The organism is Kitasatospora sp. NBC_01287 (genome assembly GCF_026340565.1).
GTDB lineage: Bacteria > Actinomycetota > Actinomycetes > Streptomycetales > Streptomycetaceae > Kitasatospora.
Genome location: NZ_JAPEPB010000001.1, coordinates 1 through 56,562, shown reverse-complemented (window position 1 = coordinate 56,562; position 56,562 = coordinate 1). Strand labels below are relative to the sequence as shown.

Genomic DNA, 56,562 nt, shown 5'->3' with positions numbered 1-56,562 from the left:
GTGGACGAGGTGCAACCGGTCCGCGACACCAGCCGCAGTCCGCTCTTCCAGGTCATGGTCGTCCTGCAGAACACCCCGGCCACCGACCTGGAGCTGCCCGGTCTCGCCGTCACCGACATCGAGACCGAGCTGGACCAGGCGGCGTTCGACCTCACCCTGGAGTTCGCCGAGACGGCCTCCGGCGCGCTGCTCTGCCTGATCAGCTACAACACCGACCTGTTCGAGGCGGCCACCGCCGAGCGGATGGCCGACCAGCTCGGCACCTTGCTGGCCGCCGTCGCCGAGGACCCGAAGCGCCCGCTCGGCGCGCTGCCGCTGGCCTGCGACGACGAGCTGAAGACCCTGCTCGACCAGGCCCGGGGGACGTTCCACGCGGTGCCCGAGGCGACCCTGCCCGAGCTGTTCGAACGGCAGGTGGCCCGCACACCCGGTGCGGTGGCCGTCCTGGACGGCGATCGCGAAATGACCTACGCGGAGCTGGACCGGGCGGCCAACCGGCTGTCCCACCGGCTCATCCAGCAGGGCGTGGGGCCGGAGCGGGTGGTGGCCCTGGTGCTGCCCCGCGCGCTGGAGACGGTGGTGGCACAACTCGCCGTGAGCAAGGCCGGCGGCGCCTTCCTCCCGGTCGACCCCGGCTACCCGGCGCAGCGGCGGGAGTTCATGGTGCGCGACGCGGACGTCTTCCTGGTGCTCGACGACCCGGCGCAGGTGTGGACGGCGGACGGACCGCCGACGGCGCCCACGGATGCCGAGCGGAGCACCGCGCTGAGGACCGCCCACCCCGCCTACGTCATCTACACCTCGGGATCGACCGGCACGCCCAAGGGCGTGGTGGTGACCCACCGCGGACTGGCCGGCTTCGCCGCGGCCGCCGCCGAGCAGTACGCGGCCGGCGCCGGTGACCGGGTGCTCCAGTTCGCCTCGCCCAGCTTCGACGCCTCGGTGCTGGAGTTGTGCGTCTCGCTGCTCAGCGGGGCCGTGCTGGTCACCGGTGAGGAGGGTCCGCTGGTGGGCGAGCGGCTGGCCGAGGTGCTCGCGGGCCGGCGGATCAGCCACACGCTGATCCCGCCGGCGGCCCTGGCCACCGTGGAGCCGGCGGCGGCCGGTGCGCTGCCCGCGTTGCGCACCCTGATCGTCGGCGCCGAGGCGTGCCCGGCCGACCTGGTCGACGCCTGGGCCCCCGGTCGCCGGATGGTCAACTCCTACGGTCCCACCGAGGCCACGGTGGTCGCCAGTTGGACCGGCCCGCTGGCGGCGGGCGCGGGTACGCCGCCGATCGGCCGCCCCGCCGGTCCCGCCGCCGTCCACGTCCTGGACGCCGCCCTGCGGCCGGTCCCGCCCGGGGTGACCGGGGAGCTGTACGTGGCCGGCCCCGGTCTGGCCCGCGGCTACCTCGGCCGCCCGGGCCTGACCGCCGCCCGCTTCGTGGCCGACCCGTTCGGCGCGCCGGGGGAGCGGATGTACCGCACCGGCGACCTCGCGCGCCGGCACGCCGACGGCGAACTGCGCTTCGTCGGCCGGGTGGACGACCAGGTCAAGCTGCGCGGCTTCCGGATCGAGCCGGGCGAGGTGGAGAGCGCGCTGCGGCGCAGCCCCCTGGTGCGGGACGCGGTCGTCACCGTGCGTACCGAAGCACCCGGCGACGGCGACGGCGGCGGCGCGGGCACCGGGCCTGCCCGGTTGGTGGCCTACGTCGTCCTCGCCGAGGGGCCGGTGGAGGAGCGGGCCGGGTCCCCGGTCGACCCGGTGCCCGTCGCGGAGCTGCGCGCGCAGCTGGCCGAGCTGCTGCCCCCGCACATGGTCCCCTCCCTCTTCGTGCCGCTGGACCGGCTGCCACTCACTGCGAGCGGCAAGACCGACCGCCGGGCGCTGCCCGATCCCGGGCCCGCCCGGGCCGCCGCCGGGCCGCGGGTCGCGCCGCGCACCGACACCGAACGCCGGATCGCCCGGATCTGGTCCGACGTGCTGGGCATCGAGGAGATCGGCGTCGACGACAACTTCTTCGTCCTGGGCGGCGACTCCATCCTGAGCATGCAGGTGGTGTCGCGGCTGCGCCGGGAGGGCCTGCACCTGGCGACCCGGGACCTGTTCAGCCATCAGAGCGTCGCGGAGCTGGCCACCGTGGTGCGCGACGCCCCGCAGCGCGGCGGCCAGGGCCCGGTGACCGGCGAGGTGCCGCTGACGCCCATCCAGGAGTGGTTCCTCACCACCCCGCGCGCCGCCCATCACCACTTCAACCAGTCGACGCTGCTGGAACTGGGCGCCGACCCCGACCCGCGGGCGCTGCGCGCGGCGCTGGACGCGTTGCTCGAGCACCACGACGCGCTGCGCATGCGGTTCACCCGGGACGAGGAGGGCTGGCACCAGTTCAACCCGCCGCCGGCTCCCACCGACGGCCTCCTGGACCACCACGACCTGACCGGGCAGTCGTCCGAGCAGGCCGACGCGGCCATCGCGCGGGTCGCCGACGAACTGCACGCCGGATTCGACCTGGCCCGCGGTCCACTGCTGCGGGCGGCCCTGTTCGGCGGTGACCCCGGTCGGCCGGTGTTCCTGCTCCTGGTCGCCCACCACCTGGTCGTCGACGCCGTCTCCTGGCGCGTCCTGCGCGATGACCTGGAGAGCGCCTACCGGCAGGCCGCGCGGGGCGAGCCGGTCACGCTCGGGGAGCGCGGTACGTCCTTCCGGCAATGGGCGCTGGGGCTCGCCGCCCACGTCGCAGCAGGCGGCCTGGACGACGAACTGCCCTACTGGGAGCAGGCGGTGTCCGCCGGCTCCGTCCAGCCGGAGCGCCTGGCGGGAGCGGGAGCGGGGGCGGGTGAGCAGGCGACGGTGAGCGTGGAACTGGACGAGGCGGACACCACAGCCCTGCTGCGGGCGGCGCCGACGGCGTACCGCACCCGTGTCAACGACGTGCTGCTGGCCGCCCTCGCGCTGGCGCTGGCTCGCTGGACCGGGCGCGAGCAGGTCCGCCTGGACCTGGAGGGGCACGGCCGCGAGGACGTGCTGGAGGGCGTCGACCTCTCCCGTACGGTCGGCTGGTTCACCACCGTCCACCCGGTCGCCTTCCAGGTGCCCGCGCCCGAGGAGTTCGGCCCGGAGCGCGACTGGCGGTCCTTGGTCAAGTCGGTGCGCCGCCAGCTGCGCGCGGTGCCGGGCAACGGGCTCGGCTTCGGCGCCCTGCGCACCTTCGGCCCGCCCGAGGTCCGCGAGCGGCTCGCCGCCGGTGCGCAGGGCGAGGTGGTCTTCAACTACCTCGGCCAGTGGGACTCCCGCCCGGAGACCCCCGACCATGACCATGACCCTGACCACGGCCACGGCCACGACCGCGCTCTTGTGCGGGCCGAGCGCGGCTCGTTCGGGCAGGACCACGACCCCCGGGACGGCGGCTCGCACCTGGTGGAGGTGGTCGGTGCGGTGCAGGACGGCCGCCTCGCCTTCACCTGGCACCACCGCCCCGCCGTCCACGACACGGCGAGTGTGCGCCGGGTGGCCGAGGAGTTCGGCGAGGCCCTGCGCCACATCGCCCGGCATGCCCGAGGAGGCCGATGACGGCGCCGTACCCTGCGCCGGGCCGCGGTCCCCCGTGCGCCCGAGCGTTCGAACGACCACCGGCGCCGACGACCACCAGCGCCGACGACCACCAGCGCCGACGACCACCAGCGCCGACGACCACCAGTGCCGACGACCACCGGCGATGACGAAGGAACGTGACATGGACGAGAACACCCGCTACCAGGTGCTGCGCAACGACGAGGAGCAGTACTCGCTCTGGCCCCTCGACATCGAGGTGCCCGCGGGCTGGCACAGCGTCGGCAAGGAGGGCACCGAAGCGGAGTGCACCGCCTACGTCGACGAGGTCTGGACCGACATGCGACCGCGGAGCCTGCGCGAGCGCATGGCGGACACCGAGGCCTGAGCGCCCGCGAGACGGGGGCGCCGGCCGCGCATCGCCGCCCCGGCGCCCCGCCACCTTGCCCACACCGATCGGAGCCCGCCATGACCCCTGCCCTGCGCACCGAGCGCCTCGACTTCATCCCCTACCGGCCCGAGGACGAGGACGCCTTCGTCGCTCTGCTGCGCACCGAGGAGGTGTGCCACTGGATGGGCCAGGAACTCGCACCCGAGTCGGAGCTCCGCGTGTTGTTCCGCGCGATCGGGACCGACGTGTACCCCGAAGACCTGTTCGACGTGTGGGGCCTGTGGCTGGACGGGAGGTACGCGGGCCACGCGGAGCTGAAGAAGACCGGAAACGTCGACGGCTACGAAATGATCACCGCGCTCGCCCCCGAGTTCTGGGGCCGGGGGCTGGGCACCGAGGTGGTCCGGGGCCTGCTGCGCCACGGCGCGGACCACCTCGGGCTGAAGGAGGCGTACGGCATGGTGGGCGCGGAGAACACCGCGAGCCTGGAGATGTGCCGGCGTCTGGGTTTCCGCCACCTGCGCGATGTCGTCGGCGACGACGGCTCGGTGACGAAGATGCTGGTCGTCTCCACGCAGGATCCGACGTGAGCGGACCGCTCACCGAGGACGCCGCGGACGCCGAGGACGCCGAGGACGCCGAGGATGCTGCCGACGCGCGGGAGGCCGGCCGGGCATCGAGCCTGTGGCGCAACCGTGACTTCAACCTGCTCTGGACCGGGCAGTGTCTCTCGGACGTGGGCAGCGCCATGTCCGACCTGGCGCTGCCCCTCCTGGTGTTCCAGCTGACCGGCTCCCCGACGCAGGCCGGCCTGGTCGGCACCGCCGGCCTCGCCGTCGCGACGACCTGTCGGCTGCCGGCCGGGGTCCTGGTCGACCGCTTCGACCGGCGCCGACTGATGATCCTCTGCGACGTCGTGCGGCTGGTCGTGTACGCGGCCCTCGCCTGTGCGGTGGTCGCGGGGAAGGCCACCCTGGCCCTGATCCTGGTGGTGGTGGCCGGGAGCGCCGCTGCTTCGGTGGTCTTCACCACCGCTGAGTTCGCCGCGGTCCGCAGCCTGGTGCGGCCGGATCAGCTCGTCACCGCCGTCGCCCGCAACGAGGCGCGGTCGTACGGCAGTTCGCTCGCGGGGCCGCCCCTGGGGGGCCTGCTGTTCGGGCTGGGCAGGGCGCTGCCGTTCCTCGGCAACGCCCTGAGCTTCCTGCTCTCGTTGTCGGCTCTGCTGTGCATCCGCCGACCCCTCCAGCAGCCCCGCCCCGACCCGGCCTCCGACCCGGCCTCCGTCCCTGCCTCCGTCCCGGGCGGAACCTGGTGGCAGGGGCCGCGGTTCGTGCTGGGCAACCCCTTCCTGCGGTCGCTGATCGTGATCGCCGCCCCGCTCAACATGGCCTTCACCGGCATGATCTTCGCGTTGACCATCTCGCTGCGACGCTCGGGACTGCCGCCGGTGCTGGTCGGCCTGGTCACCATGACCATCGGGGTGGGCGGTCTCCTCGGTGCCTTCACCGCTCCGGCCCTGCAACGGCGGCTGCGTCTGCCGACGCTGATCAGGGTGATCTGCTGGTCCACCGCCGCGCTGATGGCGCTCAGCGTGCTGCTCTCCACCGGCATCGCGGCCGCGGTTCCGCTGGCCGTGGCGGTCTTCCTCGGTCCTGCTGCCAACGCGGCCCTGTTCGGATACCAGGCGGCCGTCACCCCGGACCACCTCCAGGGCCGGGTGGTCAGCGTGGTCCTCCTCGCGGCCACCTCCGCGACCGCCCTGGCACCTGCTCTCGCGGGAGTCCTGCTGTCCCATGTCGCCGGCCGTACGGCGATGCTGGCCTTCCCCCTGCTGGTGGTCGCCGCCGCGGTGGTGGCCACGTTCGGCGGCGGCATCAGGTCCATGTCCCGCCGGCCGTGAGGCACTGCGCGGTCGGGCGGTGGCGGGCCGGCCCGGTCGGTGGGCGGGTAGCGTGGTTGCCTCCCGGCCGGGTGGCCGCTTCGGTGACGGCGTCAGCCCGAGGAACGGCGTGGGCACATGGCCGCGACAGCACACGTGGTGATCGGTGTCGACAGCTCCACGCAGGCGACCAAGGCGATCGCGGTGGACGGTGACAGCGGCACGATCCTCGGCGAGGGCCGTGCCCCGCACACCGTGACGGGGGTGAACGGCGCCAGGGAGAGCGACCCCGAGCAGTGGTGGCGTGCTCTGTGCTCCGCGGTCGAGGCGATCGGTCAGGCCTCGCGGGCCGCCGCCGTGTCGATCGCCGGCCGGCAGTACGGCCTCGTCACCCTCGACGCCGCGGTGCGCCCGGTGCGCTCGGCCATCCTGTGGAACGATGTCGGATCCGCCTCCCAGGCACGCCGCCTGACAGGCCGTTGGAGCTCGGCGCACTGGTCCGGGCGGGTCGGCAGCGTACCCACCGCCGTCTTCACCATCACCAAGTGGGCCTGGCTCAGGGGCAATGAACCGGAATCGACGGCCGCCACCGCCGCGGTACGACTGCCGCACGACTACCTCACCGGCCGGTGGTCGATCCGGACTTCGGTTGTCGGCCGTCCGGCCGGCTACTGCGGGGCTTCCACCGGGAAGTGGATCGGGCTGAGCAGGTACTGTGCACGCTCGGGGCCGGGCGAGTTGGCCAGCCTCGGCACGATGGCCGCACGTAGCTCGCTGATCAGCTCCGCCAGTTCCGCCGGGCTGAGCCAGAGGGCGTGCTGCCGGTAGCCCACCTGGTCGGCCACGGGATCCGCCTTCCCACGGTCGAGGTAGGCATTGAATTCGGCCAGCAGGGCGGTCATCGCGGTGGCGAACGCCTGCCGATGGTCTTCAGGAGTGAGCGCACGGACCACCTCGGCCCCGATGACGGCCCGGTCCTGGCGCAGCCGATAGTGCCTTTCCACCGCCCCACGCACCCTGTGCTCCTCGGCCACCTCCAGGATCCCGCCGCTCACCAGCAGATCGATGTGCCGGTAGACGGTGGCCTTGGAGGCTTCCGGGATGCGCGCGCACAGCTGAGCGGTGGTCAGCAGCCTTCCACCGCCCATCGCGTGCACGATCCGCAGCCGGATGGGGTGGGCGAGCAGTTTCAGGGAGTCCATATCCAGACCTTCTCACAACTGCTACCGTTCTCAAGTATGAGAATGAACAGGAATGGGGCACTGGAGGTGGCGCGCGGCTTCGCCGCTCTGCTGCGGGCCGAGCACTTCGACCAGAGCGTGGAACTCTTCGCGCCCCCACTGCGGGCCGCGGTCTCCTCCGAGCTGCTGCGCCTGGCCTGGGCGGCCGAGGCTGCCGGGCGCGGCGGGGTCCAGGCGGTCCAGGAGCCGGAGGTCGAGGCCGGCGATGCGGACCCGGTCCGCGTGCGCATCGCGATCACCTGCGCCGACGGCAGCTTCACCGTGGTCACATCAGTGGGTGGCGATGGCCTGCTGCACGGGCTACGACTCGATCCGCACGGTGGCGCCGTGTGGCAGCCGCCGCATTACGCGCGGCAGGACCGCTTCACCGAACGGGAAGTCCTGCTCGGGACGGGGCCACTGGCCGTGCCCGGCACGCTCACCCTCCCCGACGGTCCCGGCCCGTGGCCCGCCGCCATCCTGCTCGCCGGCGCCGGCTCCTTCGACCGGGACGAGACCAGCGGCCCGAACAAGCCGCTCAAGGACCTCGCCTGGGGACTCGCCTCCCGTCAGGTGGCCGCGTTGCGCTTCGACAAGCCGACCTTCGCCCACCCGGACCGCCTTCCCTCCGCCTTCACCATGGCCGACGAGTACCTGCCTCCCGCGCTCGCCGCCGTCCAACTGCTCCGGCAGCAACCCGAGGTGGACCCCGACCGGATCCATCTGCTCGGCCACAGCATGGGCGGCAAGGTGGCGCCTCGGATCGCCGCCGTCGATCCGTCGATCGCAGGCCTCGTGCTGCTCGCCGCGGACGCGCAGCCGATGCACCATGCGGCCCTGCGGGTGGCCCGCCGCTTCGCCGCCCTCACCCCCGGCCCCGGTACCGACCAGGCGGTGGCCTCGCTCGCCCGCAAGGCCGAGCTGGTGGCGGGACCTGAACTCACCCCCGACACACCGCCCGAACTTCTGCCCCTGGGCCTCTCCGCCGCCTACTGGCTCGATCTGCGCGCCTACGACCCGCCGGCCACGGCAGCCGCACTGACCCACCCGATGCTGATCCTGCAGGGCGGGCGGGACTACCAGGTCACCGTCACCGACGACCTGGCACTCTGGCAGCGGGCCCTGGCCCACCGGCCCCAGGTGAGGATCCGGATCCACCAAGATCTCGACCACCTCTTCTTCCCCGGCAGTGGCGATCCCACCCCAGCCGACTACGCCAAGCCAGGACACGTCGCTCCGGCAGTGGTGGACGAGATCGTGACCTGGCTGGCGGTGCGGTAGGAGAGGACAGAACCCACCCGGACCAAAGTCGTTCATCCTCCAGCAGTCACCCTCGGTCACATCCGTGACTGGCCGTCCGTGGGGAATTGCTGTTGGTGGCCGCTGTCATACCCACCCCGCAACCGTCCGGGTCTGTCGTGAGGGGTTGCAGTTCCCTGTGTCCTGCGTCAGCCGGGCGGGCCCGCGCTGATGGATCAGCCGATGACGTTCAGGCCGAGGGCGGCGCGGATCCGGGCGGCTCGGCCGGGGGGATGACCGCGCCGCGCAATAGTGCGGCGGTGGTGATCGGCGCGGACGCCTCCCGCCATCTCATGGAGCCCTGCCACCCGCTGCTCGCCGAACTCGGTGTCACCCCCTCCCACCTGCTCAAGGAGGTGCCGACGGGCGAGACGGTGCTGGTGGCCGGCCGCCGCGCGCCGCGGTGACGCGCCCTCGGGGCCGGGGCGCGAGCGTGCGGGCGCGGGACGCCTGTTCCACTCGAGCTCCGGTTCCGCGGGTTGAGATGCGTCTCATGAAACGAATCGGGCCACCGCGTCGCGATCCGGGGTCAGGGCAGGCTCGGGACGAATCCGCCGCGAGCGGTGCCGGAGCCCAGGAGGTGGGCCCAGTCGAGCTCCTCGGGCAGTTCGTCGAGGGACAGAACGACCGCGCCGCCGGCTTGTTCGGAGTCTGCGCACCAGTTGGCCATCTCGGGTGTCCCGCCGGTGCCGTCGATCACCGGTGCGGCCATGGCGGGGACGACGAGTCCGGCCTCGCCCGGTCCGTCCACGACGCACAGGGTGAGCCGGGCGACGATGCTCCATCCGTCGCACCGGGGCACCGCCCCGTCAGGCGCGGCCAGCACCGGCAGGAGGGCGTGCACGGGAGCGTCGGACAGCAGGAGTACGGGGACAGTACCCCGGATGAACAGGGTCTTTTCAGGGCTCAGAAGCATCGCGCCACTCTCGCAGGCCGAGGTGGCTGCTGGTTCGGCGGGGGTGGCGGAGAACAGCAAGCAAGGCAGAGGAGCGCCACTGTGATGACACGTCCGCAGGTTTCCTGCCGGTGGACGGCCCTCATCCGGGCCGGCCGCGTGACCCACCCGAAGCCACGCCGCCGGCGATGCACTCCTGACGCCATCTACGGTCGAGACCAGGGTCTTGCCTGCGTCGATACCGGCCCAGATGGCGGCCACCCTCAGACGGAAGCCCGGCGGGATCAAGTCCGAGCGCGTGCGCCGCGCGATCGCGCCGCCGGTCGAGGTCGGGCAGGTCTTCGCGGTACTCGTAGGCGACAGCCTGGAGTTCTTCAGCTGTCCGTCCTGGAGCGTCCCGCCACCACGGTGCCACGAGGCAAAGCCGCACCAACTCGGGCAGTCCGAGGGCGAGCGGCCCGGCCACGCCGTCGAGACTCACGTACACCACCGGGCGTTCCTCTCCGCCCTCGCCGACGAAGCAGTAGGCGTCTCCTGAGCCCGCCCGCGCGAACTGCTCCAGCCGGGCCCCGGAAGCGAGTCGGACTCCGTCCTCCAGCTCATGGTCGGCCGGACCCGTCGTGTCGAGGTCCGCGACCCAGGCAAAGAAGGCGACGACTTCCTCATTGCCGGCCAGGCGGGGTAGCAAAGCGTCGGGACGAGCCGGGTCGCCGATGCCGCCGGCTGTCGCAGTCGATCTGTTCACCCCGCAACCGTAACCAGGGCCCCAGCACCGGCCGCGACCCGGGACAGCAACCGTGGGTGCGCGGTCTCACCGAAAGCTGCGGTCAAACTCCGATGAGACAAACCCCCATGATGATCGGCGGGGTGTTTTCAGGCGACCGCCAGGCGCTGCTCGTCGTGGGCTTGTCCGGGCGCGGGCGGGACGGCGGGCCGTTGGTGGGGCCGGCCTTCTCCTGGTGGTGGTGCTCGACGGCCTGGCGGGGGAGTGGGCGGGTGTGACGCGGGGCGGTGTTGCGGGTCTGACCTGGTGTTATGTGGCTGGGCGGGGCCGCTGGGTGGGCGTGTTGTACCCGAGTGTCCGGTCCGAGGCTTTGCCGCTGCAGCCTGGCTTCCGTCGAGACCGCGCCTGGGCCGCCCGCCCACCGGGCTGTTCCTGGCCTGGCCCTTGGCCGTGAGTGGTCGGGTTCAGCCGATGATGGCCATGCCGGTCATGGCGATGGCGAATCCGGGTAGGGCCCAGCGCCAGTCACTGCCGGTGGCGGCCATCTTCGCCCGTGGGACGCGGCGGGAGTAGCCCATCAGTCCCGTGCCGGCGAGGAGCAGGGGCCAGCCGATGAGGTGGCGGATCAGCATGCGCTGAGCGTAGGGCTCCTGAGGGCCCGGTGGTACAGGGTTTCCGTGTTGCATCTGCTGCTCGGTCGGCCGGCCTCGGCTGCTCCCCGCCGCTGCTGCGCCGGGCCTGTCGTCCTGGTCGGCCGCCAGGCCGTCCCGCTGCGCCTGGCGGTGGGGGGTGCTGTCTGGTGGTTTGGTCACTGGTGTTTGTGCTGGTGGGAGGGGGGTCAGTGACTGAAATGACCGGGTCGGGTGGGTGATGTGCGGGGTGTGGTCGGTCTGCTGATGGGGCGCCGGGTCGGGTGCGTCCCGGGCGCTGTCCGCCGCTGTGCGGTCGGCCGTCGGGCTCGGTTCGGTCGGGCCCGACGCCGGGTGGTGTTCGGTTCGGTGCCGTTGCCGGTGGAATTGTTCCGGGGGCGTCTCGCGGGATTTCCGGGAGGCTCATGAATGGCGGGCGCCGTGTCGGCCGTGAGGGCCGTAGGCCAATTTCCGGCGTGCGTGAATTCAGTTTTCAACTGCTGCGCCTCGAAGTCCTTTTGATTTCTCCGGGGGAATGGTTCCGGATTGCATTCATGGGTCGCCCTTGAAATGTCGGAAGGTTGAGGATTTCGGGGGGTCTTGTTACGACGTGAAGAGGTCTGTGAGCTGGGGTTTTGTGGGGTGAATGCGAGAGGGTTTTGGGGTGATGAGTGGTCTGGTCGTGGTGTGTGGGCTGGGGTTGTGGCAGCTCGGGTGATTTTCGAAACCGGGTGTCGTGGGTGTTGTCTCGGTCTCATGGCTGTTTTGGTGTTTTCGCTGGTCAGGGTGGTACTGGCTGGTGTGGTCGGGAGGTTTCCGGGTCTGTTGTGCGGTGGGTTCGGCGGGGGCCCGGGAGTGGCCGGCGGTGGTGTGGCGGTCTTCTCGGTGAGCATGCGGTGTTCTCGCCCGGGGGCCGATACCCGCAGGTAGCGGATGACCGGAGAGATGGCGCCTGCCGGGTGCGGGTGGTGGGGTGTGTGGTGTTCTCACCCAGTCCGCGATGCGGCCGGGCGCGCTGTGGAGTGGCAGCCGGCGGTTGACGGGCGGTCAGTGCCGCCGCGGTGCGGAGTTGCTGCCCACGGTGGCGGCTCCCCGGAGGGAGTGCCTACCGGGTGCGGGCCTGTCGTGGCGTCTGGTGGGTTTCGCAGCCTGCAGATCAGCATCCGCTGCCCAAACTCGTCGACAAGTGCTGTCCGTTGTCACCTACGTAGCCATGCTGGACCTGCGAGGGCTCCCTCTGCCACGCCGTGTCAGGGACCTGAGGCCCTGCCGAAAGATCTCGGGACCCAACCTCGGCCGCCGGGCTGCCCTGGAACGCTCCTGTGCTGCGGCTTCGCAGCCTCTGCCGGGCGACCGGTCGGCCAGGTGTCCTGCTGGGCCCACTGCGGCCATCAGCCTGGGAGCGACGACACCCCTGACCACACCCGGCCAGGGGTGTCGGCGCGCCGTGTTTGGATACGGCGTTGCCCCCAAAGGCGGGAGGAAGAGGACATGACGCGCACGACACCACCGCGGCCACTGGACATCACTGCAGAGTTTCCGGAGCTCGCCGGCCTGGCCAGGACGGCCACCCGCCTGCACCCGACTCCCGGAGCCCCGACCGTCCACGACAGTTCGGTGGGCGGGCCCCTGCTGTGGCCGACCGACGAGCCCTGGCCGTACGACGAGCCCGGGTACCCGCCCTACAAGCCCCTGCCGACACTGGCGGACGTCCACCAGGTGCGGGCCCTGCTGACCCAGGCGTGGGCGCGACCGCGCGGCCCGCGGGAGAGCCTGCTCACCGTGCAGGAGAAGGAGGCGGTGGAGCGGCTGTGCGCCGGCCACGACCCCGAGCTGCTGCCGTCGGGGCCGCAGCCGCTGATCCCGCTCGTCCAGCTCTACGCCCGCGACGTCCCCGCCCTGGCCTTCCCTCACGGCACCGACCTGCTGCAGATCGTGTGGGCACCGCGCTACGGCATCGAAGGATGCTCGACCAATGTGCAGCTGCGCTGGCGCCTGGCCTCCCAGGTCCGGCAGGTCCTGCGCACTCCTCCCGAGCCCGCCTACGTCGAGTGCGACGACCATGTACCGCAGCCATGTCTGCTCCACCCCGAACCGGTGCGTGAGCTCCCGCCCGGCCACCTCCTCGACCAGGACCTGGAGGAGCGCGTGTACGACTGGTGCGCGCAGCACTCGGTCAGCTATCAGCGCGATCTGTCCGTCGCCCCCGGCTGGAAGGCGGGCGGCTGGCCCGCCCCCTTCACCTTCCGCGACCCGCCCGAGTCCGAGTCTGACGACGAACGGCACTGCGGCGAGTGCGGCGCCCCCCTGGAGGCGCTGCTCACCATCGACAGCAGCGAGTGGGACGGAGCCAACGGCAGCTGGCGTCCCACCGAGGAGGGCCCCGGCGCGGCGGAGCTGGTTGGCCATCCCTACCAGAGCCTGCGCGAACCCACCATGATGACCATAGGACGCGGCTACACCCTGCAGATCTACAACTGCACCGCCACACCCTCGCACCTGCCACGCACGATCATGCAGTAGCGGCCCGAACCCGGCCACGCACAGCAGCCCCCGCCACCTCGTCGCTGGCTACGCCATGCCGTCGGACTGCGGCCAATGAGGCGGTTCCCCCACCCCTGCGACTGTCAGACGCCCCGTGTCGGGATCGAAGTCGTGGAAACGGAAGGACCCGTGGACGCCCTGGACACTCAGCGGGAGTATCAGGATTCCGGCTCTGTCCCGTAATCGGTGGTAACGCTCTGTACGAATCACTATAGAAGGATGCGGTGCCGGAGGAGGTCGAAGCCGGCTCGGCCGTGCATCTGCCTCATGATCCTTTTGGTTCGTGTGTTGACGCCCTCGGTGCGGCCGTTGTGGTGCGGGGTGGTGAGTCCGGCGTCGACAGCGGCCCGGTCGAGTTCCAGGCCGTTCGTGAAGGAGCGCAGGTGGGGCAGGTCGACAGCGCGAACTGACGCGATCCAGACGGTGAGCTTGGCGTCGTTGCCCTGGGCCGGCGTCAGCAGTTGCGCGAACTCTCCTGTCAGACGGGCGAGTCCTGCCATCTCGGGGCAGGCCGTGGTGAGTTCACGCAGCAGTTCGGTGTCCTTGTCGCGCAGGTTCTCGGGGCGGGTGAGGAGGAGGCGGGCGAAGCGCTGCGGGGTGGTGACAGGCCTGTCGCCCTCGGCGCGACCCTGGGTGAGGTAGCGGACCAGGAGGTTCGCGCTGCCGGTGTAGCCCAACTCCTTGATCTCGCGCAGGAGGTGGGTGACGGGCACCGCGGGGTTCTCGGCCCGGCGCCGGCGCAGGTGTTCGCGGTAGGGGTCGACGAGCGTGGGCTTGTAGCGGGGTGCGCGGCGGTCGCCGGTGGGTTCCTTCAGGCGGGCGTACCGCTTGACGGTGTTCAGGGCGACGTCGAGGCGGCGGGCGCATTCGAGCATGCCCACGCCTTGACCGAGCAGATGGTGGACCTGCTGCCAGCGCTCGCGGGTGGTCTGCTCGCGTACGCCTCCGGGCCGGAGGGGGTTCACCGCGGTCGCCCAGCAGGTGGCGTGGGATCGGACCTCGGCCAGGACTTTGCCGCACAGGTTGCTCCAGAGATGCCATCTGTCGCTGACCTGCACCGCTTCGGGGAGAGCCTGACGGATCGCCTCACCGTAGGAGGCGGATCCGTCGCGGCAGACGTACTCGGCTCCGGGGTGCTCGCGCAGCCATGCGGCCAGGGTCTTGGTGGTGCGGTCGGGCAGGACGTCGATCCGTTCGCCGGTCTCGGCGTCGATGATCACGGTGGCATAGCGGTGCCGGCGCTTGAGGGCGAAGTCGTCGATGCCGAGCACGCACGGCACGCGCAGTGGCGGGATCGCCTGGCGCATGAGCAGACGCAGGGCGGTTGAAAGGGAGATCGCGCAGGCCAGCACGCGGGAGAGGCGGGCGCCCGCCCGGCCCGCTAACTCCTTCACGATCATGCCGAGTTGGTCGGCAAGCCGGCGCGTGCGCCGCTGGTAGCGCTCGATCAGGCCGGGGACCTGCTCGCGAAATGTCTGCCGCGGGCAGCCCAGGACCGGGCAGACCATGCGCCGCACCCGCACCGACGCCACGACCCTCCGCCCGTCCACCGGCACATCCGCGATCACCCGTCCGTGGAAACCGTGAACCTGTCCCGTCAGCTGCCCGCACATCGGACATGGCACCGGATCGTCCGGGGTTCGCGCAGCCACCCTGATGAACTCGCCCTCATCCGTCACGCCCTCGACGACGAGGGCCGACAGTCCCGAAAACATCACACCCACAAGCTCGTTGACATCACGCATGCCATGCCAACGGCGACCGTCACCCTTCGTTACCACCGAATACGGGACAGAGCCGGAATCCTGATAGACCCCACTCAGCTCGCTGGGCCGGCGAAGGGCCGTCGGGCGTGACCTGTTGGTGTTGTTGTGCGTGGAATGGCCTCACACACGGTGTTGTCTGGACCTTTGGTTGGACCTGTTGGGCGGGTGGCGAGGGTGGGTGGTCGGCGGGGTATGGTGACTGTGTGTGGTGGTGGATGAGGGTCGAGGGTGGGGTGGGGCGGGTCGGGGGTCGGTGGGGTGTTGTGGGCCGGTTTTCGGGTGTGAATTCTGCCGGGTATTCCGTTCGGCTGTTTTGGCGGATTGGCCACCCGGTGGTGGTGTGAATTCGGGCCGGAATTGTGGTGGCCGGGTGTGGTGGTGGGGCCGGTGTTCGGTTTGGTGGGGTCGGGCTGGGCGCTTCTCGGTGGTCGCCGTCGGGCGGCCGCCGTCCGGGGTGGCCGGGCACTGGCGCCGCCGTCCGGGCCGTGCCGCCCTCCTGGTGCTGCGCCCGTCATGGTCGTGTGCTGGCCGCCGTGCTGGCTGCCGTGCGGTGCTGCGCCGCTGTCCCGGGCCGGCTGTGCTCGCGTCGGCCGGGCTGCGCTCCGCCTGCCTGCTTGCTGGGCGCCGCCGGGCGGCCGCCGTCCAGGTTCCTGGCGTGGTGGTGCTGGGTGGCCGTCAGGCCGCCCTGGAGGCTGCTGTGGTGGCTCTGGTGGTGGTCCGGGGAGGCTGCTGCGGGTCGGCTCGGGAGTAGGTGGTGGGCTGTCGCGCCCCTGTCGCGTTGGCTTGTCGCGGGGGGTGGTGTCATGTGGTGTGACGTGGGCGGATGCGCCTGATCCCCTGTGTGTGGTCTGGGCGCGACAGCATGCGCGACAGCTGCGGGGCGGGCCGCAGTCCGGGGGTGCGCCGGTCGGTCGGTGTCCTGTGCCGCCGAACCTTGAGCGGTTGCCACCGAAGATTGACCGATATCAGTCTGTGACAGCGAAGTCTGATCGCCGCAGGTCAGGATTGGTTCGGGGGTGTCTCGATCTTCAGGCTGAGGATGCCCGCTCGCCCGCCGGTTCTCGTGGTTTGCGGCTCTAGCCCCGGGGCTAGTGCTCTGACCGATATGGTTCGCCGGGTTGAGACGGAGGGCCGTGTTGTTCGTAGAGATCGTCTTTGTTGGTTTGCCGATCGACCGTGATGAGGTCGAGGAGGCGGTGGAGGCCGAGTTCGGCCTCCACGGTGAGGTCACAGGCGCGGGCAGCGGCATGGGTCGTTGCCATCTCGACCTGGAGATCGCGGAGGGCTTGCAGCGGGACGAAGCACTGACGCGGCTCCGCGGCGTCCTGGCCGAGCTCGGGGTCGCTGAGTTTGCGGAGCTCAACGTCGGCGATTGATCAGGCCGCCGCCGGTCGGCCGCCCCAGCGCAGGCCCTTCTCACTGCGGATGCGGGCGCGTTCGCGGCGTTGGGCGGCGAGTACGTCGGGGTGGCGGGCGTTGGTGTTGCGCCAGCGCAGGTAGCGGTGCAGTTCGCGGGTCTGGACCGTGTGGTTGGGGTGGTTCGAGTTCGCGAGGGTGAACTGCCTCAGCGGCCCGAAGTGCGCCTCGATCGGGTTGGCCCAGGAAGCGTTCGTCGGGGTGAAGCAGAGGTGGACGTTGTTGTTGTGAGCCCAGCTGCGGATCTTCTTGCCGTTGTGGGCGGAGAGGTTGTCCAGGATCACGTAGACCGGGGCGCCGTCTGGGCGGGCGGCCCGGATCGATCGGAGTGCGGCCATGGTGTTCGTGGTGCCCTTGCGGCGGCGGTTGACGCCCCACAGGGTGTCGTCGCCGATCGAGTAGCAGCCGTGGAAGTAGGTGACGCCGTGGGTGCGATGGTAGGTCGCCGGCAGCCGGTCGGGCCTGCCCTCCTTGGCCCAGCAGGATCCGCCGTTGGGGCGGATACCGAGCGGTCCGAACTCGTCGAACGCGAACGTGCGGTCGGGGAAGCGGTCCAGGACGTGCTCGATCCGGTCGAGCTTGGCATCCCGCTCCGGGTCGGTGGACTCCTTCCACGTCTTGGTCCGTTGGAAGGTGACGCCGCGTCGGGCGAGCAGGCAGCGCAGAGCCTCGCGACCCAGGCGGATCACCCGGCCGTGAACCTTGCGCAGGTAGGCGGCGAGCTTGCGGATCGACCAGCGGGTGAAGGGCTGCCCGAGCTTGGCCGGGCGAGTGGTGGCCGTCTGGACGACGAAGTCCTCGTCGTCAGGACTGAGCAGGCGGGGACGGCCTCCCGCCCAACGAGGGTCCAGGCAGGCCAGACCGATCTCGTTGAACCGGTGGATCACGTCACGCACGGTGTCTTCGTCGGCCGCGACCAACTGGGCGATGACCGGCACGCGGTTGCCGCCGGCCGAGGCCAGCAGCATCATCGCCCGCCGGTAGCGCACCGTGTTCGTGCTGCCCCGACGCACGATCCGCTGTAACTGCTGCCCCTCCTGGTCGGTCAGTCTCCGGACCTTGACCGGCTCCGCCACCACGCCTCCCCACACCTCGGATGTCCGCCCACATCCAACCGGTCCGGACGGTGGCACCGCCAACCCGGCGAACCTATTCGGTCAGAGCACTAGAGCGAACGGCTCTTGCGCCGCTTCCTCTCGGCACGGGATTGAGCGGGCATCTGACCGCGCCAGTACAGGCACACGATCGCCTCGATGAACACCAGCACTGAGCCGAGCCACATGGCAATGCGGAACGCCAACCAGTCGACGACGACAACCGCGCCCACGGCGGCGACGGCGATGCCCAGGACCAGTAGCGTGAGCACCACGCCGCCCAGGAACCTCTTGCCGCGGCTCTTGATGCTCCTGTTGTCCAGTGCCTCGGTCGCGCTGTAGCCCTGTCCCTGATCATCACTCATAAGCCCCTCCCAAAGCGGGTCAAGACTATGCAGCTGCTCCCGAGCCGGCAACAGGCCACCTCCAATGGCATGTGACGATCAAACTTCGCTGTCACGAACTGTGTTCGGCGAGGCTTCCCTGTCAATCGGTCAAGGTTCGCCGTCACAGGACAGTCGGCCGGGCGTCGGCCGTTGCCGGGGCCGGCCTTCTCTTGGTGGTGGTGGTCGGCGGCCTGGTGGTGGTGCTCGGTGGCTTGGTGGCGGTTGTCGGGGTGCAACGCTGATGATCGGCGTTTGGTTTTCAGTGGCTCGGCGTGGCTGTTCATTGGGGTGGTCGGGGTTCTTGTCCCTGGTCCCTCTGTGTCAGCCTTGGGTGAGACGTCCCGCTTTGTCGGGTTAGCCTTAGAGGGCCCGGGTAGGAGTTCCACCCCTGATGACCAGCACCAATCCGTCCACTGCCGACCCGGCTCCCCGGCCTCGGGGCGTGGTTTGCGGCCGTGGTCCTGGCTCGGGAGCTGAGGAGGCTCCAGAGCTTTCTACGGAGTGTTCTGCCTCCCGGAGCCCTGAGAGGGCGTTATGTGGGTGTTCTATGCGATTCATCCCTGCTGCGGTGAAGTAGCTTCTGTGCCAAGGGGGTTGACGTCTGGTCGGGTTGCGCTGAAGTAGGAGTATGGGTGAGCGTCTTCGGTATCCGAGCGATCTGTCGGACGAGCGGTGGGAGCTGATCCGGCCGGTGCTGACGGCCTGGAAGGGCATGCATCCGTCGGTCAGCGGCCATCAGGGCAGGTACGACCTGCGGGAGGTCGTGAACGCGATCTTGTATCAGGCCCGGACCGGCTGCCAGTGGCGCTACCTCCCGCATGACCTGCCGCCCGGAAGATTTCAAGTCCAGTGAGACGGTCGTGACGTTATGAGGTTTGTGGTGCGGGTTCCCTGCGCTTGGCGGGGTCGTTGATCCATGCCGTCTTCGGGATCTCGGGTGGTCTGGGACGGCGGCCGAAGCGTTCGGGGTGGCGCGCGTAGGCCTCGGCGAGGGTGACGGACCGCTGGTCGCGGATCTCCTCCGCCGTGCCGAAGTGGACGCTGGCGGGCGTGTGAAGTCCGATACCCGAGTGCCTGTGCTCGTGGTTGTAGTACGAGATGAAGGCGTCGAACCATTCGCGGGCATGGGCCAGGGAGTCGAACCGCTCGGGGTAGTCGGACATGTACTTGGTGGTCTTGAACTGGGCCTCGCTGTAAGGGTTGTCGTTGGAGACCTTCGGACGCGAGTGACTCCGGGTGACGCCGAGGTCGATCAGCAGCTGGGAGACCTTCTTGGAGGTCATCGAGGTGCCCCGGTCGGCGTGCACGGTCTCGGGGACGATGCCGTTGCGCGCGATGGTCTCGCGGATCAACTCCTCCGCCCGCTCGGCTGATTCGGCCAGTTCGACGGTGTGGCCGACGATGTAGCGGCTGAAGATGTCGATGATCACGTAGGCGTGGTACCAGATGCCCTTCCTGGGGCCGGCAGCTTTGGTGATGTCCCAGGTGAAGACTTGCGAGGGGCCGTCGGCGACCAGTTCGGGCACCGTTTTGGCCGGGTGGGTGGCCTGGCGGCGGCGCTCACCGGACTGCCCCCGCTCACGCAGGATCCGGTACATCGTGGAGACCGAGCAGTGGTAGCGCCCGGTGTCCAGCTCACGGGCCCAGATCTGCGCGGGCGCCAGTTCGGCGTACTCGGGGCTGTTCATCAACTCCAGTACCGCAGTGCGCTCTTCGGCTGTCAGGGCCGATGGCTGGACCTGGGGCGACCTGGGCTTGCGTGCGGGCGTCGGCTGAAGCCTGCGGTAGTGGGTGGCCCGGGAGCGGCCGGTCAGCCGGCATGCGGCCGTGGTGCCGAGCTCGTGTTCGACGGCGGTGAACGCCTCGTCCACGACGGGGTCCGCGGCGTGCTTCAGTCCGCGCTCTCGGAGATCATTTCCAAGAGCGCCGACGCTTTTCCCAGGACCTCCAACGCTGCCTTGTTCCGGGCGAGCTCCCTCTCCAGCCGTTCCACCTGCCGGCGCAGCTTCTCGTTCTCGACCTCGGTGGCGGACTTCTTCGGGCGGGCCGGGCTGGTGCGGTGGTCGACCAGGTTCTCCAGGGCCCCGGCATCGCGCGCGGCCCGCCACTCGGTGACGTGCGAGTGGTACAGGCGCTCGCGGCGCAGAACCGCACCCTTCTCGTTCTTGGGCGCGGCGTCGTACTCGGCGACGATCCGCAGCTTGTACTCGGGACTGAACGTGCGGCGCTTCGGCCTGGGAGCCGGGTCGGCAGCGGACGGATTGGTGCTGGTCATCAGGGATGGAACTCCTACTCGGGCCCTCTCAGGCTAACCCGACAAAGCGGGACGTCTCACCCAAGGCTGACAGAGAGGGCCCTACGGCGCGGTGTACTACTACTTCGCCAAGTGGCGCGACGACGGCACTACCCAGACCGTCCACGACCTGCTGCGCTGGCAGGTACGCGAGAAGGCCGGACGGGCTGAGAGGGTGTTATATAAGCCTTCGTCCCGTTGTTGCTCGTGAGAGGCAGAGCGAATGTCGCAGGACGACCAGCAGAACGATCGGGGCATAGCAGGCGCCCGAGCGGCCGCGCAGGACTTCTTCGACGAGATGCGCCGGTGGGAGGAGTGGATGGAATCCTGTCGACGCGACACCACGTACGCTGACCAACTGGCTGCGGTGAAAGCGGTGTTCGACAGATATCTGGCGAAGAAGGCGCTGGCTCGGCACCAGTCGCGCTACGACCTGCTGTGCTTCGGCACGCCTCCGGAGTTCGCTGAGCCGATCCTGCGCGTCGAGCAGGAGACGCCGAGGAAGTGCTGGGTCTACGTGCCGGAGGGACTGATCGGTGGCGAGGCCCGGTACGCCATGGTGCGCGAGAGCGGCGCGTGGAAGGCCGCGTTCAAGGAGGTCGACGTCGCACTGACGGGCGGGTGGAAACGGTGGCTGGATCTCTAGCGCCGGCCGGGCGGACGGGTCCTAACGGGGGTTGGGCACGGTTTCCGGGCGGGGCAGGATGAACAGGCCAGGTTCGGGCTCGGTCAGGATGCCTCGGCCGACGAGGCGCTTGAGCTTGGCGCGCATGCCTTCGATCTGCTTCGGTGCCAGCCCGGTGCCGAGGGCTTGGCAGAGGTCTTTGGCGCGGAGTTCGGTCTCGGCGTGCTCGAAGGCGGTCAGGATGTGTCGGTAGGCCGGTTGGGACAGGACCGGGTCGGCGGCGTGTTCCGCCTCGTCCTCTGCGGCCAGGGCGAGCACGGTCTCGCGGGTGATCTCCAGGCGCGTCAGGGCGTTCTCGGCCTCGGTCAACTGCGCGACCAGCGCGTCGATCTGCTCGCGCAGGCGCTCGACCCGTTCGCGGGCACCGGCCTCGTGTTCTGCCAGCCGTTCCAGCAGCGACCCCATCGTGTGCCTCCTGCTATGCGTTGCCGCTCTCGCGTGGTGGATCGCGCCAGGTCGGTGTCGTGGTGTCGGTCAGTCTGCGGGTCATGTTGTCGCTCATCGACCAATAGATCATCGACTCCGCACTGGCCGGAAGCGTCTCGTCGTCGCGTGCCAGGCGCCGGTGCAGCATCAGCGTGCCCCAGGTCTGCTCGACCACCCAGCGTTTGGGCACCGGGGTGAACCCCTTCACGCCGGGATCGCGCTGGCCGACCTCGACGTCGATGCCCAACGCGGTGCCGTGTGTGGCCACCGCGTTCTTGAAGCCGGCGTCCACCCAGGCCTTGGTCACGCTCGGGTTGTGGGCGGCGACCTTGTCCAGCAGCGTGATGCCGATGGCGTTGTCGTGTACGTTCGCGGCCGTCACCAGGACCGCGATCAGCAGGCCGAGCACGTCGGTGGCGATCCCGCGCTTGCGCCCCGGGCTCCTCTTTCCCGCGTCCAGCCCGGTCGTGGCGGCCGGGGCGTTGAGCGAGGCGCGCACCGTCTGCGAGTCCAGAACGACCGCAGTGGCGTCTCAGCCCGTCCGGCCTTCTCGCGTACCTGCCAGCGCAGCAGGTCGTGGACGGTCTGGGTAGTGCCGTCGTCGCGCCACTTGGCGAAGTAGTAGTACACCGCGCCGTAGGGCGGCAGGTCATGCGGGAGGTAGCGCCACTGGCAGCCGGTCCGGGCCTGATACAAGATCGCGTTCACGACCTCCCGCAGGTCGTACCTGCCCTGATGGCCGCTGACCGACGGATGCATGCCCTTCCAGGCCGTCAGCACCGGCCGGATCAGCTCCCACCGCTCGTCCGACAGATCGCTCGGATACCGAAGACGCTCACCCATACTCCTACTTCAGCGCAACCCGACCAGACGTCAACCCCCTTGGCACAGAAGCTACTTCACCGCAGCAGGGATGAATCGCATAGAACACCCACATAACGCCCTCTCAGAACGTGGTGCCGCAGGTGCCGGAGACCTCGGTCGCGTAGCTGGCGAGCGGGCGGTCCTCCAGATCGGGCGTTCTGAGCTGCGGTGGATTCATAGACGAGCCCGCATTTCTCATCGCCAGCTCGGCGGCGGGGGCGTCGGGGCGGGCGCGGACGTCGGCGATGGCCTGGGCGACGATCTCGCCGACCACCGCGGCGTCCGGCGCGGTGCCGGCCTCGGCCTGGGCGTCGGTGAGGCGTTCGGCGATCAGCGCGGTCAGCTCGCCGAGCCGGCCCTTGATGTCGACGACCGCGCGCACCGGCAGGACCCGGTCGGTGCTGTCCCACGCGTGGGACACCCCGAGCTCGGCCCGCACGGTGTCCTCGATCGCCTCGGCGGCGGCCGCCAGGTCGAGCAGCCGATACGCCGTCGAGCGGCCGATTCCGAATTCCGCGAGCGCGTACGCCGACCACGACGGGTGGCCGAGCCCGGTCCACACCCGGGCCTGGTGCGCGGCGCGGACCCGGCGGGCCAGGACCAGGACGGCGGCCCGGACGTCCTCGATCGCCGTGCGCAGCTGCTCGGTCAGCTCCCGGGCCCACGCCTGGTCGACCGGGCCGGCCTGTTCCTGGTGCCCATCCATGCCCGGCGTGTTCCCGTGTGGTGCGGGGGGAACCGCCAGCGGGCCGGCCGCTACGGCCTCCCGGGGTCCTGAGGCGTCGTCACGCCTTCGAGCGGGCTTCCCGGCCCCGGGGCCGGGAAGACTGCCCCCGTGACCGACTCCAAGCTGTTCCAGCCCGGTACCACCGCGATCCGTCGCGACGTCCACGCCGACCGGGTGTGGACCGCGATGCCGCAGCGGGTGATCGACGACACCGGCCACGTGCTGACGCTGGCCTACTGGCCGGGGATCGAGAGCATGGCCCCGACGACCTGGATCACCGCGACGCGCACGGGAGACGACGTCACCCGCAAGCAGGGCCTGGACGACCTGGCAGCCGGCACCTGGACCCTTGGCCGCTACCGCTGGACCGGCACCGCACTGCTCTCGTACTTCCTGGCCGGCGAGTGGTTCTCCGTGCACTGCTTCCAGGACGCCGCCACCGGCGACCCGCTGCATTGGTACGTGAACTTCGAGAAGCCGTACACGCGCCGCCCCGGCATCGGCATCGACACCATGGACCTCGCCCTCGACCTGGTCATCGCTCCCGACCTGTCGAGCCACCGATGGAAGGACCACGCGGAGTACGCCCAGCTGCGCCGTCTCGGCCTGATCGACGACCACCTGCACCGCCAGGTTGAGCGGGCCCGCGGGCGGGCGATCACCATGCTCGACGACCGCACCGGCCCGCTTGCCGCGGGCTGGCCCGCCTGGGCACCGGACCCCGCGTGGCCGCTGCCGACCCTGCCCGTCAGCACCAACGCCAGCGCCGACGAACCGGCCGCAGACCGGTGACCTCGGCCACGGCGGTCACCGGCACGGGCACCGGGCCGGTCCGCGTGCGGGTGTGCGCGGTCCTGGTCCACGACGGCCGCATCTGCCTGATCCGCCGCCAGCGCCCGGCCGGCCTTCAGCTCTCCCTGCCCGGCGGCCTGATCGAGCCCGGCGAGGACCCGCCGACGGCGCTGCGCCGGGAACTGCTCGAAGAGCTCGGCTTCGACACCGCCACCCTGCCCGCGCCCCCGGTGCTGCGCTTCACCCAGGACCAGGAGACGCTCCGCCCCGGCGAGAGCGCGCCGTTCCGCCGCCGGCACCTGGTCTTCACCGCCCACCTGCCGACCGGCTTCCACCTCGCCGTCGCCGCCACCGAGCAAGACGACCCCCACCAGCCACCGGTGGTCTGGGTACCCGCAGCCGCAGCAGCCTGCCTCCACCTCTACCCGGCCATCGGCCCCGCCCTCGACCAAGCCCTCCGACCCGACACCACCACCAACCGACCGCTGCTGCTCCCGGCGATGACCGGCGCCTCCTACCAGTGGCGCTGACGCCCCGACCGCATGCCTGTGACGAGACACGCTAGTTGTCACCAGTCGTAGAGCGTGGCCTGCGGTCGGCGGTCGGTTTCCTGGTGGCTATGGACGAGAGACGGCTCGCGCGTGGGCATACGCGGCTCGGTACGACGCAGGTCGGCCCGCCTTTGTGGTCCCACGACTGCGGGTGGCAGGACCTTCTGGTCCCGGTTGCGGTGGCGTCCGGGCGTGAGGGCCTGGACCTGGAGGAGGGCTGGACTCGGCGCTGGACGGCCACCTGGCGGGCCGGAGGCAACGAGACCTCGAGCACGGTGCAGGACCTCGCCCGGCTCCCGGTCGTCGACAGCGACCCGATGCGCTGGTTCTCCTGGCAGCGGGCCCAACGGCACCGTCCCGGCATGCAGTTCCTGGTGAGCACTGGCCGCCACCACGGCACGGAGAGCCTGGAGGAAGCCCGGGTGCTGCTCGTTCTGGACTTCGCGGCCGGCCTGCTCGATGTTGTGTCGCAGCCGATCAAGTTCTGGTTCGGCGCGTCGGGCAGACGACGGAGCCACATCCCGGACTACCTCGCGGTGACCCGCTCCGGCGTCTGGCTGATCGATGTCCGCCCCGAGCGGCTGATCAAGGACGAAGACCGGGAGTCGTTCGCCGCGGCGGCCAAGGTCGCCCTCGCTTGCGGGTGGCACTACACGGTCGCAGCCCGTTGGCGGGAGCACGCTCTCGCCGCTCTGGATGCCTTCTCCTCCCAGCGCCGCCCGCTGTCCGACCCGCTCGGCCTGCGGTCGGCTCTACTCGCGTCAGCAAGTCAGGGCCTGACGTTCGGTGAGCTCGCCGAGACCACGCCGTTCCCACCCGTCGCCCGCGCCCAACTCGCCAATGCCACGTCTGCGGAGAACTGCTGCACGCAGCGAACTGGCAGACGCTGCTGGCCCGACCCCGTGACGAGACACTGCATCCCACCCAACGCCCGGGCTCCGGACCTGTCGTCAACCTCCGTGGCAACCGACCGGCCTGCGGCGCTGACCTCACCAAGGCGGCCCCGGACAGTGACGCGCTGCCGGCCGATTCCCGATCACGAAAAGCGCTGATCAGCCTGCAAGAGCGACTTCTCTCCCTCCTCGCACCGGAAGGACCTGAGCAGGTCGGAAGCGTCGGCTGGCTCGTCCCCACCGCTCAGTACTTCATGGACCTGAAGGCTGTCGCTGCCATGATCTTGATGTCCTGGCCGGAGGCCCGCCCGCACACACCGAGCCAGGCCCTCGCCAAGGTCATCGACCGGGAGGCCGGCCGCCGCCATGAGCAGTTCCTGGAACTCCGAGAGGCCCCACGAAGCCGAGCCCGGATCTTCACCGTCCCGCCAGACGACTCCCTGACCACCGCGGCCATCCTCACGATCGCCCGCCGACAAGTTCCTCCAGGCCCGAGACGAAGTCGATGCCGCAACCTACCTCCAGCCGCTCGTCGACGAAGCCGCGGCCATCAACCACGCCGTCAGCTACCCCCTCCGCCGACAAGTCGGCACCTCCTTCCCCCTCCAAGTGGTCCTGGGAGGCCACCGCCAAGCACTCGGCGGCCAGGCCACCCACGAAGAGATCATCGAGCGGCACGACGCCGACCTTGCCCGAGCAAGGCAGTCGTGACCGAACTCGGCCAGGTAGGTTCGAGGCCGTGCGGCAGTCATTCCGGAAGAGAGGAAGCCTCACCTACAGCGGCGAGCAGTTGGAAAGGCCACTCGGGATCGGCCTGACCGATGACCAATGCGACCCAGCGGCCGGACGACCGCAGCCGCCAAACTCGCATATCGCCCGCGACTCCGCACAGGAATCCCAACGGCTCGGGCGCCACGAAGTCGGGGTCGGGGTTGTCGAACCCGAGAAACGGCCACAGATCGACGGACTCGGGTTCACCCCAGCGGCCGGTCAGAACAGCAGTCAGCGTCGCGAGATCGGTTTCGATCTCTTGCTCCGCCGCCTCGACGATCTCCTCGCTGCGGTTCTCCCAGAAGTCCTGGCTCTCTTGAAGCACGGCAAGGTGATATCCAGGGCCGCCCCAACTACTCTCCTTCCCCGGCCTCTCCTCTACTCGGGGGAACGGCAACGCACTCAGGCGGTCGATGACCAACAGGCGATCCTCGGTGGACCCTGGCAGGTGGTACTGGCTCGGCATGCGCGAAGCCTAGCCAGGGGGTCCCACACTGCCGCAGCACGAGCGCTTCCCCGCGGTGACAACAAACCTGTCCGCGTGACAACTAACATGTCCCGGCACAATGCCACTGGCCGGCCGAGCAAGCGCCCCGTGCGCGGTTGCCTCTGCGCTTGCTGCTGGGCTTGCTACTCGGGGTTGCCTCAGCCCCTCCGGGGATCACAGTGCTTCCGCAGCTCAGAGCGCATTGTCCATAGGCCGGCGGACGCCGACTACTTCTGCCTGGGCACTTCGGCGGTGGCCGGGAGAAGTCCATGCGCTGGAGCGTCGCCGGACAGGAAGAGGAGGGGAGTAGGCGCGCAGAGCAGGAGCGGGGAGAAGATCCCGGCAACCTGATGCTGCGTGCCGACGGCGTTGGTGGTTGTCCGCTGCGCGGTGGCCCGGCGGCCCCGCTTCGCGGCGCCACCGGCGCGAGGAGGAGGGTGGAGAAGGAAGGACGGGGCAGGCACGGGGGCCAGGTCGCCGGATGCACGACCAGCACGACCAGCACCACCGCACCGGTCAACCGGCCACACCTCCGCTCCCGCTGGTGGCCGGCTGCACCGGGCCGGACAGTAGGCCGTGCCGGGCCCGGACCTACAGCTCGGTCCACCCGCACGCCCGCCCGCCCCGGGCGCCGAGCGGGTGCCAGATCGGCGCGGCCGGCCCGCGCTGCACAGGTCCCCGGCGGCTAGCAGTTAGCCGCAGGTCCGCCACTGCCGAGCGCACCCTGAAGGCTGGCGGCCGACGCGCGAAAACCGGTGGCAGGTGGCCCAACTACCGCAGGACGATGAGTGCGTGGCTGCATACCTATATAACCGGCATGTCGCGGATGACGAGTATCGTCAGCGTGCTCGCCGACACCGACCGAGTTCTCTGCTCCCGCTGGTTGCCGCGGCGGCCGTCAGGTGGGGCCAGCCTGGGCAGCAGCACCCCTGGCTGCAGAGCCCGTACCGGAAGTACACGCCGTGGGCCCTGGCGGACATCGCCCGCGTCGCGCTCACCTTCGGCACCGAGTTCCACCGGGCCGAGGCCACCGAAGCCGACCTGCTGAAGATCCTCTGCGCGTATTCGCAGCTGAAGGACCTCACCCTCCACAACGATGATGGTGACCCGAGTGTGCGATTGCGGGACTTCCTGATGCGCAGCTTCGGCGAGCAGTTCGTCTGGCAGGCCCCGGATGCCACCAACCTTGCCCGCACCGGCGCGATCTTCCGCGACACCGCGTTCCCCGAGCACCGCACGCCCCAGGTGCTGGTCTCGGGCTGGGACACGGACCTGCTGGGCTGCACCCTGACCGACTACATCGGCGTCACCCAGACTCTGTGGGCCGTCGCGATGCACTCGCAAGGCCGCTTCGATCCTTCCTACCTGGACGCCCCCCAGGCCGCCGATATCTACGACATCATCGACCGCACCACGCTGCTGAACACTGTTGAACGACACTTCGCCACCGACACCGACGCGTTCAGAGCTGCTGAACGCGACATTGCCGAGCGCGTAGCGAAGACCCCCGGCGCCTCCCACCCCCAGCTGCGCCGCTTCACGCACAACCCGCTCCTGACGCGCCCGGCTGTCACCGGATTCGGCGACGCCTGGCTGCTGTGTCCCGTCCCGCAGCTCGTCCACCGCAAGGCCGGCCCGGCCGGTCTCTATTTCACGGGCTTTGCCAGCCACGGTCAGAGCTTCAGCATCGAGACCGGGTACCTCTTCGAACAGTACGTAGGCCGTCAGCTGCGCCTGCTCGCGGATGCCGACGTGCTTCCGGAGATCACCTACCTGGTGGGGAAGAAGCAGAAGAGGGAGAGTGTCGACTGGATCGTCGTGTTCGACGACCTCGTCCTGCTTGTCGAGGTCAAGGCATGCATGCCGACGGAGAATGCCCGCCTCGGCCTGGCCTTCGGTGTGGAGGAGACCATCCGAAAGATCGGCAAGGCATACGAGCAGATCAACCGGACCGAGGATCTGATCGCCAACGGACGCCCAGCCTTCGCAGCGGTACCGAAGGACCGGCCTCGCCACGGCATCGTCGTCACTCTGGAGCCGTTTCCTATCGCCAACGCACCCTTCCCTGCCCCCGGCCTGCCCACCACCGCTCTGCCCGTCACCGTCGCCAGCGCGCAGGAGATCGAGTACCTGGTCATGCTCACCGACACCTCGGCGTCCACTCTCCTCCTAGCACGGGCCGCCGACCCGGAGCAGTCGACGTGGAGCCTCGACGCGGTCCTCGCCCATCACAGCGCGGACCGCAACCCGATCTTGGACGACGTCTGGAATTCCTACCTCTGGTCCTCGGCCAGCCGCGCTCGTCGGCAGGCCCAGTAGGCGCCGCCCGGCGGTCCCCGCCGGTCCCGCTTCCCGCCTACAGCTTCGTCCACCCGCACGGCCGCCCACCCCGGGTGCCGAGCGGGTGCCAGATCGGCGCGGCCGGGCCGCGCTGGACCAGGTCCTCGATCCGGGCGGCGCCGGCCGGGACGGCGGTGAGCATCTCGGCGACGGCCGGGTTCTCCTCGGCGGCCAGCCGCAGGTCCGCCACCACTGACCGCGCCTGGGCCGCGCCGGTGCCGACCAGGACGACCAGGAGCCGGGGGAAGGAGCGCCAGCGCCGCTCCCACGCCCGACCCCGACCGTCCGGGCCCGGCTGCTCCCACACCCGGGCGCAGGCCGCCAGCTGCGCCGCGGTCTGTTCGGCACCGGTGCCGGGGCGGTGGCGTTCGATGAAGGCGCGCAGCCGGTGCCGGTCGTCGCCGGTGCCGGCGGTGTAGGCGAGTTCGGCGGCGGGCCGGTACACCCCGGCGCCGGCGGACAGCTGGGGTGCGGGGACGAGGTCGAGCGGTCCGCACGCCTCGCCCCGGGTGCGGGCGTCGGCGACGAAGGCCGCGTGGATCCGGCCGACGTCGAGCAGGTGCTCGCGCCCGAGCCGGACCGCGAACTGCTCGGTGTCCGGTGGCGGCGGGGCGGCGGGCCTCGGGGAAGGTGTCCGCGACGGCGCAGCCGGCCGCCGTGAGGTGCCACGCCTTTGCCCGGCCGGCCTGCGGCAGGGTCACGAACTCCGTCAGGCCCTCGACCTGCAGACGGGTCAGCCGCTTCTGCGTCTGCTTGATGAGGGCGGCGCCGCCATGCAGCTGGTGGAGCTGCTCGGCGGTCGCGAGCGTGAAGCGGTGAAGCGTCACCAGGACATCGTGGTCGGTCTCCAGATCCCCGTGCACGAAAGTGCTCCCTCATTCCGAGGCACGGGAATCTCCCGTGCTCGGAGAATGGAACCCCATGAAACTCACCGGATTTCTATCCACCAATGCTGTCCGTTCATAACGATTTGATAACTCTCGCCATCAAGACAACCGGTCCCCTCACCGGTCCGAAATGCGGTCCGTAATCCCGTCCGCCAACCAGTCCCCATCTCGGGGCCCCCGTTGGTCCGGTCGGCACGTCTCTGACCTGCTGGGATATCCATCAAGGTGCCCTGGTGAGTTTCCTTGGCGGCCTATCAAGGAAATTCACCAATACCTTGGTGACTCTGGTGAGTTTGCCGGGCCGCTTCCGTTCCCCCTGCCGTTTCCCCCTCCGCTGCCCCTACCGGGCATTTCGAGCCCGAGGGGCGAATCAGCCCAGCTCAGGGCCCGAATCCGGGCCGCGCCCCCGTTCTGACAACCCTCTTCTCCCGTCTTTCTGCTTTTGGTTTTGGTTTGTGGTTGTGGCGTTGTCGGTTGGTCGGTTCGGGTTGTTGCACCTGCGGTGGGCTTCTCCTTTTCTCGCGTCCGGCTGGTGCCGGCCGCTTGCTGGTTGGGGGGTGGCGGCGGGGGCCGGAGAGGGGCAGTTGGAGAGGGTGCGGCGCGCGGCTCGGAACGGGCTTGGCCGCTGTCAGGAGTGCCGGATATCCCGGAGAGGCACAGCCGACCACGACCACCGGGAGACACCCGTGAGCACCCCCCAGAGCCCCGCCCAGCCCGGCGACAACGACGGCCAGGCCGACGCCGTCGAACCGGCGCAGCCGTCCCGGCCAGGGCGCACCGCCTACCGGCGCGGTGCCGCCAACCCGAACGGCTCGACCACCGCGCTGCGCGCCGACGTCCTCGGCGCGCTCGGTGTCCTCAAGGTCGCCACCGCCGACCAGCTCCAGCGCCTGCTGCGCCCCCGGGTGGCGTCGAACACCGTGATTCGGCAGGCGCTGCGCGATCTCGCGCTGCACGGCCTGGCCGCCTCCGACGGCAACACCCGGGACCGGCACAAGACCTGGCGGCTGGAGGGTACAGCCGGACTGGAGGCGGCCGGGCAGGTGCTCGGCCTGCCTCGCTCCGACATGGGATCGACGGCCCGGGGCGCAGGGCGCTCCGGTGCCCAGCACGCGATGGCGGTCAACGAGACGATCACCGCGTTCGTCCTGGGCGGCACCGCGTCCGGGGCCGCGGGCGGGGTCGGCACCGTGACCGACTGGGCGACGGAGGTCGAGTTCCTGCTGCCGGGCGGGCGGCGCAAGGTGCGCCCGGACGCGGTGTGGCAGGCCCCGGAGATCGGGGTGCCGGTGCTGATGGTGGAGGTCGACCGCTCGACGATGTCGCCGGAGCGGGTCGCCGCGAAGTTCCCCCGGTATCGCGAGCTGTTCCGCACGAAGGTGAAGAGCATCGACCCGGCGCTGGCCGACGGGGAGCCGGCCGACCGGATGGTCCACTGGTGGCGCCGGACCTGGCCCGGCCACACCCGGCCTGGCTACCCGCCCGTCGCCCTGGTCGTCACCGGCGCCGGACCCGTCGCCCTGGCCAACCGCCAGGAGGCCGTGGCGGACCTGGCGCGCGATGCCTGGGGCGGGCAGTGGTGGACAGTGCCGCAGGACGACAACGACGGCGACGGCTGGCGCGAGTACGACGACGCCGTGCCCGTCCTCGCGACCACCCTTGAGCTGCTGGCCGAGCACGGCTCCCTCGGCCCCGTCTGGTGGCGCTACGGCCGCCCCGGCCGGCACTCCCTGCTCGACGCGCTGGAGAACCCGAACAACCGCGCCGCCTACAACCAGCGCCAGAAGGCCCGGGAGAAGAAGGCCCGCCAGGAGCACCGAGAGTGGATGTGCACCCTCGCCTGCGCCGAGTGCGGCAACGTCCCCAAGGAGGAGAGCACCTGGCACTACGGCCCCGACGGACGACAGGTGGAGTGGACCCGCCAACCCGGCGGCCGCTGCTGGACCTGCCACCAGGAACACACCGAGCGCCTGGAGCGGGAGGCCGAAGAGCAGTTGGAGGCCGCCCGGGCGGCGAATGCCGCGCTGCGCCCGTGCTGGACGTGCCGGGGCTCGATCGGGGGGAAGGAGGGCTCGAAACTGGAGCTGCGGGAGAAGGCCGGCCCGGACCGGCTGGAGTGCCCGACGTGCGAACAGGACCGCGCCGCGAAGGACTTGGGCCCGCTGATGTTGCCGGTCCCTACCAAGCGCGAGCTGGTGGCCGCGCTGGTCTCCACTCCAGACGATCCGTGGTGGGAGGACTGCGTGCTGCACGCGAAGCTCTACCCGGTGAGGGGCCGTCGGATGACTCGGTGACTGCTGTTGGGATGGTCGCGTTGGCCGACGTGGCGCCGGCCAACGAGGCCTCAGGTACCGAGGTCTTGGCGTATGAGTTGGTGGAGGCGGTCGCGTAGGTGGCCGAGGTGGTCCTTCTGCTGCTGTAGGTCAGGCGGATCGGCGGGCATGGTCGCGACGTACTCGATGCTGACTCTGAGGGCGCGGAAGACAGCGTCGGCGGCGTCGATGATTCCAGGCGGTGCAAGGACGTGGATGCGCTGCCGGATGGCGCCGAGGCCGTGTGCTGTAAAGGCGTTCTGGGCGGCCGATCTACGGCGCTCTGGTGGCTCCGTAGATCGGAGGACATCCAGGAGGTCATGCGCGGTGCTCTCAAGGGCTGTCAAGAACTCGACGTAGGCATGGAAGCGTGCTTCGAACGCGCTTCTGTGGGCCTCCCACTGCCTGCGGCGCTGATCGCCTAGACGGGCAGCGAAAATCCCAAGGGCCACGCCCAGCAGTGCGCACACGGGGGCTATCCAGTCAGCCATGGGGGCGGGGTACCCGTTAGCACGGTGACTATGTGGGTGTGACCTGTTGGTTGTGGTGGGCGTGTTTTGGCCTTGCTCGCGGTGTTGTCTGGACCTTTGGTTGTGCCTGTTGTGCCTGTTGGGGGTGGTGGGGGTGGTGGCGGGGTCGGGTGTGGGGTGGGGTGTGGTGACTGTGTGTGGTGGTGGCTGTCGTCCGGTGCTGTCGTCGCCGTCTCGGGGGCGGGTGGGGTGGTGTGGGCGGGTTTTCGGGTGTGAATTCTGCCGGGTATTCCGCCGGGTTGTTTTGGCGGGTTGGTTGTTGGTGGTGGTGTGAATTCGGGTCGGAATTGTGGTGGCCGGGGGTGGTGGTGGGGTTGGTGTTCGGTTTGGCGGGGGTCGGGCTGGGTGCTTCTCGGTGGTTGCCGTCGGGTGGCCGCCGTCCGGGGTTGGCCGGGCGCTGGCGCCGCCGTCCGGGCCGTGCCGCTGTCCGGGCTGGTGCCCCTGCCTGGCCCGCCGTCCCTGATGCTGCGCCCCCTGCTCGGTGGCCGCCGTCCGGGCTGCCGGCCTCGGCGGCTCCCCGTCTCCCCGGCGCCTGCCTGCCCGTCCGCTGCTGGGCTCGGCCGTCGTCCTGTCGGCCGCCAGGTCGTTCCGCCGTTCCCGCCGGTGGCCGTGTCCGCCTCGCTGAGCGGCCGTTCGGGGCTGCGGCACCGCCGTTGCGGCTGGGCGGCTGGGTGGTCGTCAGGCCGCTGTGGAGGCCGCTCTGGTGGCGGCCTGCCCGCCGGGCGGAAGCACACTGACCCGCGCACACCCCATCGTTGATCGGTAGCGGGACGCCATCGTGCAGTGCCCCCCACGGCCAGACCCGCGAGAGGAGCACGCCCGACCTCGGGCCTGTCCGGTTCACCGGGCTGCCAGGGGGCGATGCCCTCGTCGTCGGGGCCTGCAACTCGCGCACCCGCACTGCGGGCCACGGCACCGGTGACGGCGCGACGCGGGCGTGCTGCGCCTGGGAAGCTGCCGTCTCCGCCAGTAGGACGATCTTGACGCCAGGCTGATACGTGACATCCCATATGTATACGCAATGCATGCGACCATCGGCCCGAATAGTGAAATTGTACCGATTTGGTCCTGCTGGATATCTTCTCTGGAATCCTCAAATTTAACTCAACTCGGGCGCCTGGTGGAGCATCTCCCGCCTAGTCTTTGATTCACCGAGAAGGCATGAAGCGCTTTCGCGGAAACGTAATCACCCATGGAACGGAGTAATTTCGTGCTCCTCCGTACAGCAAAGATCATGTCAGCACTCGCCCTGGCGATCGGGGTCGTCGGCGCCGGCTCGGTGTCCCCCGCTTCCGCGGCGGCCGCGCCGAACGCCCCCCGGGCCGTCGCAGGAGAGTTCATGCTGCAGAGCGCGGCCACGGGCGCTTGTCTGACCGCCACCAGTGCGGGCTACGGCTTCGCCGGCGTGGTGGCCCTCGGATGCAACCGCAACAACAACTCGCAGTGGTGGGCCCCCAACCAGGACAAGCTGGAGGAGGCCAACTTCCTGGGGACCTGCCTGGTCAATCAGAATGGCCAGGCCGGCACCGAGGATTGCAACGTTGGCAACCCGCACTGGTGGTACGGTTCGAACCCGTCCGTCGTCTGGTCCACCTCCGGCGGCTATCTCACTTCTTCGCGCCCCAACGTGTGGCTGGGCTCCAACCAGGGCAGCTCCAGCCAGTGGGTCCGGGTCTACTGACCACTCCTGGCCGGGTGGCTGGAATAGAATTTCGGCCACCCGGCCACAATTGCAGTTGAATCGGAGCGATTAAGTTCAGGCTCATTTGCCCGAACGCAATGGACCTGGCGGGGAAGGAATTCCATGACCGGCCCCGCCGCCGGGTCTGCGAGCAGGCGGGCCGGGCACCGGAGCCGACCGCCGGGGTGATCAACTGTGCCTGAATTCACTTTCCCGCCGCTGCGCCTCGGAGCCCTTTCGATTTCTCTGGTGGAATGGTTCCGGATTGCATTCATGGTTGCGATCGGCCGGGTTGGTGTCTCTGGTGGGTGCTGGCATTGATGGTTCGTCAGGTTCGGGTGTGGTGTTGCAGGTCGGTGGCGTTGGCTGGTGGTGTATCGCTGGTGTCATGACGGTGGTGCTCACTGGCTTGTAGCGGTGTCACGGGGCGGTATACCGCATCATCCGAGTGGTGTCATGAGTTCGGCTGTTCTTGCGTCGGGCGGGAGTAATTGTCAAGATCTGTGGATCCAGCCTTCCAGGCTGTGGTCGGTGTGACTGCGGTGCTCGGGCTTCTGGATCCAGGCGATGATGGCATGCATGTCGACCGGGCGGGTCGTGTCGACGTGCAGGGTCGGGCCGACCCGGAGGGGGCGAGCGGTGCGTCGCCAGCGCTCCCACTCGTCATCCGTCAGCAGGTCACCATGAATCGGATGGCGTGGGTGACGGGCTTCGAAGCGACGTCGGGCGGTCTCCAACGGGACGTCACACCAGATCTCCACCGCATCGGGGTTGTTGGCGCGGTTCAAGCCCCGCAAGACGAAGTCGCGAAAGTCGGTCGGCCAGCAGGATTCCAGGACGGCACCGGCAGGTGCGTCCGCCAGCAGTGCCCACATCGTGTCGCTGGCCGCAGCGCCGAGTGAGGCGTTCCAGCGTCGCTGCGGCACGTCGGCCCTTTCGGTGCCCAGCACGTCGGCGTGGGCCTCCTTGATCACGTCCTTGCTGAACAGCGACAGTCCCAGGTGACGGGACAGGGCGCGGGCCAGGGTTGTTTTCCCCGCGCCGGGCAGCCCGTTGACCAGAACAGCGATCGGGCCCCTCATGCCGCCACCTCCTCGGGGTGCTCGACGAGTTGGCCGCGTTCGAAGCGCGCGCCTGCGCGGACCAACGGGACCAGGTGGGCGCCGTTGACGGCCCGCCAGCGAGCCTGAGCCGACTCGACGAGCTTGAAGACCATGGCGAGGGCGGCGGCGCGGGAGCCGGCGCCCTTGGTGACCTTGGTCCGCAGGCGGACGGTGGCGAAGGTCGACTCGATCGGGTTGGTCGTGCGCAGGTGGATCCAGTGCTCCGCCGGGTAGTCGTAGAAGGCCAGCAGGACGTCCTGGTCGTCGGTGATCTTCTTGACGGCCTTGGGGAACTTGGCTCCGTAGAGCTTGGCGAACGTCTTGATGGCCCGCTCGGCGTGTTCGCGGTCCTCGGCGTTGTAGATGTCCTGGATCGCCTTCTTCGCCGCCGGCTGGGCCGACTTCGGCATGGCGTCGAGGACATTGGCCGTTTTGTGAACCCAGCACCTCTGTTCGCGGGTGGTGGGGAAGACCTCACGCAGGGCCTTCCAGAACCCGAGTGCGCCGTCACCGACCGCCAGCACGGGCGCGCGCATGCCTCGTCTCGCGCAGTCCCGCAGCAGCGAGGCCCAGGACTCGGCCGACTCCCGGTAGCCGTCGGCCATCGCCACGAGTTCCTTGGTGCCGTCCGCGCGCACCCCGATGACCACGAGGACGGCGGCCTTGGCCTCGTCCAGGCGTATGCGCAGGTGGATGCCGTCGACCCAGACGTAGACGTAGTCGGTGCCGGACAGGTCGCGTTCCTGGAACGCTTGGTGGTCGGCCTGCCACTGGGCGGTCAACCGGGTCACCGTGGCAGGCGACAGCCCCGCCGAGGAGCCGAGGAACTGCTCCATCGCCGGCACGAAGTCGCCCGAGGACAGGCCGTGCAGGTAGAGCAGCGGCAGAACCTCGGCGATCTTCGGGGACTTGCGGCACCACGGCGGCAGGATCGCCGAGGAGAACCGCTTGCGCTCACCAGTGGCCTCATCGACGCGCTTGTCGTTCACCCGCGGGGCCTTGACCTCGATCACGCCAGCGGCGGTGGTGACCTTCCGGGGCTGGTGGTAGCCGTTGCGGACCACCAGGCGCCGCCCGCTCTCGTCCTTCTCGTGGGCCAACTCGGCGATGTAGGAGTTGACCTCGGCCTCCAGAGCGGCGGCCAGCATCCGTCGGGCACCCTCACGAACGATCTCGTCCAACAAGGAGCTGTCTCGCGTCGAACCGTCGGCATTGACTACCGTGAGCACGGGCGTACCTTCCCGACCGACGCTGCAACGTCGGCCTACTCGATGACCATCACAGGATCATTCGGGAAGGTACGCCTTCTGCGTCCCTCCCGGAACCGATCCACAGGTATCGAGCATTGCTCGTCGGGCGGTACGTGGGGTGGGTGTGATCAGGGTGTCCGGGTTCTTCCCGGGCTCTTCGTGATCGGTGTCCCTTGTCGGGGGGTGTGGTGGCTGCCTCGTCCGCGCTGGCTGATGTCCTGCCTGTCGTGTCGGTGGACCGGCCGCTCTTGGTGGCGCGTCTGCTCGAGCTCGATTCCGTGGGGATGTTGACGACCGCGCATGTGTGCGTGGGTGCGCAGGCCGCCTCGGTGACGGAACGCACGGTGTGGAGATGGATCAAGGCGGCCAAGGACGAGGGCCGCACGGACCGCCGGCCACGTCCCAGGCTCGAACTGTCGCAGGAGGCATGGACCGTCCTGGCGCAGGCGGGCGGAACTGTCGCGGCGCTCTACCGGCATCTGAGGGCGACCGCTCCTGAGGGATCGACGGTGCCCTCGCTGCCGACCGTCCACCGGATGGTGAAGCGGGATCTGGAGGCGGGGCGGGAGCTTCCGCCCCGTCAGGTGGCGGCTCAGGCCAGGACCGGGCAGCGGGACCGCCAAGCGCTGGCCGACCTGGCGTTGGAGCGCCCGCGGGACGGTGGTGCCGCGGCTGTTCCCTGTATCCGGTCTGCCCGTGGCGAGCCGGCGGGTCCCGATCCCCTGGCTGTGTGGGCGCAGACGTTGGCTACCCACGAGAAGACACCGGCAGGGGAGCTGAGCGGCGTGCCGGGTGTCGTGCTCCCGGCGGGCGGTACGGTGGTCACCACCCAGGCGGTGCGGCAGGTGGCCGAGGCGCTCGGAGCGGCCGTCGCGGTTCCCTCTCTGTCAGCCTTGGGTGAGACGTCCCGCTTTGTCGGGTTAGCCTGAGAGGGCCCGAGTAGGAGTTCCATCCCTGATGACCAGCACCAATCCGTCCGCTGCCGACCCGGCTCCCAGGCCGAAGCGCCGCACGTTCAGTCCCGAGTACAAGCTGCGGATCGTCGCCGAGTACGACGCCGCGCCCAAGAACGAGAAGGGTGCGGTTCTGCGCCGCGAGCGCCTGTACCACTCGCACGTCACCGAGTGGCGGGCCGCGCGCGATGCCGGGGCCCTGGAGAACCTGGTCGACCACCGCACCAGCCCGGCCCGCCCGAAGAAGTCCGCCACCGAGGTCGAGAACGAGAAGCTGCGCCGGCAGGTGGAACGGCTGGAGAGGGAGCTCGCCCGGAACAAGGCAGCGTTGGAGGTCCTGGGAAAAGCGTCGGCGCTCTTGGAAATGATCTCCGAGAGCGCGGACTGAAGCACGCCGCGGACCCCGTCGTGGACGAGGCGTTCACCGCCGTCGAACACGAGCTCGGCACCACGGCCGCATGCCGGCTGACCGGCCGCTCCCGGGCCACCCACTACCGCAGGCTTCAGCCGACGCCCGCACGCAAGCCCAGGTCGCCCCAGGTCCAGCCATCGGCCCTGACAGCCGAAGAGCGCACTGCGGTACTGGAGTTGATGAACAGCCCCGAGTACGCCGAACTGGCGCCCGCGCAGATCTGGGCCCGTGAGCTGGACACCGGGCGCTACCACTGCTCGGTCTCCACGATGTACCGGATCCTGCGTGAGCGGGGGCAGTCCGGTGAGCGCCGCCGCCAGGCCACCCACCCGGCCAAGACGGTGCCCGAACTGGTCGCCGACGGCCCCTCGCAAGTCTTCACCTGGGACATCACCAAAGCTGCCGGCCCCAGGAAGGGCATCTGGTACCACGCCTACGTGATCATCGACATCTTCAGCCGCTACATCGTCGGCCACACCGTCGAACTGGCCGAATCAGCCGAGCGGGCGGAGGAGTTGATCCGCGAGACCATCGCGCGCAACGGCATCGTCCCCGAGACCGTGCACGCCGACCGGGGCACCTCGATGACCTCCAAGAAGGTCTCCCAGCTGCTGATCGACCTCGGCGTCACCCGGAGTCACTCGCGTCCGAAGGTCTCCAACGACAACCCTTACAGCGAGGCCCAGTTCAAGACCACCAAGTACATGTCCGACTACCCCGAGCGGTTCGACTCCCTGGCCCATGCCCGCGAATGGTTCGACGCCTTCATCTCGTACTACAACCACGAGCACAGGCACTCGGGTATCGGACTTCACACGCCCGCCAGCGTCCACTTCGGCACGGCGGAGGAGATCCGCGACCAGCGGTCCGTCACCCTCGCCGAGGCCTACGCGCGCCACCCCGAACGCTTCGGCCGCCGTCCCAGACCACCCGAGATCCCGAAGACGGCATGGATCAACGACCCCGCCAAGCGCAGGGAACCCGCACCACAAACCTCATAACGTCACGACCGTCTCACTGGACTTGAAATCTTCCGGTTGATGGCGTGTGCTGTGTGTTCGGTGACGCGGGCCGCGGCAAGACCGTGGCGGTCCTGGCGGGTCTTGGTGCCGTTGCGCCCGATCGGCGTGTTCTGTGGGTTCAGGCGCCGGTGCGTTCCTCGGTGACGGAACTGCGTCGTGCGGTGTTCGACGCCCTCGCGTTGGGGGAGCACGGCCGGTTCCCGCACCGCTCGGCGGAGGCCGATGCCCGGGTGCTGGCCTCGCTCGCGGTGCCTGCGGTGTTGGTCGTGGATGAGGCCCAGCGCTTGCCGGTGCCGTGCCTGGAGTATCTGCAGGGCTTGTGTGACCATCCCGGCGCCCGGCTCGTGCTGGTGTTGTGCGGGGCCGGCAGCGAACGGGCGCTGCGCCGCCTGCCGCAGTTGGCGTCCCGCGTCGTCGCGTGGCAGGAGGTGCCCCGCCTACCGCCAGCTGCTGTGGCCGAGACGGTGAGCGCGTTCCATCCACTGTGGCGGGTCCTGACCTCGCAGGACCTCGCGTGGATCGACAAGCGGGCTGCGCGCGGGACCTTCCGCGTCTGGGCCAACCTCACCACCCATCTGCACACGACCCTGGCAGCCGACCCCCGCACGCCGCTCGACCGGGCCCTGCTGCGCCGCCTGTTCCAGCGCCTGGGCCCACCCGTGTAGGCGCTCCCGGCACCCCGCACCGCAAGCGCTGAACGTATTGGCCCGCGGCTTCCGGCACATCTGTACCCGGGACACCGCGGACACCCTTCTCGACCGAGGAAGACAGTGATGACGGCACCTCACGAGGGCGGCGCGAGTGTGCCCGCCGAATCCGGTCTGGCCGGGCTGCCGCAGGCGTCGCTCACGGCGATGCGCGGCCCGGCCGTGCGCCGACTTCTCGCCCTTCGGGGAACCGGAAGTTGGCCACCACCTTCAGCCACGCGAGCCGCACTCCGATGGGGACGTCCAGGTTCGTCAGTGTCCACCCGGCGGCCTGCGCCGCCATCTCCAGCGCCTGGCGTTCGCGCGCGCCGTCCGGCTCCGCGCGGCCCGGGTGCACGATCGCCAGCCGTCGCCCGTCGGCGGTGCGGGCGAAGAACGCCGGGCTGGCCGTCCCGTGGGCGCTGCCGTCCTCCCAGGCGATCTCGGTCGCGCAGGCCGAGAAGCAGGTGATGGCCGCGTCGAAGTCCAGCAGCATGGCCGCGTGCATCAGCCGCTCACTGCCGCACACCACCATGGCGCCGGTGGTCGCCGACCAGTACCGCGTCAAGATCGAGGTGCGGCCGTTGTAGGCGTGCGGTTCACGCAACGGCTCGCACCGTTCCAGCGGCACTGCCCGCACCTGGTCCGGGCCCCCCTCACGCACCCGCCCGTCCACGTCGCGGTAACGCACCCGCACCTGCACAAGATCACCTCTCCCGTGCCGCATCCCACTCGTCCCTGATCTGCTTTTGGCGGATGAAAGGGGCGCCTCGCCCGTCGAGGGCGGCCCCTGCTCCTCGCGGACTACGGCCGTCACAGGAAGGGCCGATCGAACGGGCTGGCCACCGGGCCGGAGGGCAGGCAGCTGAGCTGCTGCACCGAATCCAGCGGCGCGATTCGTGTGTGCGGTGCGACCAGCACAGCCCGCCTCAATCCGTCCCCGCGCTTTGACCCCGGGCCCGGCACCGGCTTGTGGCACTCCATCCACCGCCTCAGCACTTCCCGGTACCTGGGGCCCAACTCCTGTGAACTGCGGGTGAACCAGTCCTCGTAGGAGTCCGCCGTCAGTTCCCGGCCGAGCCGGCGACGCTCGGCCTGCGCCAGGACGCGGGCGATGCGCACGCTGTGCGGGTAGGACAACAAGGAGGCGGCCCGCGCCTCCCCGAGCCGGTCGGCCATCGACCGGAGTCTGTCCGGCGCGCTCGATTCGGTTCTGCTCATCGTGCGCGCGTCGGCGAACAGCGCGCGTGCGGTGCGGCCCAGGGGCCGCTCCATGGCCACCCGCTGGCGTTCCGCCGCCAGGATCCGCGGCCAGTCAGCCACGTCGATCCAAGGGGTCTGTGGATCACGGGAGTTGTCCGACCATCGTGCGTGCCGGGCGCACAGGTGCCAGGGGTCCGCCACCATCATCCAGGCCGGCTCGCCGATGCCGCGGCGGGCCGCGCACAACGCGCAGGCCCGCACGAGATAGCCGTCCCGCACCGCCCACGGGAACGACCAGGCGGGAGTGCCGTCACCGTCGTCGAGCAGGTACGCCGCGTCCAGGCTCGCGAGCGCCCGCCGCATCACCTCCAGCGGACGGCCGGCCAGGGCGGCCAGGCGCTCGGCGGCAGGACGGTTGAGGTAGAGCTCGGTCAGTTGCGGCGCGACGGCTCTCGTGCTGCCCTGCCCGACCTCGTCCAGCAACTGCTGGACCTCGAGCCCGTTTCGGCCGGCCAGGCGGGTCACGTAGGAGCCGGTCGACTCGCCCGCCATGAACCGGACGTGCAACGGCAGCTCACGCACCCGTACCCGATCCGAGCCCGTCACCGAATCCATGACCCTCCCTCACCTCTGCGGCCATGGCTACCACGCCGAGCGGCACGAGGAGCAGGAAGAGGGAAAAGAATCCGGCAGAGCGCACCAATTCTTGACAACGATCTGCCGGATATGAGAAAAGACGCTCTGCCGGTCGAATGGGAGAAGCGTTTCCTCGCGTCCGAAGGGCTGCCGCCGCAGAAGGCGGCTGAAGCGGTCGGCCACCGCACTGCGGGGTGCGGGACACGTCACCTTCGGCCGCCTGGCGGGGCGACTCCTGTCCTGCCTGCTGAAACCCGGCTGAGGGTGCTGGCTCGGTGACCTGGCGAGGCGCTCCTCGGCGCCTGCACCTCAGCCGATTCACGCGGAACAGCGGCATCAAGGCGAACCGAACAAACCAGAATGACATTCACGGTCCTGAAGGCGCCACCCCGGCAGTCAAATCGACGAGAATACCGACGCTTTGCTTGACAGGGGATACCGGAACGACGATCGAATAGGTGTCCCGGAGCGGGGCACGAGCCGTGCAGGCACGGCGACCGCCCCGCCGATCCAGTTGCCGGTCGCCGAGGACGCCTCACGTGCCCCACCAGCCCATCCGACTGCGCCCGCACCAACAACGCGCCGTCAGCGCCATCACCGCAGGCCTCCAACGCCACCCACGAGTGACCGTGGTCGCGGCCTGCGGCACCGGCAAGACCGTCATCGCCCGGGCCAGCGCCGACACCTACACCCCCCACGGCAACATCCTCGTGCTCGCCCCCAGCCAGGAACTGGTGGCGCAGACAGCACGCGAGTGGGACTGCGGCCGCCCGGACGAGAAGCACATCGCGGTCTGCGCCTTGCCCCCGTCCGGCCGAGGCGCCCTGTGCATCCCCTTCACCACCAGCCCGGCCGAACTCGCCCGCCGTGTCGCCGACCACAGCGGCCCGACCATCGTCTTCTCCACCTACCAGTCCCTGCCCGCGATCGTCGAGGCCCACCGCCGCCACGGCTTGCCGGAGTGGGCCCTCGCCGTCGCTGACGAGGCCCATCACACCACCGGCAGCCTCGACAAGAGCTGGGGTGACATCCACGATGATGCCCAGATCCCCGCGCAGCGCCGCCTCTACATGACGGCGACGCCACGCCGCTGGAGCCACCCGAAGTCCAGAAAACCCGGCGCGTACAAGCAACCACTGGCATCGATGGACAACCCCGCACTGTTTGGACCCGTCGTCTTCCGCCTCGAACTGGCCGAAGCCATCGCCCAGGGCATCCTCGCCGACTACCGCGTCGTCGTCCCCGTGATCAGCGCGGAGGACCTGCACGACATCCTCACCACGGCCGAGACCACCCCTCACCTGGATGGACTGCGCCTGGCAGCCATGCAAGTGGGACTGCTGCGCGCCGTACAGGACTACCCTACTTGCCCCGGACGCCGACCACGCCCTCGACTGGGTCGACCGATTCGACGGCGACTCCGACTACACCAAGCGCCGCCCCCTGCCTCCGAATACCTGGGAGCAGCTCCAGAGGGACATCGAGGCCACCCCGGGCCGCCTTCCCGCTGGCAGCACCGCCGTCTCGGTCACCGGCAGCATCCGCCTGGCCCCGGCCTTCCTCGTCGGTACCGCCTTCCGCATGGTGACCGGCGCCGACCTCGCCGTCATGCAGCGCGGGCAACTCTGGTCCACCAGCGACCCGTTCGACACCGCTCTGGCCCCCGGCGCCGAGGAGCACCCCGTCGACCAGGGCGACGAGCTCGCCGTCGCCGTCGCCGTCGCCGTCGCCACCGACCCGATCAAGGACGTCATGACGTACCTGCGCGAGCAGCACGTCCCCGTCTCCAAGCTCATCGTCCTCACCCCGCCCGGCGGGCCAGCGAAGGATGGCTCTGTCCCCGACAGCACGGCCGCCAACGCCCTGACTGTCGGAATCCGTGACCACCTCCGCGGCGTGACCCGCCCGGTCCGGCGCATGCACCTCTTCCTGGCCTGCCCGATGGGACTCTCCCTCTTCCTCGGCCACCGGTGGAACCGGCTGTGCCAGACCGTGGTGTACGAGGACATCAAAGTCGATGAGGGGTACGAGCCGGCCTTCACCATCGAGGCCTGACACACAACCAGCTCCGTGTAGGGGACGGGCTGGAGCCCGGACACCATCGCGGTGCCCGGGCTCCGCGGCCGCCGGGCACTGGCCAGGCGGCAAGCGCATGCCCCTACACGCGGTGGCCGGCGCGGGCGAGCTCGCCGCGCACGTCCTGGTCCACGGCTTGGCGGACCTTGGCGAGCACCTGCTTGGTCTGCTGGTACATCACCTTGACGGGGACCGCACCGTCGGAGCCCTTGACCTGGAGGCCGTTGAGGGCGGCGGCCAGGCGCAGCAGCCCGGAGGCGATGCGGGCCGCGCCTTCGGCGGTGTGGCCGATGTCCGAGTTGACGACGCGGCCGATCTCGGCGGCGGTCCGAGCCTGGCGCAGGTGCAGGACGGTGGCCCAGTCCTTTCCGCCGTTGACCCTCTTGTTGGCTGCGGCGTAGCCGCGCAGAACCGCCGGCACGGTGCTCGGGCCCTTGGTGGCGAGCTGCGCTTCGACGGCACCGAGGAGAGCGCCGAGGACCTCGTTGGACCGCCGCCTGGGGCTGACGGCCAGGACGGTCGACACGAGGTGGTTGGCGTCCTCCAGGACCGTCAGGTCAGGTCCAGTGCGGGGTTGGAGATCGGCGCGAGGTCCTCCTCCAGGAGATGGGCGGCCCAGTCCTTCGCGCGCTGCTTCCGCTGGTCGCTGTCGGCGCCGGTGACGACGGCGAGCTCGGGGTGCTCGTTCGCATCGACCAGCGAGATCTGCGGCGGCCAGTAGACGTTGGGCGCGTGCAGGATGACGGGGCCCAGATGGCCGACGCAGACGACCTGTTCCGAGTCGAGGTGCCGGTGGATCACGAACCGCGCCGGTTCGGGGCAGCGCTCACGGTCAGTGGGGCCGCTGCGCTGCGCCTGGCAGGGCCCGGCCCGGGAGTGTGGTGATTCGACCATGTCCGCAGGGTGACAGGCCGCCGCCCGACCGGCCGCGGCCGTTGTCGGTGGATCCTGCGGCTTGGTCCGCTCCACGCTGGACACCAGGGTCGTTGGGGCGGCGCGGATGGTCTCCCGAAGGGCCGGTGGCGAGCGAGGCCCGAGCGTTGACGTCGCGCCCCGCATGCTTTTACGACTTACTAAAAAGGCGTGGACAGTGTCGGCGGGGAGGCGTAGGGTCGTCCTAGCGTTTTAAGTTAGATGAATAGGCGTGGAGGTTGTGGGTGTGTTCGTGACGACGGGTCAAGCCGGTGCGGCGTTGGGGTGTTCGATCCCGACGGTGAAGAAGTTGCTGGCCACCGGAGTGGTCCCCGGTGTGCGCGAGCAGGGCCGGCAGGTGTTCCCGCTGGCCGCCCTCCAGGCACTCCAGGCTCGGCCCATCGCCGACCTGACCGTGCTCGGCACGCCCGAGGTCGCGGTACTGCGCTCGGACGCTCCCGCGAAGGTGGACGAGCCGGACCGCGAGTGGATCGGCTTCGGAACCGCACTGGACCAGGTGCAGCTGCTGGCCGCGCTGTCGGGCTGGTGGCGGTGCGACCCGGCCCGGGTCGCGGCCGGCGGGGTGCTGCCGGTGACGGTGGCCGGGTTCGTGGTCGCGGTGCTGACCGGCCTGGCCGAGTGGGAGGCCGACGGCACCGTCGGCACCGCGGCCCGTTTCCGCTTCCCGAAGGCGCGCCTGGCCGGCTACCTGACCGACCTCACCGCTCCCGCGAACGCCGCCGACCCCACCGACCCCGAGGAGGCCCGCCTGGCGGGCCTGCTGCTCGGCACCCGCCTGGCATCGGTGTCCGGTGGCCCGATCGCCTACGTCACCACCAACCCGACGACCGACACCACCGCCGAGGGGGAGTAAGCCTGATGGACCGCAAGACGTACACCGCCGAGCTCGCCGGTCTGCGCGAGCTGCGTACCGAGATCACGGCCGCCGAGAAGCAGGTCGCTGCCGCGCAGAAGGAGCTGGACAAGCTCACCGCCCAGCGTGCGCGCCGGGTTGCCGGGCTGGCGGGGTACGAGGGCGCCCAGGCGCCGGCCATCGCGAAGGCCTCCGGGCTGTCGGTCGGCGACGTCGTGCGGATCGCGCCGCTGCTGGACCCGACCCCGGCCGCCGTCCGCACCGCCAAGACCGACGACCAGGCCGCCGCCGACGCTGCGCCCGCCCCGGCGCCCGTGGCCGAGGCCGAGCCCGCCGCCGCGGTGGCCCCGGCGCTGACTCGCCCTGCCGCCGTCGTCGAGCAGCCGACCCCGATCGCCCCGGCCGTCGAGGCGCCGACCGTGGTCGAGGACCAGGCCATCGTCGAGCAGCCAGCCCCGGCCGCGCCCGTCGCCGCTGAGCCGGTCGTCCCGGCGGCTCCGGTCGCTCCGGTCGCTGCTGGGCCGCGCGAGCTGCCGACCCTTCCCGAAGGCCCGGCGGGCGCGCGGTTCGAGGCCGTGACCACCGGGCTGGTGTCCAAGCGCCCGAACTTCGTCCAGCAGGCCCGCTCCACGGTGTTCCTGGACGCGGCGACCGGCGACCTGGCGGTGCGCGACCGCGTGGTGCGCCTGGACCTCGGCGCCCGCACCCCGGGCGAGATCCTGGACGCCGTCCAGGCCACCGCGCCCGGCACCGAACGCATCTACATCACCGCCGGCGCCCCCTGGCACGACGGCGCCGAACGCTACTCCACTCTCAAGGACGCCGTCGCCGCCTGGCTCAACACCCCCAGCGAGCGGTGGACCACCGCCGTCGGCTCCGGCCGGGACAAGCTCGCCGGGCACTTCGTCCACCAGCGCCAGCCGGTCGGCCGCTACGCCCCCGCAGCCGCCCCCGACAGCGGCAGCACCGAGATCCGTTCGATGGGGGAGTGGTTCGACCCGGACAGCGCCGACGTCGTCACCTGCCGCCAGGCGTTCACGCTGCTGTGGCAGGCGCTGCGCCGGCACTGGGACGACGCGGTCTTGATGGGCTCCCCGAGCCAGACGGGCCGGGACCTGTGGTCGCGGACCATCCCGACCACGGGCAAGTGGGCGGGTGGCTATCCGGTGCTGTCGGAGGAGCTGCGGGGTCTGCTGCACGCGACCGGCGGTCAGGGCCGTACCGAGCTGATCCTGCCTCCCCGGGTGCCGGAGCAGCTGCCCGCGCTGGTCGAGTACGACCGCACCTTCGCCTACGCCAAGCACCTGTGGAAGAGCCCGGTCGGTGTGCCGCGCCGCATCACCGCCGCCGCGTTCGCCGCGATGACGGAGGCCGAGCAGGTCAAGGCGCTGATGTCCTGCTCGCACTGGAACGTGCGGGTGACCGTCCCGGCCGGGTGGAACCACGTTGGGTTGTTGCCCGCGCCGGTGACCGGTGACCGGGCCTGGGTCTATCCCTCGGAGCCGGGTGCCACGTTCACCACGTGGGCGGGCGGTGCGGAGGTCCACCTGGCGCTGTCCAACCACCTGATGCCGTGGAAGGTCGAGATCCTCGGTGGCCTGCTGTTCGAGGACGGCAAGCCGCTGGACGAGTGGGGCAAGCGGTTGAAGGCCGCCTGGGCGGACCTGACCAACCTCTCCCGCATCCACGGGGACGAGCGGCAGCGGCAGGCGGCCTACCTCGCCTCCCGGGCGGTCCGGTCGGTGCTGCTGTTCGGCCTGGGCGGCTTCGCGCAGCGCCCGCGCCTGGTCTCCGGCACCACCCCGCTGGGCGAGGCGCTCCCGGCCGGGGTCGAGATCCTGGGCCAGGACGGCGAGGTGGTGACCTGGCAGCGGCAGGCCGGCTTCTCCCGCGACCCCTACGCGCACCCGGAGTGGGCGGCGTACGTGTGGTCGGGGGCCCGGGCGGCGCTGCTGGACATGAAGTACCGGCAGGGCAAGGAGGTCATCGGCTACGCCGGGGCGCTGCACGCGAAGCCGGGCACGGTCGTCTACTTCGGCACGGACGGCATCGCCCTGACCGAGCGCCAGCCGTGGCCGTACCGAGGGGAGCCGGGCGACTACCTCCTCAAGGGTCACCTCACCGGCCCGGTCGAGCACCCGACCAGCCAGGAGCAGTACCTCAAGCTGCGCGGCCTGGGCCGCGCCGAACTCACGCAGACGGGAGCTGACCGGTGAGCCCGGCCGACCCGAACAACCCCAACGAGGCCGCCCGCCTGACGCAGGAGCTGCTCGACCAGGGCTACACCAAGCGCCAGGTTGCCAAGATGCTCGGCCGCGACGCGAGCTTGGTGTCCCAGTTCTTCACCAAGGGCAAGGGCAAGGCGTTCGTCGGCGCGCTGCGCCAGGTCGTGCGCGCGGTGCGCGGTGGCGAGCGGGACGAGGAGGCGCTGTCCGGCATCGCGGAGGCGAACACCAGCCGCCGCCGTACCAAGACCGGGCAGAAGGCCCGGGTGCGCGGCAAGGACGTCGTCGGTGAGGCGGGCGGGTCGATGGCCGGCCGCGCCGGGAAGCAGGCCATCAAGTCCGGCGCCTCCCACCTCGCGCCGGTCGTCCACGAGACCGGCCAGGCCGGCGGCCGCCTGGCCTTCACGGTTCGGATGAAGGCCAACCAGTACACGTACTCGGCCGGGTCGGAGAAGGACTCGCCGGGTCTGCGCCGCGGCTTCATCCCGCGCGCGGACGGCACCGAGGAGCGCACCTACGGCTCCGCCTCCACGGGCGGGTTCGACGCCGCCGAGTGGTCCCAGCGCGTCGCGGACCATCACGGCGACGTCACCGAGGCGATGCGGGCCTGGCTGGTGGAGACCGGCCGCGCTGTCGAGGAAGCCGACATCGCCTACCTGGAAGTCCGCGGGTGGGTGCCGCCCGAGCAGCAGTAGACAGTCCGGTCGGCCTCTCCCCATCCATGACCTGGCCCCGGGGAGAGGCCGCCCGCCCCGACCCTCCCACAGCACCGAGCGCCTCGCCGAGCCGTCTCAGCATCCGAAGGAGAAGCACTGCCGTGGAGACCACCACCGCCACCGAGGCCGACGTGCCGGCCGCGTTCCGCGCCGCAGCCGCTCAGCCGGTCCCGGCGCAGCCGTCCGGCACTGTCGTGAACCCGTTGCCGCTGCACTGGTTCCAGAAGGACGCCGTCGCGGCCGCGGTGCGCGAGGTGAAGGACGGCGGCCGGGCGACGGTGGTCGCGGCGACCGGCTCCGGCAAGACCCTGATCGCGGCCGGCTGCGCCCGGCGTCTGGCCGCTCGGGGCCGGGTGCTGGTGCTGGTGCCGACGATCGAGCTGCTGGAGCAGACCGCCGAGGCGTGGTCGCTGCGGGGCGGGCGTCGGGGTTTGGCGGTGGCGGCGTGCTCGCGGGAGGAGGCGCTGGAGAGCGCGGAGGCCGGCGGGCGGGTCCACGCCCAGGTGACCACACAGGCCGTCCGGATCACCGACCTGGTCAACGGCGCCCCGGACAACCAGCCGGTCACCGTGTACGCCACCTACGCCTCGCTGGAGCGCATCGTCCAGGCCCACCAGGGCTGGGGTTTGGCCCAGTGGGACCTCGTGATCATCGACGAGGCCCACCGCACGGCAGGCGCCGAAGGGAAGGCGTGGGCGGCCGTCCACGACGACGCCCAGGTCCCGGCGAAGCGCCGGCTGTACTTCACCGCCACCCCGCGGATCGCGGACGACCGGCGGGCGAAGGACGGCCTGGCCGACCTCGCCGACACCGAAGGCGCCGAGAAGCTGCCCGTCCTGTGCTCCATGGACTCGGAGGAGATCTACGGCAAGGTCTGTTTCACCTGGACGCTCGGCCAGGGCATCGAACACGGCTACCTCGCCGACTACCGGGTGCTCGTGCCGGTGGTGACGGACGAGGATCTGCGCGAGCTGCTCAACCTCCCGGCCGTCGCCGACCTGCGCTCCCAGCGCAGCAACGAGGAGCTGCTGCGCCTCGCGTTGCAGATCGCGGTGCTGCGCGCCGTCGCCGACCTCGACCTGCGCCGGGTCATCACCTTCCATTCCCGGGTGTCCACGGCGCGGGAGTTCGCGAGCACCCTGCTGGAGACCGCGGAACTGCTGCCCGACGCGGAGCGCCCGGAGCGACTGACCGCCCTCGCCGTGGCCGGCACCGACCGGCTCAAGGACCGCCGGGCCGCCTTCACCACGTTCAAGTCCGCCACCGGTGAGGACGGCGAGGAGTGCTGCATCCTCTGCAACAGCCGGCTCCTGACGGAGGGCATCGACGTCGCCGCCGTGGACGCCATCTGCTTCGCGGACCCGAAGTCGAGCGTCATCGACATCGTCCAGGCCGTCGGCCGGGCGCTGCGCCAGTCCTACCGCCAGGGCAAGGTTAGCTGGGTCATCATCCCGGTCTACCTGCCGACGCCGGAGATCGGCGACGACACCGCCACCGCGCACCCGGCCGAGGTCCACGACGCGGGCGAGGCCGTGAAGGCCGAGGCCGACGCCGAGATCGAGGCCTCCTCTTTCCGTACGATCTGGCGAGTCTTGCGCGCCCTGGCCGCGCACGACGCCCGGGTGGTCGGCCGCATCACCGAGCTGCGCGCCAGCCGCTCGCAGGGCACCGCGCACACCACCGCGGCCACGCCGGCCGAGAGCCAGGCTGCCGGGGCCGGGGAGGGCGAGCAGCAGCCGGCCCCGGTGGAGTCGCCGATCGAGTGGCTGCGGATCAACGCGAAGCAGCACGCCGCGCGGATCCTCCAGACCGTCAAGCTGCGGGCGTTCAACCCGCGCGCGGTCGAGTGGCAGCGCATGCACGCCGTCGCGGCGGTCTTCCACCTCCAGCACGGCCACCTCGACCCCACCGACAAGACCAAGCACGCCGAGCTGATCTCCTGGCTCACCCGCCAGCGCCACCTCCACGGCCAGCGCCTCCTCGACGCCGCCCGGATCAGCGAGCTGGACGCCCTCGGCATGATCTGGTCGAAGAACGCCAACGCCTGGGAACGTGGGGCCGCCTACGCCGCAGCCTTCCACCACCAGCACGGTCACCTGGCAATCCCCGCCACCGCGAAGCTGGACGACTACGCGGTGGGCGCCTGGATGCGCCGCCAGCGCAAGGCCGACAACCTCACCACGGACCAGGTCGCCAAGCTCGACTCGCTGGACGAGCTGTGGCGCCTGGAGCCCGACTGGAACCGCTCCTACCGCCGCCTGCTCGCTTACCTCGCCGCCGGCGGCACCCTCGACGGCCCGGCCAACCGCACCGGCGGCGGGGCCGACCCGGCCTTCCGGCCCGGCACCTGGCTGCGCAAGCAGGACAAGGCCCGCACCGAGGGCAAGCTGACCGACCACCAGGCCGCGCTCCTGGACGCGCTCACCCGGCACGCCGAGACCGTCACCGGCTGACCCTCCCCGCAAGATCCCGCCGTCCCGGCCCACCCAGGCCGGGACGGCCGTCGCACCTCGTTCCCGACTTCCGGAGGCACCGCGCGATGACCGACACCACCCGCCCCGACCCCGCCGCCGCACCCGATCGGCTGGACCTGGCCCTGTACAGCAGCCGGCCCACGCCCGGCGACCGGGACCTGGGCCGCCCGATCCTCGACTCCCCGTCGGTGCGCGGCTCGATGTGGCTGCGCTGGACCCGGCATGACGGCATCCGCACTCTGCACCACGGCGCCAGCCTGGCCCGCGGCTGGGTGGAGAAGGACGTGGACGGCCTGGACGGCTGGGTGGCCCTGGTCGAGGGCCGGATCGTCCGCAGCGCCCGCCTGGGCCTCGCCGTGCCGGAGCCCGTGGTGCACGCCGAGTCGTGGGAGGCCGGCGCGACGCTGCACGCCGCCCTCGCCCAGCACCCGGCCCACACCGACCACGGCCTGGACGAGGACGAGCCCGACGACCAGGAGCACGGGCTGCTCGGCGCCGTCCGCAGCCGGGTCCGCCGCCGGGCGGCCGGGATGACCCTGGAGAACATCCAGCAGGCCCTGCACCGTGCCCGGGACGACGAGCGCGCCGCCGACCGGCACGCCGACGCCGGGGACGAGACCGCCTTCGCCACCGCGGCCATCGTCTGCGCCGAGTGGCAGCGCGTGCGCGACCACACCGCCGAAACCCGGGCCGAGCGCTACGACCCCGACCACGACACCGCCCTCCAGCACGCGCTGCGCCGTGAGCGCCACCAGCAGGACGTCGCCGCCTGCGCCCGCGAGGCCGCCCACCAGGCCCGCCAAACCACCGATGTTGCCCACCGCCGCTTGGCCGGCCGAGTCGCCGAACCGCTCTACACCGCCCTGGACCGCGCCGGCCTCTACACGTTGACCGACGACGACCACCAGGCCGTCCGCAACCTCACCCAGAACCTCGACCCCGCCACGCTGCGCCAGGTCATGAGCTGGCTGGAGCGCACCCGCACCGCGGCCCTCGCCCTGCGCGGCACAGAGCAGGCCTCGCCCGCCCGTCCGAGGGTGCGCCGAAGCCAGTTCTGACGGGCCCCCGACGGCCAGGAACCGCCCGGCCACGGCGGGGGAGTCATACAGGGGATCGGGGCAGGACTACTGCGGCAGCGGCCCGGAAGGCGGCCGTTGCGTGGGGACGGCACGAGGACGCGGTTCAGGCCGACGTCGGCTCCGGGGCCAGGAGGGGGACTCAGTGGTGTACAGAACGGTCAGTGCGTTTCTGCACGCGGTGGCAGAGCAGGTCTCGGGGGAGATCGAGGGGGAGCGGCTCGTGGTGTCGCGCGGCGCCGGCGGCACGTTGAGCGTGGGGCGGCACCGCCGTGTGTACCAGGTCGTCGAGTTCGCGGCCCCGACTGAGCCAGCGTGGGCCGCCCTCCTAGAACTCTGGGAGCGGATGGGCCTATTCGGTCCGCACGACGCGTTCCTGATCCGCAATGAGCGCGTGGTGCGGTCCTACGGAACCACCAAGAGCTGGGGGCACGACCCGTGGTTCGGTGACTACGAGGTGAGGGACACCGTCCGCAGAATCCGCCACCTCCAACAGGCGATCACGGCCCCGCTGGAAGCCATTCTGACCGGAGCGATGGCGACTCCGCCGGCCACGTCGTCGGCACAGGAAACGCAGGCCCTACGGTCGGCACCGTCTATCCCCGCGCAGAAGGTGGTGGAGGAACCGAGCCCCGCCGAGGCTCAGCGCCTGGGGGTATGCCCGGTGTGCGAGAAGAGCGGCCTTCCCCCGGGACGGCTGCGCCATCTGCGCTGTGAGCGCTCGGCCAAGCGCCCCGAGGAGCCCGTCGCCGAGTCAGGGCCGGAGACGGGCGACGCCGAGTACCGGCGCCTGGTCGCCATGGTCGAACAGCGGGAGGAGGGCACGCGAGGACAGCGGCGCAAGGGGTCGGACCGTCCGGTCCGCATCGACGCGGCAGTACGGGCGGTGCTGCTCCGTTGCGGCGGGTTGTGCGAGAACCCGGAGTGCACAGGGCAGCCCGATGACGTCACTGCCGCCGGCGAGCCGATCCTGGAGGTGGACCACATCGACCCGATCGGAAGCGGTGGCCGCGATCACCCCTCGAACATGGCCGCCCTCTGCCCGAACTGCCATGCAATCAGGACGAGGGGCCGTCGAGCGGTCGAGCTGACCGGGATCCTCCTCGCCGTTGCCACCGCCGCGCATCGGAAGTGGCTCTCGGCGGAGTAGCCGGCCGCTCGAGCAGGCGGCGGGCTCGGCCTCTGCCCAGGCGGAACCACGCAGTCGCGGACGGCGCTGGTCGAAGCGCGACCTGACGGTCCGTGCCTGGCGAAAGGTGTTGACCTTGCTGTTCAGCGGGCGTTGGATAGGCGCTCCGGGCCAGGCCCCACACCGGCCCGCAGCACAGGAAGGAACCGATGCCCTGTGACCGACTCCCACGCCGAGCGGCCGAGCACCCGCCGCCTTATTGACTGTCAGGACTGCCAGGCCAGGCCGGACAGCGGCGACGTCCGCACTCTCTCTGTCGGCCAGGACATGGCCGTCACGGAGATCTGGCACACCGACAAGTGCCCCACATACACAATCGAGCGGATCCTCCTGGAGGCCGGCGCCGCGAAGGTCAAGGAACAGGACGCGAGGGCCAAGGAGGCATTCCCCATAGCCCACCAGCGGCTTCAGGAAGCAGCAGCCGCTGTCCCGGCCGACAACGTCGCGGCGCCGTTCGTTACGGCCCTCCTGGAACTCGTCCAGGCCCAGGCCGACCACACCGGCCGTTTCGTCACCCTGCCGACCTGGACCGAGATCCTCGACCGGAACTTCCCACCACAGGACAGCCTGAGCGGCACCACACCCAGCTGACGACGGCATGCCGAAGGCGCCGGCCCCCATATGGTCGGCGCCTTCGGCATGCCACACGATGGGGGTCAGAGCAGCTTCATCGCGGCCTCGGTGGTGGCGGCCAGGACGAAGGTGTCGACGTCCACCTCGATGGGCAGGGAGCCGGCCGCGCCGCCGCCCCACTTGATGGCCGAGATCAACCAGCCAGCTGTGAAGGGCACGGGGATGTCGAACCGGTGACGGGCCTGGTGGGCGATCAGGCCGTAGGTACGGGTGGCGCGCTCCGCATCGCGGATCAGCAGCCACCGCAGGGCGTGTGCCGTCGATGGCGTTGGGTCGGGAAGGCCGGCGTACTGTGCGCTCTCGTGGGTGGCCTCTCCGTCGGCCCACCTCTCGCGGAACCTGGTGGTTCCCGGGCTGATCAGCGACAGGTACGCGGCCTCGCGCAGAACCTCGGTCGTGACGTGGAGCGGGAGTTCGGTGGCCTGGTCGAACACGTGCGATCTCCGATCTGCCAGTGCAGCAATACCCCGCCACGCTACGTGCCGTTCCGGTGACTCCGGGCCTGAACGAGGAGATCCACCCTCACTCGTGTGTGACCCTCCGGCTGGGCTGCGCTGCTTCGTCGGCGCCCCACTGTGCACAGCTGGCCCGGGCCAGGGTGGCGCCATGACGACGACGAAGAAGACCGCAGCGCCCTGTCAGGCCCACGCCGCCAGCGGCTGGGACAACTGCCCGGTGGCAGAGCTGCGCACCGTCCAGACACGGCTCCTGGCGCTGCTGGAGCGGTACGCCGACGGCCCGCTGGGCATGGACTACCAGTTCAGCCCGGACGAGACCACCCACCGGGCGATCCGCCTGCTCGCGGCCCTCCTGGACGTGCGGCCTAGGGCCGTACGTCGCCACGCCCGCGGCTCCCGTTGGCCCGCCGGCCGCAAGCTGCGCCAGGCGGTGAACCACCGCACGGAGGAGGAGTTCTGCCCCGTGCGCCTGGCCGAACGGGCAGCGAAGCAGGCCCGCGCGGAAGCAGCGGATGCCCGGCGCGGAGCCGCGCGTGCGAGCCACGGAGAGAAGTAGCTCACCCCACCGTGGGGTGTGACCTGTTGGTTGTGGTGGGCCGTGTTTTGGCCCTGGGGGGCGGGTTGTCTGGACCTTTGGTTGTGCCTGTTGGGGGTGGTGGCGGGGTCGGGTGTGGGGTGGGGTTTGGTGACTGTGTGTGGTGGTGGCTGTCGTCCGGTGCCGTCGTCGCCGTCTCGGGGGCGGGTGGGGTGGTGTGGGCTGTTTTGGGGGGTGAATTCCGCTGGTAATTCCGTGTGGTTGTTTTGGCGGGTTGGCCGTCGGGTGGTGGTGTGAATTCGGGTCGGAATTGCGGTGGTGCGGTGGTGGCGGGGGTTGGTGTTCGGTTTGGTGGGGGTCGGGCCCGGCGTCGTCCGGGCCTGCTGCGCCCCTCTGCTCGGTGGTCGCCGTCGGGTGGCCGGCCTCGGCGGCTTCCCGCTTCCCCGGCGCCTGCCTGCCTGCCTGCCCGTCCGCTGCTGGGCGCGGCCGTCGTCCTGGTCGGCCGCGCCGTCCCGCTGCGCCGGGGCTCGGCCGCGCCGTGGCTGGGTGGCCGTCAGGCCGCCGTGGAGGCTGCTGTGGTGGCGGCTCGGGAGTGGTCGGCGGGTTGTCGCGCCCCTTGTCGCGTTGCCTGTCGCGATGGGGTGGTGTCGTGTGGTGTGACGTGGGCGGATACCCCTGATCCCCTGTGTGGGCTGGGCGCGACAGGTGGGTGCGACAGGGTGCCGGGGGCGGGGCCGCGGCTGCTGCTCGGTGGTGGCGGTCGGGAAGGCCGGCCTTCTCGACGGCCTGGTCCTGGTGGTGGTGCTCGGCGGCCGGTGGCGGGCGGCCGGGCGGCGGGTGCGAGGTGCAACGCGGGGGTGCAACACGGTGTTGCGCCGGAGTGCAACACGGGGCCTGTTGCGGGTCTGACCAGGCGTTATGTGGCTGGGAGGGCCCGGGGCGGGCGTGTTGCGGTGCCGTGTTGCACCAGCTGCGCCTGGCCGCCGGCCTCGACGCCTGGCCGCGCCTGCTGCTGCGCCCTGGCCGCGCGTCCTGGTCGGCCGCCAGGCCGGTCCCGGTGCGCCCGGCTTGGTCGTCTCGCCCCGCCGTGTCCGTGCCCGCCCTGGCCGCCGTCCCCGGTCCGTCCTGGCCCGGTGTTCGGTTTGGTGGTGCTGCTCTGGGAATTGCCCGGTTGGCGGTGCGCGCTGTTTTCCGGGTGGTCTGGATTGGCGGTCGCGGTGTCGGTGGCGAGGGCCGTAGGCCCCTTTCCGGCGTGCCTGAATTTGATTTCTTGTCGCTGCGCCGCGTGGGGCTTTCTGATTTTGCCCTGAAAGAGAGCGGAAGGGAATTCACATTCTCACTGGAAGCGCGCCCGGATAGAGCCGGGATGGAAGGTTGCGGCGAGGTTGGCTGTTCGCGTCTCGGGCCCATCCGGAAACCGGTAGGATAGAGCTGTACGGAAGCCGGGGAAACGCCGCCGGATACGCTTCGGATGCCGGTCCCGAGTCTGTGGTTGAGGGCCCGTCAGGGGCCGCCGTGCGGGGCGCCCGTGAGGGCCCGCCACGGAGGCCGGGGAGGACCGGACCGGACCGGTGCCCGGAGGTGACCGCCGAGGGCCGCAGGCCCCGTTCGGAGGGCGGCGGATGGGCCGTCAGCCCAGCAAGCAGGGCCGTCAGCCCAGCAAGCAGGCGGCTGACCGGCCGTCGGCCGGGACCGGGGGAGGGGCCCCGGGGGGTGGGGTTGTGGCTGATACCCGAAGTCCGCGACACATCGTCAACACCGAGGGCCGCAGGCCCGGGCCGGCACCCCGTCCGATCGGGGGGATGGGCCGCTACCCGAATTCCGCGTCACATCGTCAACGCTCACCCCCGGGCGCAGCCCGGAAAGCGCGGTCAGCAAACCGGCCCGTAGGGCCGTGAAAAGGCCAGCCCAAGAAAGCCGGAAAGCCGACCGGTTGACGGGCCGTAGGCCCGGGACAATGCCACGGAAATGGCGGAGCGCAGCGACGCCCGACGCCCGCCCCGACGGCGCGTGCCGCGCCCACGAATTCGCCACCGGCGAATTCCCCCAGCCACGCACCGCCCAGCCCGGCGCAGCCGCGCAACACCACGCACGGTGACGGCGCAGCCGTCACCCC

The 56,562-nt window shown here is 70.6% G+C and carries 50 protein-coding genes and 5 pseudogenes (1 of these 55 only partly in view); 32 read left to right on the top strand and 23 right to left on the bottom strand.

Annotated features, from left to right (window positions below):
- The 5 genes and pseudogenes from OG455_RS00265 to OG455_RS00245 all read left to right on the top strand — a co-directional run.
- Positions 1 to 3,552, top strand: the 3' portion of a protein-coding gene (locus tag OG455_RS00265; protein ID WP_266288862.1) for a non-ribosomal peptide synthase/polyketide synthase. Its footprint begins 16,593 nt before the window's first position; only the last 3,552 of its 20,145 coding nucleotides appear in the window; its start codon lies beyond the left edge, outside the window; the stop codon is at positions 3,550 to 3,552.
- A 163-nt stretch (positions 3,553 to 3,715) separates the two neighbouring features.
- On the top strand, positions 3,716 to 3,919 hold the full coding sequence (locus OG455_RS00260) for an MbtH family NRPS accessory protein (protein ID WP_266288860.1): 204 nt from the start codon (positions 3,716 to 3,718) through the stop codon (positions 3,917 to 3,919).
- A gap of 80 nt (positions 3,920 to 3,999) precedes the next feature.
- The gene (locus OG455_RS00255) at positions 4,000 to 4,512 is read left to right on the top strand and encodes a GNAT family N-acetyltransferase (protein ID WP_266288858.1); all 513 of its coding nucleotides are present in this window, start codon (positions 4,000 to 4,002) and stop codon (positions 4,510 to 4,512) included.
- On the top strand, positions 4,509 to 5,822 hold the full coding sequence (locus tag OG455_RS00250) for an MFS transporter (protein ID WP_266288856.1): 1,314 nt from the start codon (positions 4,509 to 4,511) through the stop codon (positions 5,820 to 5,822). Before OG455_RS00255 ends, OG455_RS00250 begins: the two co-directional genes overlap by 4 nt.
- Positions 5,823 to 5,939: 117 nt before the next feature.
- Positions 5,940 to 6,431: pseudogene (locus OG455_RS00245) on the top strand (FGGY family carbohydrate kinase); the annotation flags it as partial.
- A gap of 38 nt (positions 6,432 to 6,469) precedes the next feature.
- Here the strand turns inward: OG455_RS00245 and OG455_RS00240 are convergent.
- Positions 6,470 to 7,003, bottom strand: a complete 534-nt coding sequence (locus OG455_RS00240) for a helix-turn-helix domain-containing protein (RefSeq protein ID WP_266288854.1) — start codon at positions 7,001 to 7,003, stop codon at positions 6,470 to 6,472.
- A gap of 42 nt (positions 7,004 to 7,045) precedes the next feature.
- Between OG455_RS00240 and OG455_RS00235 the strand changes: the two genes are divergently transcribed.
- Complete coding sequence (locus OG455_RS00235; RefSeq protein ID WP_266288852.1) at positions 7,046 to 8,302, top strand: S9 family peptidase; 1,257 nt, start codon at positions 7,046 to 7,048, stop codon at positions 8,300 to 8,302.
- Between the two features lie 251 nt (positions 8,303 to 8,553).
- Positions 8,554 to 8,727 (top strand): hypothetical protein, encoded by a 174-nt coding sequence (locus tag OG455_RS00230; RefSeq protein ID WP_266288850.1) that lies wholly within the window; start codon positions 8,554 to 8,556, stop codon positions 8,725 to 8,727.
- Positions 8,728 to 8,849: 122 nt separating this feature from the next.
- Here the strand turns inward: OG455_RS00230 and OG455_RS00225 are convergent, their stop codons facing one another.
- From OG455_RS00225 to OG455_RS00215, 3 genes are all read right to left on the bottom strand, one after another.
- A complete protein-coding gene (locus tag OG455_RS00225; protein WP_266288848.1) occupies positions 8,850 to 9,236 on the bottom strand; it encodes a hypothetical protein in 387 nt (128 codons plus the stop codon).
- A gap of 121 nt (positions 9,237 to 9,357) precedes the next feature.
- Entirely contained in the window at positions 9,358 to 9,960 is a 603-nt protein-coding gene (locus OG455_RS00220) for a hypothetical protein (RefSeq protein ID WP_266288846.1), read from the bottom strand.
- Positions 9,961 to 10,403: 443 nt separating this feature from the next.
- Positions 10,404 to 10,571, bottom strand: coding sequence for a hypothetical protein (locus OG455_RS00215; protein ID WP_266288844.1), 168 nt, complete (start codon positions 10,569 to 10,571; stop codon positions 10,404 to 10,406).
- A gap of 1,488 nt (positions 10,572 to 12,059) precedes the next feature.
- Here OG455_RS00215 and OG455_RS00210 point away from each other — a divergent pair.
- Entirely contained in the window at positions 12,060 to 13,091 is a 1,032-nt protein-coding gene (locus OG455_RS00210; RefSeq protein ID WP_266288842.1) for a hypothetical protein, read from the top strand.
- Between the two features lie 230 nt (positions 13,092 to 13,321).
- On the opposite strand, the gene OG455_RS00205 is transcribed toward OG455_RS00210, so the two are convergent.
- Positions 13,322 to 14,827: an ISL3 family transposase gene (locus OG455_RS00205; RefSeq protein WP_266300610.1), complete on the bottom strand. Its 1,506-nt coding sequence runs from the start codon at positions 14,825 to 14,827 to the stop codon at positions 13,322 to 13,324.
- A gap of 1,187 nt (positions 14,828 to 16,014) precedes the next feature.
- Here OG455_RS00205 and OG455_RS00200 point away from each other — a divergent pair.
- Positions 16,015 to 16,254, top strand: coding sequence for a hypothetical protein (locus OG455_RS00200; RefSeq protein ID WP_266288840.1), 240 nt, complete (start codon positions 16,015 to 16,017; stop codon positions 16,252 to 16,254).
- Here OG455_RS00200 and OG455_RS00195 read toward each other — a convergent pair whose 3' ends face one another.
- Both OG455_RS00195 and OG455_RS00190 read right to left on the bottom strand, forming a co-directional pair.
- On the bottom strand, positions 16,255 to 17,370 hold the full coding sequence (locus OG455_RS00195; RefSeq protein ID WP_266288838.1) for an IS630 family transposase: 1,116 nt from the start codon (positions 17,368 to 17,370) through the stop codon (positions 16,255 to 16,257).
- Between the two features lie 89 nt (positions 17,371 to 17,459).
- Entirely contained in the window at positions 17,460 to 17,753 is a 294-nt protein-coding gene (locus OG455_RS00190) for a hypothetical protein (protein WP_266288836.1), read from the bottom strand.
- A gap of 649 nt (positions 17,754 to 18,402) precedes the next feature.
- On the opposite strand from OG455_RS00190, the pseudogene OG455_RS00185 reads away from it, so the two are divergent.
- Positions 18,403 to 18,606 (top strand): annotated as a pseudogene (locus tag OG455_RS00185) (transposase); the annotation flags it as partial.
- Positions 18,607 to 18,640: 34 nt separating this feature from the next.
- On the opposite strand, the gene OG455_RS00180 reads toward OG455_RS00185, so the two are convergent.
- Entirely contained in the window at positions 18,641 to 19,645 is a 1,005-nt protein-coding gene (locus OG455_RS00180; RefSeq protein WP_266288800.1) for an IS3 family transposase, read from the bottom strand.
- Positions 19,646 to 19,665: 20 nt separating this feature from the next.
- Positions 19,666 to 20,049 (bottom strand): hypothetical protein, encoded by a 384-nt coding sequence (locus OG455_RS00175; RefSeq protein ID WP_266288802.1) that lies wholly within the window; start codon positions 20,047 to 20,049, stop codon positions 19,666 to 19,668.
- Positions 20,050 to 20,137: 88 nt separating this feature from the next.
- Between OG455_RS00175 and OG455_RS41985 the strand changes: the two are divergent.
- Together OG455_RS41985 and OG455_RS00170 are read left to right on the top strand one after the other, a co-directional pair.
- Positions 20,138 to 20,239, top strand: a pseudogene (locus tag OG455_RS41985) (IS5/IS1182 family transposase); the annotation flags it as partial.
- Between the two features lie 51 nt (positions 20,240 to 20,290).
- Positions 20,291 to 20,713, top strand: coding sequence for an NTF2 fold immunity protein (locus OG455_RS00170; RefSeq protein WP_266288834.1), 423 nt, complete (start codon positions 20,291 to 20,293; stop codon positions 20,711 to 20,713).
- 21 nt (positions 20,714 to 20,734) lie between these two features.
- Here OG455_RS00170 and OG455_RS00165 read toward each other — a convergent pair whose 3' ends face one another.
- From OG455_RS00165 to OG455_RS00155, 3 genes and pseudogenes are all read right to left on the bottom strand, one after another.
- A complete protein-coding gene (locus OG455_RS00165; RefSeq protein ID WP_266288832.1) occupies positions 20,735 to 21,157 on the bottom strand; it encodes a hypothetical protein in 423 nt (140 codons plus the stop codon).
- 13 nt (positions 21,158 to 21,170) lie between these two features.
- Positions 21,171 to 22,021 (bottom strand): annotated as a pseudogene (locus tag OG455_RS00160) (IS5 family transposase).
- A gap of 103 nt (positions 22,022 to 22,124) precedes the next feature.
- Positions 22,125 to 22,748, bottom strand: a complete 624-nt coding sequence (locus OG455_RS00155) for a hypothetical protein (RefSeq protein ID WP_266288830.1) — start codon at positions 22,746 to 22,748, stop codon at positions 22,125 to 22,127.
- Positions 22,749 to 22,877: 129 nt separating this feature from the next.
- On the opposite strand from OG455_RS00155, the gene OG455_RS00150 reads away from it, so the two are divergent.
- From OG455_RS00150 to OG455_RS00140, 3 genes are all read left to right on the top strand, one after another.
- Complete coding sequence (locus OG455_RS00150; protein WP_266288828.1) at positions 22,878 to 23,561, top strand: DUF402 domain-containing protein; 684 nt, start codon at positions 22,878 to 22,880, stop codon at positions 23,559 to 23,561.
- Complete coding sequence (locus OG455_RS00145) at positions 23,558 to 24,091, top strand: NUDIX hydrolase (RefSeq protein ID WP_266288826.1); 534 nt, start codon at positions 23,558 to 23,560, stop codon at positions 24,089 to 24,091. The genes OG455_RS00150 and OG455_RS00145 overlap by 4 nt, the downstream gene beginning before the upstream one ends.
- Before the next feature lie 89 nt (positions 24,092 to 24,180).
- Positions 24,181 to 25,164, top strand: coding sequence for a hypothetical protein (locus OG455_RS00140; RefSeq protein ID WP_266288824.1), 984 nt, complete (start codon positions 24,181 to 24,183; stop codon positions 25,162 to 25,164).
- 300 nt (positions 25,165 to 25,464) lie between these two features.
- Here the strand turns inward: OG455_RS00140 and OG455_RS00135 are convergent, their stop codons facing one another.
- Positions 25,465 to 25,683: a hypothetical protein gene (locus OG455_RS00135; protein WP_266288822.1), complete on the bottom strand. Its 219-nt coding sequence runs from the start codon at positions 25,681 to 25,683 to the stop codon at positions 25,465 to 25,467.
- Between the two features lie 70 nt (positions 25,684 to 25,753).
- Positions 25,754 to 26,242, bottom strand: a complete 489-nt coding sequence (locus tag OG455_RS00130) for a hypothetical protein (RefSeq protein WP_266288820.1) — start codon at positions 26,240 to 26,242, stop codon at positions 25,754 to 25,756.
- An 813-nt stretch (positions 26,243 to 27,055) separates the two neighbouring features.
- Between OG455_RS00130 and OG455_RS00125 the strand changes: the two genes are divergently transcribed.
- Complete coding sequence (locus OG455_RS00125) at positions 27,056 to 28,582, top strand: nuclease-related domain-containing protein (protein WP_266288818.1); 1,527 nt, start codon at positions 27,056 to 27,058, stop codon at positions 28,580 to 28,582.
- Between the two features lie 37 nt (positions 28,583 to 28,619).
- Here OG455_RS00125 and OG455_RS00120 read toward each other — a convergent pair whose 3' ends face one another.
- On the bottom strand, positions 28,620 to 29,048 hold the full coding sequence (locus OG455_RS00120; protein WP_266288816.1) for a hypothetical protein: 429 nt from the start codon (positions 29,046 to 29,048) through the stop codon (positions 28,620 to 28,622).
- A 1,128-nt stretch (positions 29,049 to 30,176) separates the two neighbouring features.
- On the opposite strand from OG455_RS00120, the gene OG455_RS00115 reads away from it, so the two are divergent.
- The gene (locus OG455_RS00115; protein WP_266288814.1) at positions 30,177 to 31,784 is read left to right on the top strand and encodes a replication-relaxation family protein; all 1,608 of its coding nucleotides are present in this window, start codon (positions 30,177 to 30,179) and stop codon (positions 31,782 to 31,784) included.
- A 50-nt stretch (positions 31,785 to 31,834) separates the two neighbouring features.
- Here OG455_RS00115 and OG455_RS00110 read toward each other — a convergent pair whose 3' ends face one another.
- Complete coding sequence (locus tag OG455_RS00110) at positions 31,835 to 32,293, bottom strand: hypothetical protein (RefSeq protein WP_266288812.1); 459 nt, start codon at positions 32,291 to 32,293, stop codon at positions 31,835 to 31,837.
- A gap of 1,273 nt (positions 32,294 to 33,566) precedes the next feature.
- Here OG455_RS00110 and OG455_RS00105 point away from each other — a divergent pair.
- A complete protein-coding gene (locus OG455_RS00105) occupies positions 33,567 to 34,013 on the top strand; it encodes a ricin-type beta-trefoil lectin domain protein (protein ID WP_266288810.1) in 447 nt (148 codons plus the stop codon).
- 494 nt (positions 34,014 to 34,507) lie between these two features.
- Here OG455_RS00105 and OG455_RS00100 read toward each other — a convergent pair whose 3' ends face one another.
- Both OG455_RS00100 and OG455_RS00095 read right to left on the bottom strand, forming a co-directional pair.
- Positions 34,508 to 35,095 (bottom strand): AAA family ATPase, encoded by a 588-nt coding sequence (locus OG455_RS00100; RefSeq protein WP_266288808.1) that lies wholly within the window; start codon positions 35,093 to 35,095, stop codon positions 34,508 to 34,510.
- The gene (locus OG455_RS00095; RefSeq protein ID WP_266288806.1) at positions 35,092 to 36,345 is read right to left on the bottom strand and encodes an IS256 family transposase; all 1,254 of its coding nucleotides are present in this window, start codon (positions 36,343 to 36,345) and stop codon (positions 35,092 to 35,094) included. Before OG455_RS00095 ends, OG455_RS00100 begins: the two co-directional genes overlap by 4 nt.
- Before the next feature lie 209 nt (positions 36,346 to 36,554).
- Here OG455_RS00095 and OG455_RS00090 point away from each other — a divergent pair, with 209 nt between their 5' ends.
- The 4 genes from OG455_RS00090 to OG455_RS00075 are packed head-to-tail and all read left to right on the top strand — an operon-like array spanning position 36,555 to position 39,418.
- Entirely contained in the window at positions 36,555 to 37,295 is a 741-nt protein-coding gene (locus OG455_RS00090; RefSeq protein WP_266288804.1) for a hypothetical protein, read from the top strand.
- 28 nt (positions 37,296 to 37,323) lie between these two features.
- Positions 37,324 to 37,707 (top strand): hypothetical protein, encoded by a 384-nt coding sequence (locus OG455_RS00085; protein WP_266288802.1) that lies wholly within the window; start codon positions 37,324 to 37,326, stop codon positions 37,705 to 37,707.
- 20 nt (positions 37,708 to 37,727) lie between these two features.
- Positions 37,728 to 38,732, top strand: coding sequence for an IS3 family transposase (locus tag OG455_RS00080; RefSeq protein WP_266288800.1), 1,005 nt, complete (start codon positions 37,728 to 37,730; stop codon positions 38,730 to 38,732).
- 53 nt (positions 38,733 to 38,785) lie between these two features.
- Entirely contained in the window at positions 38,786 to 39,418 is a 633-nt protein-coding gene (locus OG455_RS00075; protein ID WP_266288798.1) for an ATP-binding protein, read from the top strand.
- Positions 39,419 to 39,599: 181 nt separating this feature from the next.
- On the opposite strand, the gene OG455_RS00070 is transcribed toward OG455_RS00075, so the two are convergent.
- Together OG455_RS00070 and OG455_RS00065 are read right to left on the bottom strand one after the other, a co-directional pair.
- On the bottom strand, positions 39,600 to 40,136 hold the full coding sequence (locus OG455_RS00070; protein ID WP_266288796.1) for a hypothetical protein: 537 nt from the start codon (positions 40,134 to 40,136) through the stop codon (positions 39,600 to 39,602).
- 116 nt (positions 40,137 to 40,252) lie between these two features.
- On the bottom strand, positions 40,253 to 41,257 hold the full coding sequence (locus OG455_RS00065; protein ID WP_266288794.1) for a TniQ family protein: 1,005 nt from the start codon (positions 41,255 to 41,257) through the stop codon (positions 40,253 to 40,255).
- Between the two features lie 479 nt (positions 41,258 to 41,736).
- On the opposite strand from OG455_RS00065, the pseudogene OG455_RS42190 reads away from it, so the two are divergent.
- Positions 41,737 to 42,357 (top strand): annotated as a pseudogene (locus OG455_RS42190) (DEAD/DEAH box helicase family protein); the annotation flags it as partial.
- A 226-nt stretch (positions 42,358 to 42,583) separates the two neighbouring features.
- Entirely contained in the window at positions 42,584 to 43,333 is a 750-nt protein-coding gene (locus tag OG455_RS00060; RefSeq protein ID WP_266288792.1) for an SAVED domain-containing protein, read from the top strand.
- Positions 43,334 to 43,436: 103 nt separating this feature from the next.
- Here the strand turns inward: OG455_RS00060 and OG455_RS00055 are convergent, their stop codons facing one another.
- Together OG455_RS00055 and OG455_RS00050 are read right to left on the bottom strand one after the other, a co-directional pair.
- Positions 43,437 to 43,880: a hypothetical protein gene (locus OG455_RS00055; protein WP_266288790.1), complete on the bottom strand. Its 444-nt coding sequence runs from the start codon at positions 43,878 to 43,880 to the stop codon at positions 43,437 to 43,439.
- A 26-nt stretch (positions 43,881 to 43,906) separates the two neighbouring features.
- A complete protein-coding gene (locus OG455_RS00050) occupies positions 43,907 to 44,248 on the bottom strand; it encodes a hypothetical protein (RefSeq protein WP_266288788.1) in 342 nt (113 codons plus the stop codon).
- 319 nt (positions 44,249 to 44,567) lie between these two features.
- Here OG455_RS00050 and OG455_RS00045 point away from each other — a divergent pair, with 319 nt between their 5' ends.
- The 7 genes from OG455_RS00045 to OG455_RS00015 all read left to right on the top strand — a co-directional run bounded on the left by OG455_RS00045 (position 44,568) and on the right by OG455_RS00015 (position 53,411).
- Complete coding sequence (locus OG455_RS00045) at positions 44,568 to 45,140, top strand: DNA-binding protein (protein WP_266288786.1); 573 nt, start codon at positions 44,568 to 44,570, stop codon at positions 45,138 to 45,140.
- 5 nt (positions 45,141 to 45,145) lie between these two features.
- Positions 45,146 to 47,356: a hypothetical protein gene (locus OG455_RS00040; RefSeq protein WP_266288784.1), complete on the top strand. Its 2,211-nt coding sequence runs from the start codon at positions 45,146 to 45,148 to the stop codon at positions 47,354 to 47,356.
- Positions 47,353 to 48,060 carry a helix-turn-helix domain containing protein gene (locus OG455_RS00035; protein ID WP_266288782.1) on the top strand — a complete coding sequence of 236 codons (708 nt, stop codon included), beginning with the start codon at positions 47,353 to 47,355 and terminating at the stop codon, positions 48,058 to 48,060. Before OG455_RS00040 ends, OG455_RS00035 begins: the two co-directional genes overlap by 4 nt.
- A gap of 122 nt (positions 48,061 to 48,182) precedes the next feature.
- Entirely contained in the window at positions 48,183 to 50,534 is a 2,352-nt protein-coding gene (locus OG455_RS00030; protein ID WP_266288780.1) for a DEAD/DEAH box helicase, read from the top strand.
- Positions 50,535 to 50,620: 86 nt separating this feature from the next.
- Positions 50,621 to 51,613, top strand: coding sequence for a hypothetical protein (locus OG455_RS00025; RefSeq protein WP_266288778.1), 993 nt, complete (start codon positions 50,621 to 50,623; stop codon positions 51,611 to 51,613).
- A 163-nt stretch (positions 51,614 to 51,776) separates the two neighbouring features.
- On the top strand, positions 51,777 to 52,781 hold the full coding sequence (locus OG455_RS00020) for an HNH endonuclease signature motif containing protein (RefSeq protein WP_266288776.1): 1,005 nt from the start codon (positions 51,777 to 51,779) through the stop codon (positions 52,779 to 52,781).
- A gap of 195 nt (positions 52,782 to 52,976) precedes the next feature.
- Complete coding sequence (locus OG455_RS00015; protein ID WP_266288774.1) at positions 52,977 to 53,411, top strand: hypothetical protein; 435 nt, start codon at positions 52,977 to 52,979, stop codon at positions 53,409 to 53,411.
- 65 nt (positions 53,412 to 53,476) lie between these two features.
- Here the strand turns inward: OG455_RS00015 and OG455_RS00010 are convergent, their stop codons facing one another.
- Complete coding sequence (locus OG455_RS00010) at positions 53,477 to 53,887, bottom strand: hypothetical protein (protein ID WP_266288772.1); 411 nt, start codon at positions 53,885 to 53,887, stop codon at positions 53,477 to 53,479.
- Positions 53,888 to 54,059: 172 nt separating this feature from the next.
- On the opposite strand from OG455_RS00010, the gene OG455_RS00005 reads away from it, so the two are divergent.
- Positions 54,060 to 54,467, top strand: a complete 408-nt coding sequence (locus OG455_RS00005; RefSeq protein ID WP_266288770.1) for a hypothetical protein — start codon at positions 54,060 to 54,062, stop codon at positions 54,465 to 54,467.
- Positions 54,468 to 56,562 lie beyond the last annotated feature (2,095 nt).

Excerpts from the sequence above, each read along its gene's own strand:
- OG455_RS00175 (WP_266288802.1), bottom strand. The coding sequence starts at position 20,049 with ATGACCAGCACCAATCCGTCCGCTGCCGACCCGGCTCCCAGGCCGAAG.
- OG455_RS00260 (WP_266288860.1), top strand. The coding sequence starts at position 3,716 with ATGGACGAGAACACCCGCTACCAGGTGCTGCGCAACGACGAGGAGCAG.
- OG455_RS00210 (WP_266288842.1), top strand. The coding sequence starts at position 12,060 with ATGACGCGCACGACACCACCGCGGCCACTGGACATCACTGCAGAGTTT.
- OG455_RS00205 (WP_266300610.1), bottom strand. The coding sequence starts at position 14,827 with ATGTTTTCGGGACTGTCGGCCCTCGTCGTCGAGGGCGTGACGGATGAG.
- OG455_RS00110 (WP_266288812.1), bottom strand. The coding sequence starts at position 32,293 with ATGGCTGACTGGATAGCCCCCGTGTGCGCACTGCTGGGCGTGGCCCTT.
- OG455_RS00170 (WP_266288834.1), top strand. The coding sequence starts at position 20,291 with ATGTCGCAGGACGACCAGCAGAACGATCGGGGCATAGCAGGCGCCCGA.
- OG455_RS00050 (WP_266288788.1), bottom strand. The coding sequence starts at position 44,248 with ATGGTCGAATCACCACACTCCCGGGCCGGGCCCTGCCAGGCGCAGCGC.
- OG455_RS00190 (WP_266288836.1), bottom strand. The coding sequence starts at position 17,753 with ATGAGTGATGATCAGGGACAGGGCTACAGCGCGACCGAGGCACTGGAC.
- OG455_RS00100 (WP_266288808.1), bottom strand. The coding sequence starts at position 35,095 with ATGAGGGGCCCGATCGCTGTTCTGGTCAACGGGCTGCCCGGCGCGGGG.
- OG455_RS00255 (WP_266288858.1), top strand. The coding sequence starts at position 4,000 with ATGACCCCTGCCCTGCGCACCGAGCGCCTCGACTTCATCCCCTACCGG.
- OG455_RS00065 (WP_266288794.1), bottom strand. The coding sequence starts at position 41,257 with ATGGATTCGGTGACGGGCTCGGATCGGGTACGGGTGCGTGAGCTGCCG.
- OG455_RS00235 (WP_266288852.1), top strand. The coding sequence starts at position 7,046 with ATGAACAGGAATGGGGCACTGGAGGTGGCGCGCGGCTTCGCCGCTCTG.
- OG455_RS00230 (WP_266288850.1), top strand. The coding sequence starts at position 8,554 with ATGACCGCGCCGCGCAATAGTGCGGCGGTGGTGATCGGCGCGGACGCC.
- OG455_RS00225 (WP_266288848.1), bottom strand. The coding sequence starts at position 9,236 with ATGCTTCTGAGCCCTGAAAAGACCCTGTTCATCCGGGGTACTGTCCCC.
- OG455_RS00025 (WP_266288778.1), top strand. The coding sequence starts at position 50,621 with ATGACCGACACCACCCGCCCCGACCCCGCCGCCGCACCCGATCGGCTG.
- OG455_RS00215 (WP_266288844.1), bottom strand. The coding sequence starts at position 10,571 with ATGCTGATCCGCCACCTCATCGGCTGGCCCCTGCTCCTCGCCGGCACG.
- OG455_RS00105 (WP_266288810.1), top strand. The coding sequence starts at position 33,567 with ATGTCAGCACTCGCCCTGGCGATCGGGGTCGTCGGCGCCGGCTCGGTG.
- OG455_RS00085 (WP_266288802.1), top strand. The coding sequence starts at position 37,324 with ATGACCAGCACCAATCCGTCCGCTGCCGACCCGGCTCCCAGGCCGAAG.
- OG455_RS00240 (WP_266288854.1), bottom strand. The coding sequence starts at position 7,003 with ATGGACTCCCTGAAACTGCTCGCCCACCCCATCCGGCTGCGGATCGTG.
- OG455_RS00140 (WP_266288824.1), top strand. The coding sequence starts at position 24,181 with ATGGACGAGAGACGGCTCGCGCGTGGGCATACGCGGCTCGGTACGACG.
- OG455_RS00155 (WP_266288830.1), bottom strand. The coding sequence starts at position 22,748 with ATGGATGGGCACCAGGAACAGGCCGGCCCGGTCGACCAGGCGTGGGCC.
- OG455_RS00005 (WP_266288770.1), top strand. The coding sequence starts at position 54,060 with ATGACGACGACGAAGAAGACCGCAGCGCCCTGTCAGGCCCACGCCGCC.
- OG455_RS00040 (WP_266288784.1), top strand. The coding sequence starts at position 45,146 with ATGGACCGCAAGACGTACACCGCCGAGCTCGCCGGTCTGCGCGAGCTG.
- OG455_RS00165 (WP_266288832.1), bottom strand. The coding sequence starts at position 21,157 with ATGGGGTCGCTGCTGGAACGGCTGGCAGAACACGAGGCCGGTGCCCGC.
- OG455_RS00060 (WP_266288792.1), top strand. The coding sequence starts at position 42,584 with ATGGACTGCGCCTGGCAGCCATGCAAGTGGGACTGCTGCGCGCCGTAC.
- OG455_RS00130 (WP_266288820.1), bottom strand. The coding sequence starts at position 26,242 with ATGCCGAGCCAGTACCACCTGCCAGGGTCCACCGAGGATCGCCTGTTG.